General features: G+C 71.9%; 40 protein-coding genes (2 of these 40 running past the window's edge). 16 read left to right on the top strand and 24 right to left on the bottom strand.

Annotated elements, in window-relative coordinates; genetic code table 11:
- The 4 genes in view from GTY96_RS00585 to GTY96_RS00570 are tightly spaced (at most 54 nt apart) and all read right to left on the bottom strand, a layout consistent with a single transcriptional unit that may run on beyond the window.
- Nucleotides 1-1,368, bottom strand: the 5' portion of a protein-coding gene (locus tag GTY96_RS00585; protein ID WP_328700749.1) for a hypothetical protein. Its footprint begins 147 nt before the window's first position; the window shows 1,368 of its 1,515 coding nt (coding positions 1-1,368); the start codon lies at nucleotides 1,366-1,368; its stop codon lies off the left edge, out of view.
- Between the two features lie 54 nt (nucleotides 1,369-1,422).
- Entirely contained in the window at nucleotides 1,423-2,829 is a 1,407-nt protein-coding gene (locus GTY96_RS00580) for a DUF1501 domain-containing protein (RefSeq protein ID WP_143908059.1), read from the bottom strand.
- Between the two features lie 17 nt (nucleotides 2,830-2,846).
- A complete protein-coding gene (locus GTY96_RS00575; protein ID WP_143908057.1) occupies nucleotides 2,847-3,518 on the bottom strand; it encodes a hypothetical protein in 672 nt (223 codons plus the stop codon).
- Nucleotides 3,518-5,335, bottom strand: coding sequence for a DUF1585 domain-containing protein (locus GTY96_RS00570; protein ID WP_235685366.1), 1,818 nt, complete (start codon nucleotides 5,333-5,335; stop codon nucleotides 3,518-3,520). The genes GTY96_RS00575 and GTY96_RS00570 overlap by 1 nt, the downstream gene beginning before the upstream one ends.
- Before the next feature lie 335 nt (nucleotides 5,336-5,670).
- Here GTY96_RS00570 and GTY96_RS00565 point away from each other — a divergent pair, with 335 nt between their 5' ends.
- Nucleotides 5,671-6,243, top strand: coding sequence for a DUF420 domain-containing protein (locus GTY96_RS00565; RefSeq protein WP_161663590.1), 573 nt, complete (start codon nucleotides 5,671-5,673; stop codon nucleotides 6,241-6,243).
- Here GTY96_RS00565 and GTY96_RS00560 read toward each other — a convergent pair.
- Nucleotides 6,177-6,839, bottom strand: coding sequence for a biliverdin-producing heme oxygenase (locus GTY96_RS00560; protein WP_235685272.1), 663 nt, complete (start codon nucleotides 6,837-6,839; stop codon nucleotides 6,177-6,179). The two genes, GTY96_RS00565 and GTY96_RS00560, sit on opposite strands and share 67 nt — an antisense overlap.
- 209 nt (nucleotides 6,840-7,048) lie before the next feature.
- On the opposite strand from GTY96_RS00560, the gene gltB reads away from it, so the two are divergent.
- Complete coding sequence (gene gltB, locus GTY96_RS00555; RefSeq protein ID WP_143908051.1) at nucleotides 7,049-11,620, top strand: glutamate synthase large subunit; 4,572 nt, start codon at nucleotides 7,049-7,051, stop codon at nucleotides 11,618-11,620.
- A 3-nt stretch (nucleotides 11,621-11,623) separates the two neighbouring features.
- Entirely contained in the window at nucleotides 11,624-13,084 is a 1,461-nt protein-coding gene (locus tag GTY96_RS00550; protein ID WP_161663589.1) for a glutamate synthase subunit beta, read from the top strand.
- 101 nt (nucleotides 13,085-13,185) lie between these two features.
- On the opposite strand, the gene GTY96_RS00545 is transcribed toward GTY96_RS00550, so the two are convergent.
- The 3 genes from GTY96_RS00545 to GTY96_RS00535 all read right to left on the bottom strand — a co-directional run bounded on the left by GTY96_RS00545 (nucleotide 13,186) and on the right by GTY96_RS00535 (nucleotide 19,796).
- Nucleotides 13,186-14,583, bottom strand: coding sequence for an ammonium transporter (locus tag GTY96_RS00545; RefSeq protein ID WP_161663588.1), 1,398 nt, complete (start codon nucleotides 14,581-14,583; stop codon nucleotides 13,186-13,188).
- A gap of 313 nt (nucleotides 14,584-14,896) precedes the next feature.
- Nucleotides 14,897-15,313, bottom strand: coding sequence for a hypothetical protein (locus GTY96_RS00540; protein WP_235685271.1), 417 nt, complete (start codon nucleotides 15,311-15,313; stop codon nucleotides 14,897-14,899).
- A gap of 139 nt (nucleotides 15,314-15,452) precedes the next feature.
- Entirely contained in the window at nucleotides 15,453-19,796 is a 4,344-nt protein-coding gene (locus GTY96_RS00535) for a DEAD/DEAH box helicase (RefSeq protein ID WP_161663587.1), read from the bottom strand.
- 136 nt (nucleotides 19,797-19,932) lie between these two features.
- On the opposite strand from GTY96_RS00535, the gene GTY96_RS00530 reads away from it, so the two are divergent.
- The 3 genes from GTY96_RS00530 to GTY96_RS00520 all read left to right on the top strand — a co-directional run bounded on the left by GTY96_RS00530 (nucleotide 19,933) and on the right by GTY96_RS00520 (nucleotide 22,416).
- Complete coding sequence (locus GTY96_RS00530) at nucleotides 19,933-21,186, top strand: hypothetical protein (protein WP_161663586.1); 1,254 nt, start codon at nucleotides 19,933-19,935, stop codon at nucleotides 21,184-21,186.
- A gap of 303 nt (nucleotides 21,187-21,489) precedes the next feature.
- Entirely contained in the window at nucleotides 21,490-21,849 is a 360-nt protein-coding gene (locus GTY96_RS00525; RefSeq protein ID WP_143908037.1) for an ArsR/SmtB family transcription factor, read from the top strand.
- A 66-nt stretch (nucleotides 21,850-21,915) separates the two neighbouring features.
- Nucleotides 21,916-22,416, top strand: coding sequence for an SRPBCC domain-containing protein (locus GTY96_RS00520; protein WP_161663585.1), 501 nt, complete (start codon nucleotides 21,916-21,918; stop codon nucleotides 22,414-22,416).
- Nucleotides 22,417-22,491: 75 nt separating this feature from the next.
- On the opposite strand, the gene GTY96_RS00515 is transcribed toward GTY96_RS00520, so the two are convergent.
- Nucleotides 22,492-23,490 (bottom strand): TFIIB-type zinc ribbon-containing protein, encoded by a 999-nt coding sequence (locus GTY96_RS00515; RefSeq protein ID WP_161663584.1) that lies wholly within the window; start codon nucleotides 23,488-23,490, stop codon nucleotides 22,492-22,494.
- Nucleotides 23,491-23,658: 168 nt separating this feature from the next.
- Here GTY96_RS00515 and GTY96_RS00510 point away from each other — a divergent pair, with 168 nt between their 5' ends.
- Nucleotides 23,659-24,594 (top strand): pirin family protein, encoded by a 936-nt coding sequence (locus tag GTY96_RS00510; RefSeq protein WP_161663583.1) that lies wholly within the window; start codon nucleotides 23,659-23,661, stop codon nucleotides 24,592-24,594.
- Here the strand turns inward: GTY96_RS00510 and GTY96_RS00505 are convergent.
- Nucleotides 24,585-25,193: a DUF2378 family protein gene (locus GTY96_RS00505; RefSeq protein WP_143908029.1), complete on the bottom strand. Its 609-nt coding sequence runs from the start codon at nucleotides 25,191-25,193 to the stop codon at nucleotides 24,585-24,587. The genes GTY96_RS00510 and GTY96_RS00505 overlap by 10 nt on opposite strands.
- A gap of 81 nt (nucleotides 25,194-25,274) precedes the next feature.
- Complete coding sequence (locus GTY96_RS00500) at nucleotides 25,275-26,738, bottom strand: sensor histidine kinase (protein ID WP_143908027.1); 1,464 nt, start codon at nucleotides 26,736-26,738, stop codon at nucleotides 25,275-25,277.
- 177 nt (nucleotides 26,739-26,915) lie between these two features.
- Between GTY96_RS00500 and GTY96_RS00495 the strand changes: the two genes are divergently transcribed.
- Nucleotides 26,916-27,875, top strand: a complete 960-nt coding sequence (locus tag GTY96_RS00495; RefSeq protein WP_143908025.1) for a PLP-dependent cysteine synthase family protein — start codon at nucleotides 26,916-26,918, stop codon at nucleotides 27,873-27,875.
- Nucleotides 27,876-27,902: 27 nt separating this feature from the next.
- Here the strand turns inward: GTY96_RS00495 and GTY96_RS00490 are convergent, their stop codons facing one another.
- From GTY96_RS00490 to GTY96_RS00480, 3 genes are all read right to left on the bottom strand, one after another.
- Complete coding sequence (locus GTY96_RS00490; RefSeq protein WP_143908023.1) at nucleotides 27,903-28,994, bottom strand: aromatic ring-hydroxylating oxygenase subunit alpha; 1,092 nt, start codon at nucleotides 28,992-28,994, stop codon at nucleotides 27,903-27,905.
- Nucleotides 28,995-29,037: 43 nt separating this feature from the next.
- Nucleotides 29,038-29,451, bottom strand: coding sequence for a four-helix bundle copper-binding protein (locus GTY96_RS00485; RefSeq protein ID WP_143908021.1), 414 nt, complete (start codon nucleotides 29,449-29,451; stop codon nucleotides 29,038-29,040).
- 115 nt (nucleotides 29,452-29,566) lie between these two features.
- The gene (locus GTY96_RS00480; RefSeq protein WP_161663582.1) at nucleotides 29,567-31,933 is read right to left on the bottom strand and encodes a heavy metal translocating P-type ATPase; all 2,367 of its coding nucleotides are present in this window, start codon (nucleotides 31,931-31,933) and stop codon (nucleotides 29,567-29,569) included.
- A gap of 311 nt (nucleotides 31,934-32,244) precedes the next feature.
- Between GTY96_RS00480 and GTY96_RS00475 the strand changes: the two genes are divergently transcribed.
- Complete coding sequence (locus tag GTY96_RS00475) at nucleotides 32,245-34,296, top strand: DUF7151 family protein (RefSeq protein ID WP_161663581.1); 2,052 nt, start codon at nucleotides 32,245-32,247, stop codon at nucleotides 34,294-34,296.
- A 9-nt stretch (nucleotides 34,297-34,305) separates the two neighbouring features.
- Here the strand turns inward: GTY96_RS00475 and GTY96_RS00470 are convergent, their stop codons facing one another.
- Together GTY96_RS00470 and GTY96_RS00465 are read right to left on the bottom strand one after the other, a co-directional pair.
- On the bottom strand, nucleotides 34,306-34,884 hold the full coding sequence (locus tag GTY96_RS00470) for an RNA polymerase sigma factor (protein WP_161663580.1): 579 nt from the start codon (nucleotides 34,882-34,884) through the stop codon (nucleotides 34,306-34,308).
- Between the two features lie 4 nt (nucleotides 34,885-34,888).
- Complete coding sequence (locus tag GTY96_RS00465) at nucleotides 34,889-35,467, bottom strand: hypothetical protein (protein WP_143908013.1); 579 nt, start codon at nucleotides 35,465-35,467, stop codon at nucleotides 34,889-34,891.
- Nucleotides 35,468-35,586: 119 nt separating this feature from the next.
- Here GTY96_RS00465 and GTY96_RS00460 point away from each other — a divergent pair, with 119 nt between their 5' ends.
- Nucleotides 35,587-36,051, top strand: a complete 465-nt coding sequence (locus GTY96_RS00460) for a hypothetical protein (RefSeq protein ID WP_143908011.1) — start codon at nucleotides 35,587-35,589, stop codon at nucleotides 36,049-36,051.
- Here the strand turns inward: GTY96_RS00460 and GTY96_RS00455 are convergent.
- Both GTY96_RS00455 and GTY96_RS38155 read right to left on the bottom strand, forming a co-directional pair.
- Nucleotides 36,048-37,466 (bottom strand): sigma-54-dependent transcriptional regulator, encoded by a 1,419-nt coding sequence (locus GTY96_RS00455; RefSeq protein WP_161663579.1) that lies wholly within the window; start codon nucleotides 37,464-37,466, stop codon nucleotides 36,048-36,050. The two genes, GTY96_RS00460 and GTY96_RS00455, sit on opposite strands and share 4 nt — an antisense overlap.
- Nucleotides 37,463-38,923 (bottom strand): sensor histidine kinase, encoded by a 1,461-nt coding sequence (locus GTY96_RS38155; RefSeq protein ID WP_161663578.1) that lies wholly within the window; start codon nucleotides 38,921-38,923, stop codon nucleotides 37,463-37,465. The genes GTY96_RS00455 and GTY96_RS38155 overlap by 4 nt, the downstream gene beginning before the upstream one ends.
- A gap of 169 nt (nucleotides 38,924-39,092) precedes the next feature.
- Here GTY96_RS38155 and GTY96_RS00445 point away from each other — a divergent pair, with 169 nt between their 5' ends.
- Nucleotides 39,093-40,028 (top strand): MBL fold metallo-hydrolase, encoded by a 936-nt coding sequence (locus GTY96_RS00445; RefSeq protein ID WP_161663577.1) that lies wholly within the window; start codon nucleotides 39,093-39,095, stop codon nucleotides 40,026-40,028.
- Nucleotides 40,029-40,061: 33 nt separating this feature from the next.
- On the top strand, nucleotides 40,062-41,822 hold the full coding sequence (locus tag GTY96_RS00440; protein WP_161663576.1) for a M14 family zinc carboxypeptidase: 1,761 nt from the start codon (nucleotides 40,062-40,064) through the stop codon (nucleotides 41,820-41,822).
- Between the two features lie 137 nt (nucleotides 41,823-41,959).
- Here the strand turns inward: GTY96_RS00440 and cglD are convergent, their stop codons facing one another.
- Nucleotides 41,960-45,376, bottom strand: a complete 3,417-nt coding sequence (gene cglD / locus GTY96_RS00435; RefSeq protein ID WP_143908003.1) for an adventurous gliding motility lipoprotein CglD — start codon at nucleotides 45,374-45,376, stop codon at nucleotides 41,960-41,962.
- Nucleotides 45,377-45,637: 261 nt separating this feature from the next.
- Here cglD and GTY96_RS00430 point away from each other — a divergent pair, with 261 nt between their 5' ends.
- Entirely contained in the window at nucleotides 45,638-46,378 is a 741-nt protein-coding gene (locus GTY96_RS00430) for a TIGR02266 family protein (RefSeq protein ID WP_407926970.1), read from the top strand.
- Complete coding sequence (locus GTY96_RS00425) at nucleotides 46,375-47,322, top strand: serine/threonine-protein kinase (RefSeq protein ID WP_186002156.1); 948 nt, start codon at nucleotides 46,375-46,377, stop codon at nucleotides 47,320-47,322. The genes GTY96_RS00430 and GTY96_RS00425 overlap by 4 nt, the downstream gene beginning before the upstream one ends.
- Before the next feature lie 13 nt (nucleotides 47,323-47,335).
- Here the strand turns inward: GTY96_RS00425 and GTY96_RS38495 are convergent, their stop codons facing one another.
- Together GTY96_RS38495 and GTY96_RS00415 are read right to left on the bottom strand one after the other, a co-directional pair.
- Nucleotides 47,336-51,310 (bottom strand): AAA family ATPase, encoded by a 3,975-nt coding sequence (locus GTY96_RS38495; RefSeq protein WP_161663574.1) that lies wholly within the window; start codon nucleotides 51,308-51,310, stop codon nucleotides 47,336-47,338.
- 109 nt (nucleotides 51,311-51,419) lie between these two features.
- The gene (locus tag GTY96_RS00415; protein ID WP_161663573.1) at nucleotides 51,420-52,664 is read right to left on the bottom strand and encodes an exonuclease SbcCD subunit D; all 1,245 of its coding nucleotides are present in this window, start codon (nucleotides 52,662-52,664) and stop codon (nucleotides 51,420-51,422) included.
- Nucleotides 52,665-53,138: 474 nt separating this feature from the next.
- Between GTY96_RS00415 and GTY96_RS00410 the strand changes: the two genes are divergently transcribed.
- Complete coding sequence (locus GTY96_RS00410) at nucleotides 53,139-53,819, top strand: hypothetical protein (RefSeq protein ID WP_143907995.1); 681 nt, start codon at nucleotides 53,139-53,141, stop codon at nucleotides 53,817-53,819.
- Between the two features lie 500 nt (nucleotides 53,820-54,319).
- On the opposite strand, the gene GTY96_RS00405 is transcribed toward GTY96_RS00410, so the two are convergent.
- Genes GTY96_RS00405 through GTY96_RS00395 form a run of 3 tightly spaced genes read right to left on the bottom strand, consistent with a single transcriptional unit; the run spans nucleotide 54,320 to nucleotide 57,021 of the window.
- Nucleotides 54,320-55,453 (bottom strand): putative Ig domain-containing protein, encoded by a 1,134-nt coding sequence (locus GTY96_RS00405; RefSeq protein WP_161663572.1) that lies wholly within the window; start codon nucleotides 55,451-55,453, stop codon nucleotides 54,320-54,322.
- 30 nt (nucleotides 55,454-55,483) lie between these two features.
- On the bottom strand, nucleotides 55,484-56,206 hold the full coding sequence (locus tag GTY96_RS00400; RefSeq protein ID WP_143907990.1) for a lysophospholipid acyltransferase family protein: 723 nt from the start codon (nucleotides 56,204-56,206) through the stop codon (nucleotides 55,484-55,486).
- Between the two features lie 17 nt (nucleotides 56,207-56,223).
- Nucleotides 56,224-57,021 (bottom strand): SDR family oxidoreductase, encoded by a 798-nt coding sequence (locus GTY96_RS00395; RefSeq protein WP_235685270.1) that lies wholly within the window; start codon nucleotides 57,019-57,021, stop codon nucleotides 56,224-56,226.
- Nucleotides 57,022-57,250: 229 nt separating this feature from the next.
- Between GTY96_RS00395 and zwf the strand changes: the two genes are divergently transcribed.
- On the top strand, nucleotides 57,251-57,671 hold the beginning of the coding sequence (zwf, locus tag GTY96_RS00390) for a glucose-6-phosphate dehydrogenase (protein WP_161663571.1). Its footprint extends 1,121 nt past the window's final position; the window shows 421 of its 1,542 coding nt (coding positions 1-421); the start codon lies at nucleotides 57,251-57,253; its stop codon lies beyond the right edge, outside the window.

Here is a 57,671-nt window from a genome sequence, read left to right as displayed (position 1 = left end):
ACGGCCGGGGCTGGTCGTGTGGCACTTGGCGCAGCGGGCCTCGTGGATGGGGCGGATGTCGCGCGCGTAGCTGGGGGTGGTGGTGAGCGGCTGGTAGGTGAAGGGCACCTGCCGGAGCGCCTCCGAGCCGTCCGCGAAGCGGGACACCACACCCAACGTGTGCCCGCCCGGCGTCAGGCTGGCGAAGGAGAACGCCTTGAGCGTCTCATGGTCCGCCTCCAGGCCGCCCATGCTGTACGCGGGCCCGGTCGCCTCGAACTCCTGACCCTCCAGTTGGAAGACCACGCGCTGCGGGGCGGCGCCCGGCGGCAGGCGGGCCTGGACCACCAGCCCGTCCTCCACCACCAGCATGCCCTGGTGCATCCCCGTCACGCGCGGCACCGGCGCGCGGCTGACGGCCATCGCCGCGTCGGCCACGCGAATCCACGCGCAGCCCGTCTCATCCACCGCCAGGAGCGACAGCGCGCCGGTCGGCAGCCCCTCGGCGGAGCCCCAGAGGCCCTGGTCCGCGTCGAAGGTGAAGAGCTTGTCGCCCGCGCGGGCCCAGAGGTAGCGCCCCGCGCCCATCAGCTGATCCGGCAGCGACGGCAGCCCCACGGTGCTCCAGCCGTCGGCGTTCCGGCGCAGCACGCGGGTGCTGGTGAGCAGCCACACCTCACCGGCCTTGCCCGTGCCGGCGCCCAGCCCCGCGAGCGTCCGCACCGTCTCCCCGGTGCCCAGGGGCGCGTCCGTGCCGCGCACCTGATAGACGCCCGGCGCGGAGGCCACCACCACGTTCAGCTTGCCCTGGCGCGCGAACCACAGGCCCGGCAGGCCGTCCTCCGCGGGCGCGGCCGTCATCGTGGTGATGCCGCTGAGCGCCTGGCCCGACAGCTTCAGCGACGCGAGCACGCCGCCTTGAATCTGGTAGAGGCCCGTGGGGTGGGCGATCCACGCGGCGCCGTCCGCCGTCTGCGCGGTGGCGACGATGCCGGTGCCCAGCACCTCCTGCCACAAGGGTTCGATGAGCCAGCCCTGGTTCGCCAGGAACAGGCCGCTGTTCGTCTCCACCAGGGCGCTGTGCGGCCCCAGGCGGAAGGTGGCGCGCACCTGGCCCAGCGCGGCCTTGTTCTGCGGGTGCGGCTCCAGCGCGGCCCGCGAGCCATCCAGCCGCAGCCGCACGGCGCCGCCCGCCGCGGTGGCGAAGATGCCGCCGCCGGACTGGTCCGCGAAGCCAGGGGCCTCCGCCAGGGACTGGGACGCCGCGACCTGGGTGGCCGTGAACGCCGCGGGCTTCGCCGGGTCACTTCCCGGCGGGGCGTCATCGCCGCACGCGCAGAGCAGCACCGCGGCGCAGAGCAGGAACGAAGGGGGGAGGAAGCGCGCCACGGCGGGGGAACCGTGGCGCGGTGAGGGGCGCGAGGAGGGAGTGCTCATCAAGGTTCAGGCAAGGATGAACCGCAGCGGGTCCACCCGCGTGATGCTGTAGTCCAGCTTCGCCGAGGCCAGCACCGTGGCGATGATGTGCTCGGGGAAGATGTTGGAGCCGTTGGGGTCGTTGGCGCCCGTGCGCAGGTCCACCGTGCCCGGCGACATGCCGATGTCGCCGCTGCGGCCCACCACGAGGTTGTGCTTGATGCCCGCGCCCATCATCAGGCAGCTGTTGGACAGGTGGTGGTCACGGCCGCCCGTGGCGTTGATGGTGGGCGTGCGCGCGAACTCGCTGAACACCAGGATGGTGGTGTGGTCCATGAAGTTGCCGCCGCCAGGGTGCGACGTCTGGCGGAGATCATTCACCAACAGGTTCAGCGCGTCGAATCCCGCCCGCTGGTTGCTTGCCTGGGTGACCTGCGTGCCGAAGTGGGTGTCCAGGCCGCCGGCCAGGTTGATGGACACGCACTGGCTGATGCCCTTCTTCAGGGCGGTGGCCACCATGGCGGCGCGGCCCGCGGCGCTGTTGTACGGGTAGGCCTGGTTGTTGAGCCCGTAGAAGTCGCGCACGGTCTGGTTGGCCGCCAGGTTGAAGCGGAACGAGTCCGACAGCTTGTTCTCCATCACCGTCTGCATCTGGGTGCGGCTGCTCTCGTAGGCCGTGCCCACGCCCCGCGCGGTGAGCGCCTGCTCCTCGCAGCTGATGGGCATGCCGTTCAGGTCGATGAGGCTCTTCTCGATTTCGCTGTCCAGCTGCCGGGCCGCCACGGGCGGGTCCAGCGTGAGGACCAGGTCCGCCAGGCCGCTCACGCGCAGCGCGTTGGCGTAGCCGCCGTAGCGGTCGTTGTAGGACTCCACGCCCTGGGCGATGGACGGGATGGGCACCGTGGGCTTCATCTGGCCCACGATCTCCGTCGCGGTGGAGGAGCCGCGCGCCGCGCTGCCGATGGGCATCTTCCCGGTGAGGAAGTAGCGGTAGCCCACCTCGTGGGTGAGCGTGCTCATGTTGATGCCGCGCACCACCGTCATCAGGTCGTAGTGGTCCGACAGCGCGCCCACCGCGGGCCCGAAGGTCATCGTCGCGGGGCCGGCGCCCGGACGCTCCTTGGGGATGATGGGCGTCTGCTGGAAGCGCGAGTCGGTGGAGAGCAGGCTGTAGCCCGGCATGATGCGCGTCTCGCTGACGCGGTCCGCGGTGAACACCGCCGGGTCGCGCGGGTCGAACGCGAGCAGCTGATCCCACCCTCCGTTGAAATACACGAAGACGAAGCAGCGGTCGGGCGGCGCCAGGTTGGTCGCCTGGGCCACGGCCTTGAAGGGGATGCCTCCCAGCAGCAGGGAGCCCATGAAGCCGGCTCCAGCCTTGAGGAAGGTGCGGCGCTCGGGGCAGCAGAGGTCGTCTTGGGGCGTCTTCTTCATCGCAGGCACCGTCAAGGTCAGTAGGTGATGAAGCGCGAGTCCGTCAGCATGGCGATGCAGACCACCGCCAGCGCCTGGTCGCGCTTCTTGAGGGTTTCGGCACGGGCCGCGGCCTTGCGGAAGAACGTCGCGTAGCGCGACAGCTCCTCGCCGGACAGGGGCGCGCCCCAGAAGCGCGTGGACAGGTACACCAGCGTCTCGTTCACCTGCGCGTCCGTGAGCTTGGTCAGGTCGCTCATGGGCGTGGGCAGCGTGCGGCCCAGCGTGCGCAGGGCCACGTCCGTCTGCGCGATGTCCTTCTGCGCCTGGGCGATGCAGACCTTGCGCGCGCCGTCGTCCAGGAAGCGGGCGAAGACGAGGTTGGGCTCGGTGTTCTCCGTGGTGATGAGCGCGTAGTCGGCGCGGCCCAGCGACTGGGCGCGGGCCTCCAGCTCATCCCACTCCATGCCCACGGCGACCTTGATGGACTCCTTGAGCTGCGCGACGGTGAGGCGCCGGGGGGCGCGGCCCACGCTGCCGCCCTGGGCCTCCGGGTCCGGCAGCGGGTCGATGGGGGTGGAGTCCCCGTGCGGGTTGGGCACCGGATCCAGCTGGGCATCCAGCGGGACGGGCTTGGCGGGGGCGTCCACGGAGCCCTGGGTGCAGCCCGTGGCGAGCGCGAGCAGCGCGGTCAACAGTAGGCGGCGCATCAGTCGATCCTCCGGTACGCGTCGGACATCACCACCTGCTGGATGAGGCCCTTGAGGCTGTGGTTGTTCTTGGCGAAGTCCTGCGACAGCGTCTGCAGGTACAGCCGCTGCTCCTCGGCGGTCATCGCCCGGCCCAGGAACTCGTTCCAGATGCGCTTGACGGTGCAGCGCTCCAGGTCGCCCGTCTCCATCATCCGCTGCACGAGCGTCTGCGGACCGCCCTCGATGTTCTTCTCCTCGTCCGCGGTGCGGTAGAGGTAGGTCTTCAAGAGGCCCAGCGAGTTGGCGCCGTCGCCGTCGAAGGCCTGCATGACGTACTGGGTGCACTCGCCGCCGCAGTTGGTGTCACCGGCGATGGCGCAGTCGCGGCACTTCACGTCCAGGCGGGGGAACTGGTCCGGCGACAGGAACAGCGCGGAGCGCTCCGCGAAGCGACCCCAGTGCGCGCCCGTGGGCTCGATGGTGGCGTGGCAGTAGTTGCAGCCGCAGCGCTTGGCCAGGTTGTTCTCGCGGTTGCAGGCGTCCTCCGGGGGCGGCAGCGACGCGTCCGCGGCCGGGGCGAAGTGCTTGCAGAGGAAGGCCTCGTAGAACTCGTTCACGCGGGCGCGCTGCGTGGGGAAGCGGTAGAGGAACGCCGGGGTGGTGAGCACGCCGGAGTGGGTGGTGTCGCGGGTGTACTCGCTCCACTGGTTGGCGCTCGTGTACGTCACGGCGGGCAGCGTGGCGGTGTCCGCGGGGGACTTGATGCTGAAGACGCCCACGCCCTGGCGCTGGCGGAAGAACTCCGACAGCGTGCCGTTCACGAAGGAGCGGCGGGTGGTGAGGATGTTGAAGTAGGGCTCGTCGTTGCGCACCACGGCGTCCGTGATGAAGAGCGGCTCCTCGTTGAAGGCGGTGACGCGCGCGGTGTGCACCTCCGCGATTTCGCAGCGGCGCATCTTGTCGCCGCAGCCGCAGGTGCGGTCGCCGTTGAAGCGCGCCGTCTCACAGGACTCGCCGGTGTACGGGTTCGTCGCGCGGTTCTGCGCCTCCACGGCGCACACCTTCACGGTGTCCGTGGTGGTGGACCAGTAGGGCTGCACCGCCGTGTTGACGTAGCCCTCGCGCTGCACGCAGCCCTGCTGCGGCACCCACGTGCCGTTGATGCCGCTGCGCTGCGCCATGGTGAAGCCGCAGCGGTCCAACCGCTTCAGGCTGGGGTTCGTCTCCGGCGTCGGGTGCACCCACGCGGTGATGACGCCCGTGGCCGGCGAAGGCACCAGCACGTTGGTGGTGTTCTTGCTCGGGTCCGGCAGGCACAGGTAGCCCACGGACTTGTTGGCGCTGGAGAGGAAGCGGTTGTCGCAGAAGTTCACGTACTTGCCGTACGTCGCGTCGGCCTTCAGCGCGTTGCAGTCCGCGAACTTCAGCTCCGGCGCCGTGGAGTTCACGTCCAGCAGCCGGCACTGGTAGTAGTTCGGGTCGTAGTCGTAGCTGACCGGCAGCGGCACGCCCTGCGGGTCGCGGCAGTTGGGCGGCGTGGAGTTGTCCTGGTGCGCGTCCTGCGGCTTCGCCTTGCAGTTGTCCTGTTCAATCTCCCCGTCACAGCGCTGGCTCTGGCCGCCGCGCAGGCTGTTGGAGTTGTTGCCGGCGAAGCTCAGCGGCGTCCCGGAGACGCGGAAGTCGCCGTTGGCCTGCACGCTGGAGTTGATGTTGGAGCGCAGCAGCGCGCGGTGGAACTCGCGCATCCGGGCGTAGAAGGACTCGTCACCCATCATCTTGCGGACGTCATCCGCGGTGACGGAGCCCTTCGCCTGGAACGTCTTGTACTCCTCCATCGTCGGAGGACGTCCCAGCAAATCGAGAGAGAGCTGACGAAGGTGCCGCTCCAGGGGGACTTTCGCCACGGGCGCGCACACCGCTTCTTCAGCGGCTGCGGGCAGGGCGAGCAGGAGGGCGGCGCTCGCCAGGGGGGCAAGGCAACGCACGCTGAACACGGGAAACCTCCGAGAGGGGGGTCGGGGGTGACGCACTGGTGTTCGAGTATGAAGGAATTTCCGGTTTGAGATCCAGTTGACCTTACCGATTCCATTCGCCCGACATGTAGGCCCACGTGCGGCCGCCGTCGGAGGAGCGGTTGCAAGTGGACCCTGACGCGAGCCAGAAGGGGGGCATGTCCAACGCCGCTTCCGGGCTTTCCCCGTCGTCCTCCTCGGCCAGTGACCGCTCCTTCTTCATCGCCACGGGCGTGGTGTCCGCGGGGGCGCTGGCGCTCCTGGCGTGGCTGCTGCTCATCCGGCGTGGCGGCGCGGGGACGGCGGGCGTGGACCTGCGCTTCATGCCGGCGGTGAACGCGACCCTCAACGCGACGGCGGCGGCGTTGCTCCTGGGGGGCTGGGTGGCCATCAAGCGCGGCGCGCGGCGCGTGCACCAGAACCTGATGGTGAGCGCGTTCATCGCGTCCTCGCTGTTCCTGGTGGGCTACCTCGCGTACCACTTCGTGCACGGGGACACGCGCTACGTGGGCGACTTCCGGGGGCTGTACCTGACGCTGCTGGCCAGCCACGTGCTCCTGTCCATGCCAGTGCTGCCCATGGCGCTCGTGGCCTTCTACTTCTCCTGGCGGCAGCAGTTCGCCCGGCACCGCAAGGTGACGCGGTGGCTGGCGCCCATCTGGCTCTACGTGTCGGTGACGGGCGTGGTGGTGTTCTTCATGCTGCGCGGCGGCGTCCCCGCGGTGTCCTGAAGCGGCCCCGCGTCCCGCGTCAACCAGGCGGCGAAGCCATCGAAGGTGTCGCGGGCGCCCTGCACGACGGCCGCGTCGAAGGAGGAGGAGGCCGCCCGTTCGGACGCCTGGGTGAGGACGGCGCCGAAGGAGCGCCACATGGGCCCCACCTCCTCACCGTAGGCCCGGAAGAAGGCGAAGCTCCCCACGCGCGCGTCCGGGCCGAAGTGCCGCGTCAGGTGGCGCAGGATGAGCTGGCCCCCCAGCGTGGAGCCCTCCAGCACGTACGCGCACCCCAGCGCCTCGGGCAGCCCCGGCAGGGACGGCAGCGGGGAGGCGCGAGGCAGCCGCGCGAGCGAGCCCGCGTCGTGCCCCAGCGCCCGCAGGTCCTGCTCCAGGAGCGGCGTCTTCCAGCGCGCTGGCAGGTTCAGCGCGGGCTCCAGGGCTGACAGGGGCCCGGCGAGCAGCGCCTCCACCGGCAGGTAGAAGCCATGGAAGGACTCCAGCTGGCGCTGGTAGTCCGCAGGCGTCAGGTGCGCGTCCATCAGCCGCACCGCGCCCTCCGTGCGCTCGTGATGGGAGCGCGTCTCCGTCTTCAGTCGCCGCAACAGGTCCAAGGTCCCTCCGAGGATGGGACGCAGCGCGGCATCCGGAAACCCCCTTGACGGCGAATGTCGTCCGCTCAGCGGAGCCGGTCGTGCGCCGCCCCTGCATGCGGTCCACCAAACCCCTGATGCCCCCTGTCTTTACGGAGTGCGACACGCCGCGTTAGCCTGGAAGCTCCACAGCTTGGCTTCCCGCGTCACGCGGGAAAGGGGTCCAGACGATGCCGTTCACCCGCCCTCCGCGCTACGGGTTGTACGAGCCGGAGACCGAGCACGACGCCTGCGGCGTGGGGTTCGTGGCCCACCTGAGGGGGCAGCGTTCGCGGGGCATCGTGGAGGACGCGCTGGAGCTGCTCAACCGGCTCAGCCACCGCGCCGCCGCGGGGCGAGACCCGGAGACGGGTGACGGCGCCGGCATCCTGGTGCAGTTGCCGCACCGCTTCTTCAACCACGAAGCGCCCCGGCTGGGGTTCGAACTGCCGCCGCGCCGCCAGTACGGCGTGGCGCAGGTGTTCCTGCCGCCGGAGCCCGAGGCGCGCCGCGCGTGCGAGGCGTTGTTCGAGGACGTGGTGGAGGAGGAGGGCCAGCGGCTGCTCGGCTGGCGCGACGTGCCGGTGGCGCCGGAGGAGCTGGGGCCGCTCGCGCGGGAGGCGGCGCCGGTCATCCGGCAGCTCTTCATCGCGCGCCGGCGCGTGGTGCCCAGCGCCTTCGAGCGCAAGCTCTACCGGATCCGCAAGCTGGTGGAGAACCGCGTGCAGGCGCGCGGCGTGGACCCCCAGGGGCGCTTCCACGTGGCCAGCTGTTCGTCGGAGACGCTCATCTACAAGGGGCTGCTGCTGCCCCGGCAGCTGCCGCGCTTCTACGCGGACCTGCGGCACCCGGAGTTCGTCAGCGCGCTGGCGCTGGTGCACTCGCGCTTCTCCACCAACACGTTCCCCACGTGGGAGCTGGCGCAGCCGTTCCGCTTCATCGCGCACAACGGCGAAATCAATACCCTGCGTGGCAACCGCAACTGGATGACGGCCCGGCGCGGGCTGCTGCAGACGGCGAAGCTGGGCGGGAGCCTGGAGCCGCTGTGGCCCATCATCGTCCCGGGCAAGAGCGACTCCGCGCAGTTCGACAACATGGTGGAGCTGCTCTACCTGGGCGGCCGCACCCTGCCCCACGCGATGATGATGATGATCCCCGAGGCGTGGGAGGGGAACAAGGAGATGGGCGACGAGCGCCGCGCCTTCTACGAGTACTCCGCGTCCCTGCTGGAGCCGTGGGACGGCCCCGCCGCCATCGCGTTCACGGACGGGCAGCTGATTGGCGCGACGCTGGACCGCAACGGCCTGCGCCCCGCGCGCTACCTGGTGACGGAGGATGACCGCATCATCCTGGCGTCGGAGACGGGCGTCATCGACGTGCCCTCGTCGCAGGTGCGCCGCAAGGGGCGGCTGACGCCGGGCCGCATGCTGCTGGTGGACACCACCGAGGGGCGCATCCTGGAGGACGAGGAGGTGAAGCGCGAAATCACCTCGCGCTGGCCCTACCGCCGGTGGCTCCAGCGCAACGTCTTCACCTTCGAGGACCTGCCCGCCGTCCCCGCGCCCGCGCGCGTGAAGGGCGAAGCGCTGTGGCGGCTCCAGCGCGCGTTCGGCTACACGGACGAGGACGTGCGCACGACGCTCGTGCCCATGGCGGAGACGGGCAAGGAGCCCACGGGCTCCATGGGCACGGACACGCCGCTGGCGGTGCTGAGCGACCAGGCCCCCACCCTCTTCAACTACTTCCACCAGCTCTTCGCGCAGGTGACCAACCCGCCCATCGACCCGCTGCGCGAAGCGCTGGTGATGACGCTGGCCACGGCGCTGGGCCCGGAGGGCAACACCTTCGAGGAGACGCCCGAGCAGTGCCACCGGCTGTCCCTGCCCGGCCCCATCCTCACCAACGGGCAGCTGGCGCGGCTGGCGAACCTGCGCGGCGACACCGGCCTGTTCGAGCCGCGCACGCTGAGCCTCGTGTACCCGCATGCGGGCGGCGCGGCCACGGCGCTGGAGGTCGCGGTGGAGCGGCTGTGCATGGCGGCGGTGGACGCGGTGGACGCGGGCGCGAGCATCCTGGTGCTGAGCGACCGGGGCGTGGACGCGGCGCACGCGGCCATCCCGGCGCTGCTGGCCGTGTCCGCGGTGCACCAGCGGCTGGTGCGCGACGGCACACGCATGTACACGGGCCTGGTGCTGGAGACGGCGGAGGCGCGAGAGGTGCACCACTTCGCGTGCCTGTTCGCCTACGGCGTGTCCGCGGTGAACCCGTACCTGGCGCTGGACACGCTGCGCGCGCTGGCGGACGCGGGCGAGCTGAAGGCGGACGCGGACAAGGCGCAGGCCCAGTACCTCCACGGACTGGAGGAGGGCCTGCTCAAGGTGATGTCCAAGATGGGCATCAGCACGCTCCAGTCGTACCGGGGCTCGCAGCTGTTCGAGGCGGTGGGGCTCCAGCGCTCGCTCGTGGAGAAGCACTTCACCGGCACGCCGTCGCGCGTGGAGGGCGTGGGCCTTCCGGAGCTGGGGCGCGAGGTGTCCGAGCGGCACGCGCGCGGCTTCGGCGCCGCGGCGGATGGAGAGGAGGACCTGCTCCCGGTGGGCGGGCAGTTCCGCTGGCGCCGCCAGGGCGAGCGGCACAAGTGGAACCCGGCGACGGTGGCGAAGCTCCAGGCGGCGGTGCGCGCGGACGACGCGGCGCTGTTCCAGGAGTACTCGCGGCTGGCGGACGACGAGACGCGCGAGCACAGCAACCTGCGCGGCCTGTTGGACGTGGTGGCGGACGGGTGCACGCCGGTGCCGCTGGAGGAAGTGGAGCCCGCGATGGAGCTGGCGCGCCGCTTCGTCACGGGGGCCATGTCCTTCGGCTCCATCAGCGCGGAGGCGCACGAGACGCTGGCCATCGCGATGAACCGGCTGGGAGGCCGCTCCAACAGCGGCGAGGGCGGCGAGGAGTCGCGCCGGTACGCGAAGGAGCCGAACGGGGACTCGCGCCGCAGCGCCATCAAGCAGGTGGCGAGCGCGCGCTTCGGCGTCACCGCGGAGTACCTGGTCAACGCGGACGAGCTTCAAATCAAGATGGCCCAGGGCGCCAAGCCCGGCGAGGGCGGCCAGCTGCCGGGCCACAAGGTGGATGAGCGGATCGCCCGCGTGCGCTGGAGCACCCCGGGCGTGACGCTCATCTCCCCGCCGCCGCACCACGACATCTACTCCATCGAGGACCTGGCGCAGCTCATCTACGACCTCCAGTCCGTGAACGCGAAGGCGCGCGTGAGCGTGAAGCTGGTGAGCGAGGTGGGCGTGGGCACCATCGCCGCGGGCGTCGCCAAGGCGGGCGCGGGCTGCGTGGTGGTGGCGGGCTACGAGGGCGGCACGGGCGCCTCTCCCCTCTCCAGCCTCCAGCACGCGGGCCTGCCGTGGGAGCTGGGGCTGGCGGAGACGCAGCAGGTGCTGGTGCACAACGGCCTGCGCTCGCGCATCCGCGTGCAGGTGGACGGCGGCCTGCGCACCGCGCGCGACGTGCTGGTGGCGGCGCTGCTGGGCGCGGAGGAGTTCGGGCTCGCCACCGCGAGCCTGGTGTCCGTGGGCTGCATCATGCTGCGCAAGTGCCACCTCAACACCTGCTCGGCGGGCATCGCCACGCAGGACCCGGCGCTGCGCGAGCGCTACCAGGGCACGCCTGAGAACGTGGTGAGCTTCTTCCTGCTGCTGGCGGAGGACCTGCGCCGGCAGATGGCGAGGCTGGGCGCGCGCCGGCTGGATGAGCTGGTGGGCCGGGTGGACCTGCTGCGCCAGCGCGCGGCGGTGGACCACTGGAAGGCGCGCAAGGTGGACCTGTCCGCGCTGCTCACCGCGCCGGCCGCGCCGGCCACCGAGCCGCGCCACTGTCAGGCGCCGCACCGCAAGGACGTGGCGGACCACCTGGACCACGAGCTGCTCGCGAAGGCGCAGTCCGTGCTCGCGGGGGGGCCGCCGCTGCTGCTCACGCTGCCGGTGGCGAACACGCACCGCGCGGTGGGCGCGATGCTGTCCGGAGAGATCGCCCGCCGCCACGGCGCGCAGGGGCTGCCGGACGGGAAGCTGCGGGTGAAGCTGAAGGGCTCCGCGGGCCAGAGCTTCGGCGCGTTCCTCGCGGCGGGCGTGACCCTGGAGCTGGAGGGCGACACCAACGACTACCTGGGCAAGGGCCTGTCCGGGGGACGCGTCATCGTCTATCCGCCGGAGGGCAGCCGCTTCACCTCCGAGGAGAACGTGCTCGTGGGCAACACGGTGCTCTACGGCGCGACGGCCGGCGAGGTGTACCTGCGGGGCCTCGCGGGCGAGCGCTTCGCGGTGCGCAACAGCGGCGCGCAGGCGGTGGTGGAGGGCGTGGGCGACCACGGGTGCGAGTACATGACGGGCGGCGTGGTGGTGGTGCTGGGCCAGACGGGCCGCAACTTCGCGGCCGGCATGAGCGGCGGCACCGCGTACGTGCTGGACCGGGAGCGCACCTTCCGCGAGCGCTGCAACCTGGAGATGGTGGAGCTGGAGTCGCTGGTGGACGAGTCGGAGATCTGGCTCGTGCACGGGATGATTGAACGCCACCTGCACCACACGGGCAGCGCGCTGGCGCGGCGGGTGCTGGACAACTGGGAGCTGATGGTGCCGCAGTTCATGAAGGTGATGCCCACTGATTACAAGCGCGTGCTCCAGGCGCGGCGCGCGGCGCGCAGGCCGCCTCCGACCGCGGGCGTCCAGCAGCTCCACATCGTCGGCGGGGGGAGCTGAGCCATGGGCAAGCCCACGGGTTTCGTCGAGTGGCCGCGCGTCCCCGCACCCAAGCGGGACAAGGCGGAGCGCCTGGAGGACTGGCGCGAGCTGCACCTGCCGCTGGCGCCAGAAGAAGCGAAGCGGCAGGCGGGGCGCTGCATGGACTGTGGCGTCCCCTTCTGTCACCAGGGCTGTCCCCTGGGGAACCTCATCCCGGACTTCAACGACGCGGTGTACCGGGGCCAGTGGAAGGAGGCGTACCAGGTGCTCAGCCGCACCAACTCCTTCCCGGAGTTCACCGGACGGCTGTGCCCCGCGCCGTGCGAGGCCGCGTGCGTGCTGGCCATCGACCGGGACGCGGTGACCATCGAGCAGCTGGAGAAGGAGATTTCAGAGCGCGCCTTCGCGGAGGGGTGGGTGAAGGCCCGGCCTCCGGCGCGGCGCACGGGCAAGCGCGTGGCCGTGGTGGGCTCCGGGCCCGCGGGGCTCGCGGCGGCGGCGCAGCTCAACGCGGCCGGGCACGCCGTGACGGTGTACGAGAAGGACGCCCGAGTGGGGGGCCTGCTGCGCTACGGCATCCCGGACTTCAAGCTGGAGAAGTCGGTGCTGGACCGGAGGATCGCGCTGATGGAGGCGGAGGGCATCGTCTTCCGCACGGGCGAGGACGTGGCCGTGACGCCGGGCTACCGCGCGCTGCGCGAGCAGTACGACGGCGTGGTGCTGGCCATGGGCGCCCGGAAGGCACGGGAGCTGGACGTGCCGGGCCGCGAGCTGTCCGGCGTGGTGCAGGCGATGGAGTACCTGGAGCACCAGAACCGGGTCGTCACCGCGGGCGCGGCGACGGACGCGCGCCTGGACGCGAAGGGCAAGCGGATCATCATCCTGGGCGGCGGCGACACGGGCTCGGACTGCCTGGGCACGGCGCTGCGCCAGGACGCCGCGAGCGTGATGCAGGTGGAGCTGCTGCCCGCGCCGCCGTCGGTGCGCGCGAAGGAGAACCCGTGGCCGCGCTGGCCGCTGGTGTTCCGCACGTCGTCCAGCCAGGAGGAAGGCGGCGAGCGTGCCTTCGCGCTGCTCACCAAGCGGCTGGAGGGCCAGGACGGCCAGCTGAAGCGGCTGCACGCGATCCAGGTGGAGGTGCTGCGCGAGCCGGGCGGCGTGCCGAAGCTGGTGGAGGTGCCGGGGTCCGAGCAGGTGTTCGACGTGGACCTGCTGGTGTTGGCCATGGGCTTCACCGGGCCCCAGACGGACCGCCTGGAGGAGGAGCTGGGCGTGGCGCTGTCACCGCGCGGCACGGTGCGGGTGGACGCGAAGTTCGCCACCTCCGCGCCGGGCGTCTACTGCGCGGGCGACGCGAGCCGGGGCGCGAGCCTCATCGTCTGGGCGCTCGCGGATGGCCGAGAGGCGGCGCGCGCACTGGACACGTGGCTGGCGGGCACCGCGTCTGCGCTGCCCACGCGCGGACAGGACTGCGCGTTCTGAAGGCGGCGCTCCTTCGGGGGCTTGAGGCCTGAAAGGAAGAAGGCTCCCCCGCCGTGAGGCGAGGGAGCCTTCTGTGTTTCAGCGATATTCGGACCGGCCGGCTACGCGGGCACGGGGTCGGAAGGAGGGGCGTGCTCCGGCGTGGAGGCCGTCGGGGTGGACGGGGTCGCGGCGGGCGGCGGTGCGGACAGCGCCGCGGTGGGGACCTCGCCCACGGTCTCTCCGTGCTGGCTCAGGTCCAGGCCCTCCTCCTCCTGTTCGCGGGTGACGCGCAGCGGGACGATGCGGTCGACGAGCTTGTAGAGGATGTACGAGCCCACGAAGGAGAAGACGGAGACGACGACCAGCGCCAGCAGGTGCATGAGGAAGGTGCGGGGGTTGCCGTGGATGAGGCCCACGTCCTTCGCCAGCACGCCGGTGAGGAGCATCCCCACCATGCCGCCCAGGCCGTGGCACGGGAAGACGTCCAGCGTGTCATCCAGCGCGGTGCGGCTCTTGAAGTGCACGGCGGCGTTGCTGACGAAGCTGGCGACGAGGCCCACGAGGATGCTCTGCCCCACGGTGATGAAGCCCGCGGCGGGCGTGACGGCGACCAGTCCCACCACCGCGCCCACGCAGGCGCCCATGGCGCTGGGCTTGCGGCCGCGCAGCCAGTCGAAGGCGATCCACCCGAGCATCGCGGCGGCGGAGGCGGTGTTGGTGGTGGCGAAGGCGAGCGTGGCCAGCGACGAGGCGGACAGCGCGGAGCCGGCGTTGAAGCCGAACCAGCCGAACCACAGCATGCCCGTGCCCAGCATCACGAAGGGCACGTTGGCGGGCGCGTGCGTGGCGTGCGTCAGGTGCACCTGACGGCGGCCCAGGACGATGGCGCCCGCGAGCGCCGCGAGCCCCGCGGACATGTGCACCACGGTGCCTCCCGCGAAGTCGAGCACACCCCACTGCCGCAGGAAGCCATCCGGGTGCCACGTCCAGTGGGCCAGGGGCGCGTAGATGAAGAGGCTGAAGAGCACCATGAAGAGCAGGTACGCCTTGAAGCGCACGCGCTCCGCGAACGCGCCCGTGATGAGCGCCGGGGTGATGATGGCGAACTTGAGCTGGAAGAGCGCGAAGAGCAGCAGCGGCACCGTGGGCGCCAGGTCCGGGTGGGTCTCACCGCCCACGCCGCTGAACATGAAGAAGGTCCGCGGGTCACCAATGAGGCCGTGGAAGCTGTCGCCGAAGCACAGGCTGAAGCCGACGACGACCCACAGCAGGCTGATGACGGCCATCGCGATGAAGCTCTGCATCAGCGTGGAGACCACGTTCTTCAGACGCACCATGCCGCCGTAGAAGAACGACAGGCCGGGCGTCATCAGCAGCACCAGCGCCGTGGCCGTGAGCAGCCACGCCGTGTCCGCCGCGTTGATGGGACCGCCCTGCTTCACCTGCGCCGCCGGGGCCACCACCAGTCCCGCCACCGCCACCGCCACCAGCAGGACCATCGCCATCCACTTCTGCATCGACGCACCCCTCCGAAGAGCTGACGCAATGCAGTATGGATCCGACATGGACTATTTTCAATCTACATGGATCTAATCCGAACGGATTAATCTTAAATCTTCGATAATTGAGCACATATCCTGGATCCTCTGGAGCAGCCCCCCAGGCAAGCCCCAGGTGGCTCCCTGGGGTTCATGCCGCCCCTAGACGGTCGGAGCATGGCCGCACCCTTCAGAGGTCTGGCGCAAGTGCAGGAGGGATCCAGGACCGGTCCGAAGACCAGCAGGCGCGGAACGAAGCTGTCCAACCGAACCCTCTTGCCCCCTGTACCCACTATCTCCGGTCCAAGATCCTTCCCTGTCCGTCGATCGCGTAGACGGCGCCTCCATCCAGGATGGGCTCGCTCAGGCCGCAGCGTGACGTGTCCGGGGAGAACCACACAAAGAACAGATCGTTCCCAGCCTGGAGGACATGGGTGTCGAAGGTGCTCCTCCTGGAGAGACATTCCGCCATGCGCTTGTCGGGGTCCTGGGTCTTGAGTTCCGCTCCGGGCGGCAGGAATTCATTCATCGCCACTTCGAGCGCGGCCATCATGGGGCCACTCAAATGGGCTCCCTCCTTGAATGAATTCGGGAACACCACGGCGGCAGCTTCTTCAGGAGGAGCCCACGAGGCCTTCTTCGCCTTGTGATACCCGAGCAGCGAACACCCGGTCAGGGAAATGCAGAGCAACGCAGCAAGCGCGGCCATCCTCATCGCGCGATCTCCCATTGAACGACTACGGCAACCATGACTGCCCCTCGAACAGGTCGAAGGTGAAATCCCCTGCCGCCCCAGAGGCCTTCCCAATAGGGATCCACTTCCCACCATTCGATTCCAGAGCAGGGGTTCAGTTCACCTGCGCGAGCGCCGCGTCGACTTCCGCGTCCTCGTTCTCCGGCGCGTCCTCCACCGCGTCCACGCCCTGCGGAATCCCGTCCACGTAGGTGACGACGTTGTTCGGCAGCGCGGCCACTCGCGGCCCCGGTGTCACCACGCCCGTGAGGTTCAACGGATCCACTCCGGACAGCTGGACGCGCACCCCGGACGGAGGCGCGCGCCGCACCGCCCGCGCCATGTCCACGGCCTCCGGCAGCGCGAACTGCTCCCCCACGAAGCCCGACACGAAGCGTCCCCCTCGCAGCTCACCTCGCGCCTCCATGCGCCGGTACACGAACAGCAGCTCCCGCCACGTCGGCGCCAACGACTCGCGCATCACCAGGTCGCGCCAGACGATGCCGTAGCGCTGGAGGAACAGCTTCGCCAGCGCCTCCGTGACCTCCTCCTGCGACTTCGGCTCCGACGGCGCCAGCAGGCTCCAGCGGCCCGGCCCTCCCCGGTTGAGCAGCTTCTGCCGCTTGCGGTGCGCCGGGCTCTGCAGGATGCGCAGGTTCTGCACCGCGTCCGCCGTCACCAGCCCCTTCGCCACCAACTCCCACAGCGCGTCCTCCACCTCCGCCGGCAACCGCCGCGCCCGCGACACCAGGTCCTGGAAGAAGCACGCGCCCCGCCGCTCCAACACCCCCACCACGTCCTTCGCCGCCGCGCTCAGGTCCGGCGGCATCCACACGCCCCCGTCCGCCAGCACCGTGTGCGGACGCGCCGCCGCCAACATCCACTCCAGGTCCTCCCGCACCGTGAACGTCAGCGGCGCGTTGCGCGTGGGCGACGCCCGCTTCGCCACGACCGGCTCCGGCGCCTCCACCGGTGCTCCCCGGCGCGGCCCCGGAGGCTTCGGCGGATCCTTCAGCGTCACCCGCCCCCACGCCACCTCGCCCGCGTAGCACGCGCGCTCCATCAGGTCCGGCGTGTACCCGCTCATGCGCGCGGGCAACAGGAAGCGCTCCCACGCGGAGGCTGGCGCCTCGTAGCCCTGCAGCAGCCGCACCGCCTTGAGCAGGCCCGTGGACCCTCGCAGCGCGTCCACGTCCTCCAAGTGGTGCCACCGGAACAGGAAGCGCATGAAGTCCTGCGGACTCAGCGGTTCAATCTCTCGGCGCAGCCGCCCCACCGTCAGCCGGTGGATGCGCTGGAGCAGCCGCCGGTCACACCACTCCAACACCGGGCCGCCGTCCGCGTCCCTCGGCACCGGGACGTCGTCCTGTGCGCGGAACTGGCCTCGGAGCACGCTGCCCTGACTCTCCAACGCGTGCAGCGCCACGTTGATGTCGTCCGGATCCAACAACGTCAGCCGCGCCAGCTCCGTCACCGTCGTGGGCCCCACCATCTCCATCCGCCCACGCACCACCTGGAGCACCGCCGCCTCGCGCTCCACCGGCCGGTCATGCGCCAGCACCGGCAACACCGGCTGCGTCTCCACGTCCGGGAAGAGCACCCGCACCGCGTTGCCCCGCTCCGCCGACACCAGGAACCGCGCCCCCTGCCGCTCCAGCCACGCCACCCGGCCCTGCGCGAACAGGCCCGTCTCCAGACCTCGCGGCACCTCCGACGCCCGCACCAGCACCAGCTGCAACAGCGCGTCGTGCAGCTCATCCTCGTCGCGCATCGGCGGCGCCGCGTCCTCCACCACCTGCCGGATGGCGTTCGCGTCCAGCGCTCCGAACGCCGCCGCGTCCTCCGCCGGCATCGCGCGGCGCAAGGCCACGTTGCGCACGCGGCGCTCCTCGGCCGGCGCGTCGTCCAGGAAGGTGTATGGCTGGCTGTTGATGAGCGCGTGCGCGAAGACGCTCGGCTCCGGGACGTCCCGCGCGACCAGCTGGATGCTCCCGTCCCGCATGCGCCGGAGCACCTCCCGCAGGCCGTCGATGTCCATCGCCTCGCGCAGACAGTCGTCCATCGTCTGCTTCACCAGCGGGTGATCCGGCAGCTCCACGTCCCCGCCGCCGTGGTTGTCCTGGCAGCCCACCTGCGCGGGGAACACCGCCGCCAGCAGGTCCTCGCTGCGCGCGCGCTGGAGGTTCGGCGCCACGCGCTTGCCCCCCATCATCCGGTGCAGCGTCAACGCCCGCGACGCCACCCACCGGAAGCGCGTGCCGAAGATGGGCGCCTGGAGGATGGCCTGCACCAGCACCTCCTCCACGTTGTCCGGGTGCAGGAAGTCGAAGATGTCCGCCAGCGGGAACGAGTGCTGCTCCCCCAGGCTCAGGAGGATGCCGTCCTCCGTGGCCGCCGCCTGCAACTCGAAGTCGAACGAGCGACAGAACCGCTTGCGCAGCGCCATGCCCCACGCGCGGTTGATGCGACTGCCAAACGGCGCGTGGATGATGAGCTGCATGCCGCCCGCTTCGTCGAAGAAGCGCTCGGCGACGATCTGCGTGTGGCTGGGCACCACGTCGCCCAGCATCTTCTTCCCCAACCGCAGGTAGCCCAACAGCGCGTCCACCGCCGGCGGCGGCACCCGGAGCAGCTTCTCCAGGAAGCCCGCGGGGTCGTCGTGGCGCAGCAGCTCCTCGCGCAGGCGCCCCACCTGGAGGCTCAGCTCATCCGTGCGCCCCGGCGCCTCACCGCGCCAGAAGGGCACGTTGGGCGGAGCCCCCCTCGCGTCCTCCACCATCACCGTGCTGCCCATCACCCGCTGGATGCGCCACGCGGTGCTGCCCAACAGGAAGATGTCCCCGGGCGAGGACTCCACCGCGAAGTCCTCGTCCAGCGTCCCCACCACCTTGCCCTCCGGCTGCGCGGTGACGCTGAAGCTGAACGTGTCCGGAATGGCGCCGCCGTTGGTGAGCGCCGTGATGCGCACGCCCCGGCGCCCCTTGAGCCGCTGGTTCACCCGGTCGCGGTGCAGGTGGATGCTGCCGCGACCCCGGCGCTCGGCCACGCCCTCCGACAGCATCTCCAGCACCTGCTGGTACTCCTCCCAGGTGAGGTCCTGGTACGGGTACGCGCGCTGGAAGATGCTGAAGAGGGCGCGCTCGTCCCACTCCTCGCACGCGCACGCGGCGACGATCTGCTGCGCCAGCACGTCCAGCGGCTTCTTCGGGATGCGGACCGCGTCCAGGTCGCCTTCACGCACGGCGTTGAGGAGCGCGACGCACTCCACCAGCTCGTCGCGCGTCATCGCGAAGAGGATGCCCTTGGAGATGCCCGCCTTGTGGTGGCCCGCACGGCCCACGCGCTGGAGCAGCACGGAGATGGCCTTCGTCGTGCCCAGCTGCACCACCAGGTCCACGTTGCCCACGTCGATGCCCAGCTCCAGCGACGCGGTGGCCACCATCACGCGCAGCTGGCCCGCCTTCAGCCGCTCCTCGGCCGACAGGCGCATCTCTCGCGACATGCTGCCGTGGTGCGCGGCCACCCACTCCTGGCCCAGGCGCTCCCCCAGGTCGTGCGCCACGCGCTCCGACATCTTGCGCGTGTTGACGAAGATGAGCGTGGTGCGGTGCTCGCCGGAGAGCTGGATGAGGCGGTCATAGACCTGTCCCCACATCTCGTGGCTCGCGAGCGAGGACAGCTCCGCGTCCGGGATCTCCACCTTCAGGTCCCACGGGCGCTGGTGGCCCACCTCCACGCGCTTGCACTCCGTGAGCGACGCGCCCGTGAGGAAGCCCGCGATGGCGTCCAGCGGCTTCTGCGTCGCGGACAACCCCAGCAGCTGGGGCCGCACGTCGGTGAGGGCCTTCAGCCGCTCCATCGACAGGGTGAAGTGGCTGCCGCGCTTGTCGCGGGCGAGCGCGTGGATTTCGTCCACGATGACCGTGCGCACGTTGCGCAGGGTGGCCCGGGCGCGGTCCGCGGTGAGGTAGAGGTAGAGCGACTCCGGCGTGGTGATGAGGATGTGCGGCGGGCGGCGCACCATCTGCGCGCGCTCGCCCGCGGGCGTGTCCCCGGTGCGCACCTGCACGCGCAGCGGCTGGGGCGAGTAGCCCTCCTCGCGCGCCAGCGTCATCAGCTCCTCCAGCGGCTGGAGGAGGTTCTTCTGCACGTCGTTGCCCAGCGCCTTGAGCGGCGACACGTAGAGGACCTGCGTGTGGTCGGGCAGCGTGCCCTCGAGCGCCAGACGGAACAGCGAGTCCAGCGCGGCGAGGAACGCCGTGAGCGTCTTGCCGCTGCCCGTGGGCGCGGCGATGAGCACGTCGTGTCCTGCGTGGATGAGCGGCCAGCCCTCCACCTGCGGACGGGTGGGCTCACCCAGGCGCGAGGCGAACCAGCGCCGCACCACCGGGTGGAAGGCGGCGAGCGCCGGATGGGCCGCGAACTCGGACGCGAAGTCGAGGTGGATTTGAGGGGACATGGCGGGCTCCCAGAGGCCAGCCTGAACACAGGTACAGCGCGTCGTCAACGTACGCCCGGTGCCTCCCTCCCGCGGCCTGGGCCGCCCTCCAGACGGGGGTCTGTGCCAAGGGACGCGGCGCGATAGCCTCATCCGGATGACCCGAGTCTTCTTCTCCGACCTGGAGACCCACTCGCCCAGCGGGCGCTTCATCCTGACGGCCCGCTCGCCCCACAACGGGACGATCCTCCGACGCGGCGGGCGGAAGGCTTCCTGGTGGTGGGGCAGGCGCACCGCGTTCCAGAACGAGTTCCGCTTCCAGCTGCTCGAACACATGCCCGGGAGCGCCGAGCCTCGCCTTGTCTGGGAGCGGTGGCAGCAGTGGAACGAGAGCAGTCCGCACCAGTTGTTCGTCTCGGACACGGGCTGGTCCATCCTCCGGACCCACGGCCCCCAGCTCATCGCCGTGTCTCCGTCGGGGCGCGACGTGCTTCGGGTGGACATCCTCGGTCCCAGGGCAGGGAAGGTGGGACGCGATGCGTGGCGGGCAGACCACGCCACGTCCACGACCGCGGGGCTGTTCTGGTCGAAGCATGCGTGGCCCTACTTCTTCCGCGACGCCGAGACGGACTTCTTCATCTGGCGGACACACCGAGGGCAGCGGCTGGTGCTCGACCTCACCCACGCAGCCATCCTCCCGGAGGCGGATGTCCGGGCGCGTGAATGGGATGCCGCGGAGCAGCGCGATGCGACCGCGCTGCTGGCGATGCTGACGGAGCGGCTCCAGGAGGTTCAAGCGCACCTGTCGAAGTCATTCACCGCTCCGCGGAAGGAGGTCTCCAGCGAGCTGCGGAAGGACCTCGACCGGGTGGTGGGCGCCGTCGTACTGGTGGGAGCGCACCGCATCCACGCGTGCCTGCCGCTGCTCCAGCAGTGGGAAGCCGTGGAGGATTGGAGCAGCGTCTCGCGCAGCTCCGTGTTTCGCGAGGCGTCCCTGGAGGAGCAGACCTTCCGCCCCATCGTCCAGCAGTCCCTCCGGCGGCTGGGGGTCCAGCCCCGAGGCTTCGCGGCCTATTCCTTCCTCGACGCGAAGAATGAACGGTACACGGTCCCAGAGTGCCTGCCGGACCGGCGCGAGCGGGCAGCGACCCTGGAGAAGACGATGTCGGCCTGGGAAGTCCTCCAACGGGTGGGAGCACCGGACCTCATCCATCACGTGACCGAGTTCTCCGACGACGTGGAGCGCGCGTTCGAGCACTGGGAATACGACCTCCAGTCCGACGCCCAGTGGACGACGCTCCAGTTGCGCTGGGAGCTGAACTCGCGCCCGCCCTTCATCGCCGAGATCCAGGAGCGCCCTTCCTCCTGGCTCCAGTCGAACGAGCGCGAGCAGGCACTGCTGGAGCGCTAAACCAACGATCGTGGCTCTCGAACAGCCTCAGGCGATGAACCCGAGGCCGTTGCGGTGCAGGGATGGACTGGCGGAGCGCTGGCGATTGCGAGCAGTCCGGAGGGGACCGAGGCGCTGTCGAGGATGCGGTGGATGAGGACCGCGTGATGGACGCATCGGCGTGGCACTCGGCACTCGTCAGCAGCCCTCCCCTGCCTCCCTGCTCTCGCCCGTTCCCTTCAACACTGCCCCTATCCTTCCTTATGCGCTCTACATGCGCTCTACGCGGTTGATCTCGTGAAACCAGTTGGCATAGTAAACCACATGGTTTCAGATCTCTCGCCCCGGCTGGACGTCGTTTTTCACGCCCTGGCCCACCCCGCTCGGCGCGCGATCATCCGCCAACTGTCGGGCGGGGAGCGCAACCTCAGCGAGCTTGCCGCACCCCTCAAAATGACTTTCCCGGCGGCGACCAAGCACGTGCGCGTGCTGGAGCACGCCAAGCTCGTCCGTCGCCGCGTCGCCGGGCGGCAGCATTTCTGCCGGTTGGAGGCCGCGCCGCTGAAGGAGGCGATGCTCTGGACCGAGTCGTTCCGCCGGAGCTGGGAGGCTCGGTTCGAGGCGCTGGACTCGCTGCTCGATGAGATGAGCTCCGACGAGCAATCGCGGGCTCGTCGCCGCTGAGCGTTTTCACCGCCGCCTCGCCGCGGCCGCTCTCACTTTCCAACTGTCAGTCACAAGGACCAGCTCATGAGCCCCATCCCCGCCACCTCCCCCAAAAGCCTGCACATCTCCACGCCCACGGACACCACCATCATCCTCATCCGCGCGTTCAACGCGCCTCGTCGCCTGGTGTGGGAGGCCATGTTCACTCCGGACAAGATGCGCCGTTGGATGCTTCCTCCGCCGGGCTATGCCCTGACCACCTGCCAATGCGAGCCTCGCGTGGGCGGCGCGCTCGACATGGCCTGGAAGAGCGACGAGGCCGACCCGGCCATGACGCTCCGGGGCAAATTCACGGAGGTCGTCCTGCACGAACGGGCCATTCACACCGAAACGATGGCGCTGGGGTCGGGTCAGGAGATCGGCTCGCTGCTGGAGAAGCACGAGTTCGCCGAGGAAGGCAGCGTCACCACGATGCGCATCACGCAAACGTACGACACGAAAGTGGCCCGTGATGGCGCGCTCGCGTCCGGCATGGACCAGGGCATGGAGGCCTGCTACCAGCAGTTGGACGCCGAGCTGGGGTAGCGCGCTCACGAATGGGTCGGGCGGGGTTCGATTCCGCCCCCAAGGACGAACCTTGGTCCAGGCTGGAGCGACGGCTCACCGCAGCACGACGTCACAGTGCGGACAGCGGTCCAGCGACAGGTTGGGGGCTCCGTCCGAGTCCGTGTTGTCGTAGTCGTGCAGGTCGTTCCCGCATCCCGGACACAGCAGTTGGAAATACGCGCTGAACATGTAGGTCAGGCTGGCGAAGGTGAAGGCCGCGGCGAAGGGGACCCCCGCCAGGTCCCACCCTTCCGGAGGAGGCCCGCGCCGCAGGACGAGCCAGAGGCCCCCGCCCAGCAGCCCCACGACACCGCTCGCGATCACCAGGGTGTTGTGCACCACCCACCGCCTGCTGAACTCCTCGCGGATCCTGACGAACCGCTGGAAGTCCAAGTCCCTCCGGACGGCCGGAGCCAGCACCGTCCCCGTGGCAGGCGCGCTGTCCTGGACCGCTTCCCGCGCCGACGCCGCCAGCGCGCGGTGGTGCTCCGCCGTGGACTGGAGCGCGGAAGCGACCCCCGCGAGGTCCCGCAGGAGCTCCCGGACGGACGCCTCGGAGAGCGAGCCCATGGGGGACGCGATGAGCTCCTGCCCCTGGAGCTGGAACGGAACGCCGCGCGCCTGGAGCCGGATCAGCGCGTCGCGGACGCCGGGTTCGCCCAGCAGCCGGATGACCGCCGCTGGGTTCGCGCCCTGGATGAGGAACGCCGCGTCCAGCGCGGGCTGGCCCACCTGGATGTCCCGCTCCTTCGAGGCCCCGCGCCAACGCAGACCCCGCCCCTGGGGGAGCAGCGCGAATTCCTGAGGCAGCTTCGTCCCCAGCATGAGCCGCAGCCGTGAGGCCCCCGTGCGCGACAGGGACACCTCCACCGGATGGCCCCGGTAGCGGCCGGCCAACAGCACGCGCGTGGACGCCGGGAACGGTGACAGCTCCAGGATGGGGCCCAGTGCCCGCCAGCGACGCCGGGCCCATGCGCGGCGCCACGCCCGGAGCGTCAGCGGTGTCAGCGCCACGGCGGCCGCGACGGCGAGCCCGATGAGCCCAGGGGACATGGTGAGGCCCAGGCTAAACGCGGATCCACCCCGGAGAAAGCACGGCGTCCAACGGTGCCGCCCCACCCGGGTCCGAGCGAAGCGTCCGAGCGTGGAACGTCCGGGAGAAAGTGGCCGCGCGGGACGGGAACCCAGGCAGACTGGGCCCCCTCGAAAAGGAGCCACACCATGAGCTGGGAAGAGGATCTGCAGGGGCGTGAACCCCCTCCCTCGCTGGAGACGCTCATCGTCCCCCGCATTCGCGACCTGGGCGACGGCTTCCACGTGCGCCGCGCGCTGCCCTCCGCGCGCCGCCGCATGGTCGGCCCCTTCATCTTCCTGGACCAGATGGGCCCCGCGGACTTCGACCCCGGCCGGGGCCTGGACGTGCGGCCCCACCCGCACATCGGGCTGGCCACCGTCACCTATCTCTTCGAGGGCGAGATCCTCCACCGCGACTCGCTGGGCAGCGTGCAGCACATCCGCCCCGGCGCCGTGAACTGGATGACCGCGGGCCAGGGCATCGCCCACTCCGAGCGCACCGGCCCCGAGACCCGCGCCGCCGGCGGCCGCCTCTTCGGCATCCAGGCCTGGGTCGCGCTCCCCAAGCAGCACGAGGAGACCGCCCCCGCCTTCGTCCACCACCCCACCGACACCCTGCCCGTCGTCGAGGGCGAGGGCGTCCACCTGCACGTCATCGCGGGCGAGGTGCACGGCGGCAAGTCCCCCGTGCGCGCCCACTCCGCCCTCTTCTACGCGGACGCGAAGCTGGACGCCGGCGCGCGGCTCAAGCTCCCCACCGAATACGAGGAGCGCGGCCTCTACCTGGTCGAAGGCACCGTGGACGTGGAGGGCACGCGCTTCCAGCCCGGCGAGCTGCTGGTGTTCAAGCCGGGCAGTGAGATCATCCTGAGCGCGGAGGCCCCCGCGCGCATGATGCTCCTGGGCGGCGAGCCCATGGACGGCCCGCGCTACCTGTTCTGGAACTTCGTGTCGTCCTCCAAGGAGCGCCTGGAGGCCGCCAAGGCGGACTGGAAGGAGGGCCGCTTCGCCGCCGTCCCGCAGGAGACGGAGTTCATCCCCCTGCCGCCGGATGATCCGCCCGCGCCCGTGCGCTACCCGTAGAGCCTGCGGACCGGCGCGACCGTGCCCGTGGGCCGCCGCGCCTTCGCTTCCGTCCACGTCAGCCGGTACGTCGCCGCCGTCCCGTCGAAGGCGAGGGGCGTCACCTCCGGTGAGCCCGCGCCCGACGCGCGCAGCGTCTCCACCAGGAAGCCGCAGGCGAAGAAGGGCGTGTCCGCCAGCACGTCCTTCACCCACAGGGTGGCGGCCTGCTTCGACAGCTCCTCCACCCGCACCTCGTTGAAGTTGTTGCCGGCGCGCAGGTTGTACGGCACGCGCTCCAGCGTCTTCTCCGGCCCCAGGTGCGTCACGAGCTGCATGCTCGCCCGCCCCACGGACGTCTGCTGGAAGCCCTTCAGGTACCGCGCGCCCAGCTCCAGGTAGGCGGCCTCCGCCGGCTGGCCCGGGAACACGTCCCGCGCCGCCACGTCCAGGAACGTCCGCCACTGCTCCAGCGAATAGTTGTGGCGCAGCGGCGCCGCCAGGTCCAACCCCACGGCCTTCAGGCGCTGGCGCCCGTCCCGTGTCAGGTGCGGCCCCAACGCGCGCACGAAGAGGGCGTCCACGCTCTGGGCGAAGATTCGCTTTTCGGATGGGACCATGCCCTCAGGGTGGTGTCGCCCCCGCGCATCCGGAAGTGCCGACGCGCCGCATCCGTCAACGAGTGGGCACATCTCCCGGCGTCATTGGCGGGGCAGCTTCACCGTGAAGGTCGTGCCCCGCTCCTCCGTGGAGCTCACCTGCACGCCGCCGCCGTGGGCGCGGACCAGCTGTTCGGTGATGTAGAGCCCCAACCCCAACCCCGCGGACACGCCCCGCTCCCGTTCACTGCGGCCGGCGCGGCGCCACGCGGTGAAGAGGTGGGGCAGCTGCTCCGGAGCGATGGGCGCGCCCAGGTTGTGCACCCACACGACGGCCTCGCCCTCCAGCCCCTCCGCGCCCACCCGCACGGGCGTCTCTGGAGGACTGAACTTGAGCGCGTTGGACATCAGGTTGCCCACCACCTGCTCCAGCCGATCCGCGTCCCAGTCGCCGCGCCCGTCGCCCCGCACCTCCAGCAGCACCTCGCGGTGGGGATGGCTGGCGCGCGACTCCTCCACCGCGCCGCGCACCACGTCGAACAGGTCGCACCCCGCGCGCACCACCGGCAGCCCCGCGCCCAGGCGCGCCCGGGCGAAGTCCAGGAGCTGGCGGATCATCCGGTCCATGCGCTGGGCGCTGGTGAGGATGCGCCCGGTGAAGACGCGCTGCCGGTCCGACAGCTCCCCCTGGCGCTGGAGCTGCTGCGCGGACATGGACAGCGCGTTGAGCGGGTTGCGCAGGTCGTGGCCCAGGATGCCCAGGAACTGCTCTCGGAAGTCCTCCGCGTGGCGCACCTCCGTGACGTCCTGCCCGGTGGCGATGACCGCCTCCACCGCGCCCGTGGGCCCGGTGGCCGGGGACATCGTGTAGTCGAAGTGCCGCGGGCCCCGGTCCGATGACAGGGTGATGCGGCCGCGCTGCACCTGCCCCGTGCGCCGGGCCGCGTCCAGCGCCTTCGCGTAGGGCTCCAGCTGGGGGTCCATCGCGCACAGCGCGTCCATGCTCAGGCCCGGCTGGTGCACGTGGTGCGTCCCGCGCGACGCGGCCACCGCCTGGTTGGCGAAGATGAGCGTGCCGTCCCCGTCGTAGAGGGAGATGGGGTCCGCCGCCGCGGACATGGCCAGGTCCAGCAGCCGCCGCTGCCGCTGCACCTGGTCGGAGAGGACGCGCACCTCGCGTTCGGCGCGGCGCAGGCGCAGGAGCGCGTGCACCTGGGCCACCAGCTCCTCGGGGTCCACCGGCGCGACCAGGTACGCGTCCGCGCCGTGCTCCAGCCCCTGCGCCCGGTCCGCGGCCCCCACCGCCTGCGCGGACAGGTGCAGCACCAGCGCGTTGTGTGTGCGCGAGGAGGACTTCAGGCGCCGACACACCTCCAGGCCGCTCATGTCCGGCAGCCGGACATCCAGGATGACGAGGTCCGTGTTCTCGTCCGCGAGCGCCAGCGTTTCACCGCCCGTGCCGGCCTCCAACACCTGGAAGCCCGCCAGGGAGAGGACGCGGGTGGTGACGTAGCGGCTGGCCAGGTCGTCGTTGACGTTCAGGATGATGGGCGCTGGAGGCGACATGCGGGCGGAAGAGAACCGTGGCCCTCCTTCGTAATGGCTGGCCCTCGGAGCGCCAAGTGTCGCGCGTGGGAAAATGTCTTCCGTGGGAGGACAGCCAGGGGGACGGGCGGTCGTCGCCGCTCGCTGGCCAACAGAGGGTGACTCCCCCCCTGGCGCGTTTCGCGATAGGGATGACCCATGCGCCCTCCCTGCCGCCCGCTCCCCGCTGATGGTCGCTTCCTCCAGGCCGTGGGGCCCACGCCGCTCGTCCCCGTGCGGCTGGACCCGGAGGGCCCCACCATCTGGTGCAAGCTGGAGTTCCTCAACCCCAGCGGCTCCACCAAGGACCGCATCGCGCGGTACATGCTGGAGAAGGCCTGGCGGCTGGGCGAGCTGTGCCCGGGCGGCGACGTGGTGGAGGCGTCCAGCGGCTCCACGAGCATCGCCATGGCGCTGGCGAGCGCGCAGATGGGCTGCCGCTTCACGGCGGTGATGCCAGAGGGCGTGACGGAGGAGCGGCTCATCGCCATCCGCGCCTACGGCGGCGAGGTGGAGCTGGTGCCGCGCGCGGAGGGCATCCGGGGCGCCATCGCGCGCGCGGAGGCCCTGGCGAAGGAGCGCGGGGGCTACGCGCCCCGCCAGTTCGAGAACCCGGACAACGCGGAGGCCCACCGCGTGTGGACGGGGCAGGAGATTCTGGCGCAGGTGCCGGGCGGGCTGGTGCACGGCGTGGTGAGCGGCGTGGGCACGGGTGGCACCATCGTGGGGCTGTATCAGGCGTTCGCGGAGGCGGGCTGTCCGGTGACGGCCTTCGTCGCGCGGCCCATCGCCGGGCTGGGCTGCGACATCGAGTGTTGCAGCTTCAGCGCGCGCGTGCCGGGCGTGGTGGACGGCCTGTCCAAGCTGTACCGCGAAGCGGACCTGCCGGGGCGCGTGGAGCTGGACGTCTCCGACGACCTGGCCATGCGCACCGCGCGCGCGCTCATCCGGCGCGGCTTCCCCGTGGGCCCGTCCTCCGGGCTCAACTACGCGGCGGCGGTGGAGGCGGCGAAGCGGCTGGGCCCGCAGGCGCAGGTGGTGACGGTGTTCCCCGACCGCATGGAGCGCTACTTCTCCACGGAGCTCGTCCAGCCCCGGCCGCAGGCCCGCCCCACCTGACCCGGCCTGGACAGCGGGGCCCAGGCGCTACGTGCGCATGCGCACGCGCGTCTCGTGCACCGTGTCCGGCGGAGGGGCGGTCCGCTCGCGCTCCTGGGCGCGCATCAGGCGCAGGATGCCCGGGCCCAGCACGTCGATTTCGGTGGAGGCGTAGGACTCCGTGCCGAAGCGGCGGATGGAGTCCGTCTGCTTCGCCAGGATGCGCGCGTCCTGACCGAAGATGTGCAGCCCCACCGGCAGGACGAAGGGCAGCGCGGCCTTCAGGAGCAGGCGTGGCACCGGCAGCTTGAACGTCACCACCGCGTACACGAGCGTGTCCCAGTCCCCCACCGGCGTCATGGCGGAGTTGACCAGGACGTGGCTCCGCTCCCCGATGCGGTACTCCACCTGCGCGATGGACGGCATCAGGAAGCGGTCGAAGTGCTGCACCACCCCGCCGCCCGGCGCGAGCAGCCGCCCCACCAGGCCCTTGGGCGCGGGCTCCCCGAGGTACTCCGCCTCCACGCGGTCCGCGCTCCGGCGCACCACCACGTCGATTTCGTTGCGCTTCTCCGCGGTGCGGAACAGGCCGCCGTGGAGGAAGGCCGTGTGCGGCACGTCCAGCGTGTTCTCCAGCACCGCGTGCAGCGACCCCGGCGCGCGGAGCACCCGGCGCACGGTGGTGTAGTCCGGCGCGTCCAGCAGCGGGAAGCGGAAGGGCTCCGTGGTGGGCTCCACGCCGGGCGTGGAGTAGACCCAGACGAAGCCGTCCTGCTCTCGCGCCGCGTGGGACGTGGCGCAGCGGGACTTCGCCTCCGGTTCCCCCACGAGCCCGGGGATGAGCCGGCACTGTCCTCCGGAGTCGAAGCGCCAGCCGTGGTAGCCGCACTCCAGCTGCCCTTCCCGCACGCGCCCCAGCGACAAGGGCACGTTGCGATGGGGACACCGGTCCACCAGCGCGCCGGGCTTGCCGCCCTCGCCCCGGAACAGCACCAGGGGGGTGCCCTGGAGCGTGCGCGCGAGCGGCTGGTCCTTCAGCTCGCGCGACGTGCACAGGATGAACCACGAGTGCGGCAGCCGGACGACCGAGATGTGACTGGGGGACGCACCGGGGGCGCGGCCTTCCTCGCGGGCATTCATGCTCCCAGTCTAATGGGCCTGGGGTTCCATGCACGCCCCCCCTTCAGGCGGGCAGGTCAGCGGCGTGCTGAGCGGCCTCCGGGTTGATGGGCTGGGACATCATCCCACCGCTCATCCGCCGGCAGGACGCCTCGCAGCGGCGGCACGCCTCCGCGCAGGCCTTCATCAACCCCTCTTCGCTCCGCTGCTCACAGGCGTCGGCGCAGGCCTCGCACACCTCCGCGCAGGCGAAGCAGGTGCGCGAATAGAGGTCGGAGTTGCGCAGCATGAAGCGCGCGTTCGTCTCACAGATGTCCGCGCAGTCCATCAGCAGTTGGAGGTCCTTCGACTCGGCGTGCCTGCCTCCCTGGTGCAGACAGTCCGCCAGCGTCACCAGACAGATGCGGTGGCAGGCCAGACATTGGTCGATGCACTCATGCAGCTCGTCGTTGTCCCGCTCTGATTCGGCGTTCGCCATGGGGGGTCCTTTCGGGCCAGAAAGCCGTTCCCCCTTCACGGTGGGCATGCGCGGGGCCGCGACCCTCCGGCCCCGCGGGGCCGCCTGCCCGGACGCCGCTCCGGAGCAGGGAGGACTACGGCTCCAGCCGGCGCAACCGCAGGGCGTTGCCGATGACGGAGACCGACGAGAGGCTCATCGCCGCGCTCGCGAACAGCGGGCTCAAGAGCAGGCCGAAGACGGGGTAGAGCACCCCCGCCGCCAGCGGCACGCCCAGCAGGTTGTAGACAAAGGCGAAGAAGAGGTTCTGTCGGATGTTGCGCAGAACGCCCTGGCTCAACCGGCGCGCGCGCGCGATGCCCCGCAGGTCGCCCTTCACCAGCGTCACGCCCGCGCTCTCCATGGCGATGTCGGTGCCCGTCCCCATCGCGATGCCCACGTCCGCCCGGGCCAGCGCCGGTGCGTCGTTCACGCCGTCGCCCGCCATCGCCACCACGCGGCCCTGTGCCTGGAGCTGCTTCACCGCGTCGCCCTTCGCGTCCGGCTGCACGCCCGCGAGCACCTCGGTGATGCCCAGCCTGCGCGCCACCGCCTGGGCCGTGGTGGGGCTGTCGCCGGTCAGCATCACCACCCGCAGGCCCTCCTCGCGCAGCCGCGCCAGGGCCTCCGGCGTGGACGCCTTCACGGGGTCCTCCACGCCCAGCAGGCCCGCCGCGCGGCCGTCCACCGCCATCAGCACCACGGTCTGCCCTTCCTCACGCAGCGCCTCCGCGCGAGAGGTCAGCGCGTCCGCCTCCACGCCCAGGCTCCGCATCAGCGCCGCGTTGCCCAGCGCGATGTCGCGGCCGTCCACGCGGCCCCGGACGCCCTGGCCCGGGTGGGACTGGAAGCCGTCCACGGCTCCGAGCGCGACGCCTCGCTCCCTCGCGCCCGCGACCAGGGCCTCGGCCAGGGGGTGCTCGCTGCCGCGCTCCAGGCTCGCGGCCTGCCGCAGGAGCACGGCCGCGTCCACGCCCGGCGCGGGCTCCACCGACACGAGGCGCGGCTTGCCCTCCGTGAGCGTGCCCGTCTTGTCCACCACCAGCGTGTCCACCGCCGCCATCCGCTCCAGGGCCGCCGCGTCGCGGATGAGGACGCCCATGCGCGCGCCCTGACCGGTGCCCACCATCACGGACATCGGCGTGGCCAGCCCCAGCGCGCACGGGCAGGCGATGATCAGCACCGCCACCGCGTTCACCAGCGCGTGCGCGAGCTTCGGCTCCGGTCCCCACACCGCCCACACGGCCGCCGTCAGCAGCGCCACCGCGATGACCGCGGGCACGAAGACGCTGGCCACGCGGTCCGCCAGGCGCTGGATGGGGGCCCGCGTGCGCTGCGCCTCGGCCACGCGCTGGACGATGCGCGACAGCAGCGTGTCGCGTCCCACGCGCTCCGCGAGCATCACCAGCGTCCCCGTGCCGTTCACCGTGCCGCCCGTCACCTTCGCGCCCGGGCCCTTCTCCACCGGCACCGGCTCGCCGGTGACGAGCGATTCGTCCACCGCGCTCGCGCCCTCCAGCACCTCGCCGTCCACCGGCACCTTCTCACCCGGGCGCACGCGCAGCCGCTGGCCCACGTGCACCTGGGCCAGCGGGACGTCCTCTTCGTGGCCGTCATCGCCGATGCGCCTCGCGGTGGCGGGGGCCAGCGACAGCAGGGCCCGCAGCGCGCCGGACGTCGCGTGGCGGGCGCGCAACTCCAGCACCTGCCCCAGCGCCACCAGCGTGAGGATGATGGCGGCGGCTTCGTAGTACACGGGCGCGGTGCCGCCGTGCCCCGTCCGCGCGCCTTCGGGCAACAGGTGCGGGAACAGCGTGGCCCCCACGCTGAAGACATACGCCGCGCCCGCGCCCAGCGCGATGAGCGTGAACATGTTCAGGTGCCGGTTCCGCACCGACGCCCAGCCCCGCTGGAAGAACGGCGCGCCCACCCACAGCACCACCGGCGTCGCCAGCGCGAACTGCGCCCACAGCAGCGCCGCGGGCGACAGCGCGTGCTGCACCGGCTGGCCCGGCAGCATGTCCGACATGCCCAGCAGCATCAGCGGCACGCTCAGCGCGAGGCCCACCCAGAACCGCCGCGTCATCGAGCGCAGCTCGGGATCCGCCGGCGCCCGCGCCGTCACCGTGCGCGGCTCCAGCGCCATGCCGCACTTCGGGCAGGCCCCCGGCGCGTCCCGCCGCACCTCCGGATCCATGGGGCACACGTACACCGTGCCCCGCGCGGCGGCGGGAGGTGGGGTCCGAGGCTGGAGGAAGTGCCCGGGGTCCGCCTGGAAGCGCTGGCGGCACTTCGGCCCGCAGAAGGACCAGGTGTGCCCGGCGTGCTCCCACTGCCCGCCCTTCGGCGCGCGCGGGTCCACCTCCATGCCGCACACGGGGTCGATGGCGGGCCCCCCATCCTCCGGGAAGGGCGGTGGCCTGGGTGAAGCGGAGACAGGGGAATGCGGATGCGAATGCGCCATGGTGAAGCCTCCTTTCCCCAGGCCAACGCGGCACCCGGCGCGCTCTTACACATGCGTAAACCCCTGGCGCGGCGGCGGAAGGGCACCCGCCCCGCTCCGTCCGTTGAAGGGAGGGGCGTCAGGCGGGCCCGGCGCCTGCCCGGCCGAGGCATTTTTCCGGTAGGAGGGCGCGCAAGGGGTCGTCGGAGTGACTGGAGTTCCAGGGGGTTGCGGCGCCGGGTGACCTCCCCTACGAACAGCAGCCCGGAAAGTCTCCCGCATCCGTATTCCCTGGGAGACAAGGTCGGGGCCCGACCTGGAGAGGGCATCGAATGCGACGCATGTGGAGCGCATGGGGGGCGGTGCTGGCGCTCCTCGGCGGCGGCTGTGATGCCATCGACCTCTCGGGTGTCACCCAGCGCAACGCGAAGACCCGGGTGCGCCCGGAGCCCCCGGGCGAGCACTGCCGCTTCGGCGGTCAGGCGGTGCAGTCCGGCCTGGACCTGGACCGCGACGGGCTGCTGGACGACGCGGAGGTCACGGCCACCGACTACATCTGCGCGGCAGCCCTCCCCGAGGTGAGCACCCGCACGCGGCCCGAGCCCCACGGAGCGAACTGCGCGCTCGGAGGACAGGCGATTCAGTCCGGCCTGGACCTGGACGCGAACGGACAGCTGGACGACGCGGAGGTCACCGCCACCGACTACGTCTGCGCCACCACGGTCGCCAACGTGCTCCTGCGCGTGCGGCCGGTGTCTCCCGGCGCGCAGTGCGCCCTGGGCGGGCAGGTGACGCACGCCGGACATGACGCCAACGCCAACGGCCTGCTGGAGGACGAAGAGGTCTCCCGCGAGGTCCTGGCCTGCGACGAGCCGGCCTCCGTGCTCTCACGCATGCGCTCGATTCCCGCCTTCACCGCCCCGTGTGATGGCGACGAGAACGGCGGAAGCGCGGTGGAGGCCGGGGTCGACCTCAATGGAGACACCGCGCTCGAGCCGTCCGAGGTCGAGGCCACCGGCTACGCCTGCGGCATCGAGCCCTCCGAGCTGAAGGCCCGTCACCAGACAGAGCCCGCGGGCTCCCACTGCGCTCGCGGTGGCACGCGCGTGGACTTCTTCCAGGACTCGAACCACGACGGTACGCCCGACCCCGGCGGCTTCACGTCGACCGTGTACGTGTGTCATTCCATCCGCGTGCACGACGGGATGTTCGTCGTGACGAGCCCCGTGGACCTGGTGGCGCTCGAGGGCGTCACCCACCTGAGGGGCGAGCTGCGCATCTCCGCGCCCACGCTGACCGACGCCTCGCTCCCCGCCCTGTCGGTCATCCAGGGGGCGCTGACGGTGGTTGCCAACTCCAGCCTGCGGCGGTTGTCCCTGCCCGCCCTGCGCTTCGTGGGCGGCGACGTGGCGGTGCGCTCCAACGCCCGGCTCGATTCCCTGACGCTGGGCACCGCGGCGAGCGCCCCCCTGTGGGTCGAGCGCAGCCTCCTCGTCGAGGACAACCCCCTGCTCCCCACCCTGGAGGGGCTGGCGGCGGTGCAGCCTCGCGACAGCATCACCCTGCGCGCGAACGACTCGCTGGTGGAGCCCGGCCAGCTGTCCTTCGTCACCGTGCTCCAGGGGTCGGTCCTCTTCCAGGACAACCTCCAGGTGAAGCGGACGCCCTTTGTCCACCTGACCCGGGTCCACGGAGACGTGCGCATCACGAACAACAGCTTGCTGACGGCTCCCTTCGGGCTGGAGCAGCTGACCTCCGTGGACGGCACGCTGGAGCTGAAGAACAACGCGTTGCTCGAGCAGTTGGCACCCCTGGGCCAGCTCACCTCCGTGGGCCAGCTGGAGCTCATCGGCAACCCGCGCCTGGAGAACACCGTGGGGCTCGACAAGCTCACCTTCGCGGGCAGCATCCATCTCCAGGGCAACACGGGGCTCTTGAGCGCCGGGGACATGCCCCTGTTGCAGCGGGTGGATGAGGGCTTCTTCGTGAGATTCAACGCGCAGCTCCAGCGCGTGCACCGCCTGCCCCAGCTGCGTGGCACCGGAGCGGTGACCCTCACCGTCAACGACGCGCTGACGTCGCTGGAAGGCTTCAGCCGGGTGACATGGCTCCATACGCTGGAGGTGCTGGGCAACAAGCAGCTCGCGACGCTGGGCGACCTCTCTGCGCTGCGCGAGTTGAGATTCCTCAACCTCCAGGGCAACCCGGCGCTCACCGGCTTCAACCTGGGAGAGCTGGCCCGCGTGACGGACGACTTCGTCGTCGTGGACAACGCGAAGCTGCCCACGTGCCTGGCCACCGCGCTCGCGGCGAACGTGTTCCAGGGCGACCCGCTGGGGGGCGTGCACATCTTCAACAACGACGACGCGACCCCGTGCCCCTGAGGGCGCGGCTCACCGACGGGGCTTGCAGGTGCAGTCCAGGCAGCCGTGCGCCGCGCACGCGCCGCAGCCGCGCTCCAGCGAACGCTTGAGCGCCAGCCGCGCGCGGTGCAGCCGCACGCCCGCGTTGTTGGCGGTGATGCCCACCTCGCGCGCCACGTCCGGCACCGCGCGCCCCTCCAGGTCCACCTGGTGCACCAGCTCCGCGTACTCAGGCTTGAGCGTGGGCAGGAGGTCGTTCAGGCACGCGCACACGGTGGCCTTCAGCTCCGGATCCTCCGACGCGGCGCCCTCCGCGTCGCGGGCCTCCACCGCCAGCGCGCGTCCCTCCGCGGCCTGCCGGCGGTGGTGGTCCACCAGGGCGTTGCGCAGCAGGCGGTAGACCCACGCCACCGCGCCCTCGCCATCCTTCAGCGCCCCGCCCTTCTCCAGGGTGCGGGCGAAGGCCGTCTGGAGCAGGTCCTCCGCGGCGGCCCGGCTGCCCACGCGCCGCTCCAGGAACGCGAGGAAGCGGCGCTGATGGGCCAGGAGCGCCGCCATCACGTCCTCGCGGTCCGGGGGCAGCCCCGCCTCTGGCCCTTCAGCGTCCATGCGGTTACGGAGGGCCGTAGCCCTGCACGCGCGAGTTCAGCTCCACCGCGGTGGCGTAGATCTGCGCCCACGCGCGGTACTTGAAGCGGTCCAGCGTGCCCTTCTGGTCGTTCGCGTAGTCGAACATGTCCTTGCGGAACTGCGCGTCCGCGGCCTTGCGGGCCTCGGGCTTCAGCGGCGTGCCCTTGCGGTCGTAGTAACGCAGCATGTCGTAGCCGTAGTCGTGCGTCTTGGCCGCCTTGTCGAACTCCTTCACCGGGCCAATCTGGCCGGGCACCGACGCGTAGCCGAGCGGGTCCTGCATGCGCTGGCCGTGCGGCGTCTGGATGGCGTAGGGCTTGTAACCCATCACCTGCTCGAAGTCCGCCGGGGGCGGGCGCGCGCCGGTGAGGTACTCGCTCATCAGCTTGCCGTTGTCGCCCGGAGGCGCGCTGGACACGGCCCCCGTGCGCTGGGCGGCGGTGGTGCCGGAAGCGAAGGAGTCCTTCACCGCGTTGCGCGCGGCGGGGGCCGCGGGGCGGGCGGTGGGGGACTCCGTACCGGAGGTCAGCGGCTGGCGGACGGGGGCGTTGCGGATGAGCATGGGGCGCCTGGGAGAGAAGTCTTCTCGATTTTTCGGAATCCGCCTGCCCAAAGTTGCGGATCCACTCCCAAAGTCGCGCAGAATGCGCCAACGCACCGCGTGGTGCACTGGAGGACACCGTGGGGAACTACCTGTATTCCGAGGGAATCAAGGAGCTGCGCGCAGGCAACTTCGAGAACGCGCAGCGTCTCGTGGAGCAGGCGAAGCAGCAGGGGGACGCTTCCGTGGAGGAGCTCCACGCCATGGCCTTCGCGATGGACGGGCACGGCCAGCGGGGCTTCGCCACGGAGCTGCTGCAGGAGGCGCTCAAGCAGCAGCCCTCCGCGGCGGAGCCGGCCTGTGTCCTGGCGATGTTCCACCTGGAGAAGCAGGAGGACGCCCAGGCGGTGGAGGTCCTCAAGGCGGCGCTGACGGCATCTCCGGAGCACCCGAAGGCGAACCTGTGTATGGCCATGGCGCTGGCGAAGACGGAGGCCGGCAAGGCCCGGGCGCACGCCGCCAAGGCGATGAAGGACACGGACGCGGACGTGCGTCAGCAGGCGGAGGCGCTGGACAAGGTGCTGGCGGAGCACGAGCCCCGCTAGGGTGACTCGCCGCGCTTGAAGTCCTCCGTGCGAACCCCGTAGCGCTTGAGCAGGCGGTGCAGGCTCTCGCGCTCCATGCCCGCGCGCTCGGCCGCGTGGGTGACGTTGCCGGAGAACTCCTGCATCAGCGCGGTGAGGTAGTCGCGGGACACGGCGTCGCGAACGCGGTCCACCGTCTCGCGGTAGGGCTGCTTCGCCAGCGCCTCCGCGGGCAGCGGGCCCGGGGCCGCGAGGGAGCCGGGCACGTCGAGCTCCGGCGGCAGGTCCTCCGGCGTGATGCGTGGGCCCGCCGCCACCGCGGCCGCGCGCGCGACCGCGTTCTGGAGCTGCCGCACGTTGCCCGGCCAGGGCGCGGCGGTGAGCGCGTGGAGCGCCGGGGGCGTGAAGCCCTCCAGCTCCGGCCGGTTCGCGGCGGCGAGGAAGTGCATGGCCAGCAGCGCGATGTCCTCGCGCCGCTCGCGCAGCGCGGGCATGCGCACCGTCACGCCGCCCAACCGGTAGTAGAGGTCCTCGCGGAAGCGCCCTTGCGCCACCTCCACCGCGAGGTCCCGGTGCGTCGCCGCCACCACGCGCACGTCCACCGTCACCGGCGTGGTGGTGCCCACGCGGCGCACCTCCTTCTCCTGGAGCGCGCGGTTGAGCTTCACCTGCACGGGGAGCGGCAGGTCCCCCACCTCGTCCAGGAAGAGCGTGCCGCCGTGGGCCTCCTCGAAGAGGCCCGCCTTCGCGCCCGTGGCGCCGGTGAAGGCCCCCTTCGCGTGGCCGAAGAGCTCGCTCTCCACCAGCTCCGCCGGCAGCGCGCCGCAGTTCACCGCGACGAAGGGCCTGTCGCGGCGGGGGCTCTCCCGGTGCAGCGCGCGGGCGGCCAGCTCCTTGCCCGTGCCCGTCTCGCCGGTGAGCACCACCGTGAGGTCGCGCGCCGCCAGCTGCGCGAGCAGCGCGTGCGTCTTCTGGAGCGCGGTGCTGGTGCCGCGCAGGCCGTGGAAGTCCGGCATGCGCGCCACGCGGCCCGCCAGCCCCCGCGCGTCCCGGTGCTGGCGCTGGCGCTCCAGCGCGCGGGCCACCACCAGCGCCACCTCGTCCGGGTCGAAGGGCTTGGACAGGTAGTCGTACGCGCCCTCCTTGATGGCCTCCACCGCCTTGGGGATGCTGGCGTAGGCGGTGACGAGCACCACCTCCGTGTCCGGCGCGCGCCGCTTCACCTCGCGCAGCACCGTGAAGCCATCCGCGCCGGGCATCTGGATGTCCGTCACCACCACGTCGAAGGGCCGCGCGGACAGCAGGGCCAGCGCCCGCGCCCCGTCCGGCGCCGTCGTCACCGCGTACGCGTCGCCGAGGATGCGCGCGAACAGCTTGAGCATGTTCTCCTTGTCGTCCACCACGAGGACGGACGGCCGGGGCTCCGCGCCGCTCATGCCGCCGCCTCCTGTTCGCGCGAGGGCGCGGGCAGGGACAGCGTGAAGCGCGCGCCGCCCCACGGGCCCGTGTCCACGTCGATGCGTCCGCCGTGCGCCTCCGCGATGGACTGGCTCACCGCGAGCCCCAGCCCCGTGCCGGAGGGCTTGGTCGTGAAGAACGGCTCGAACAGCCGCGCCCGCGCCTCCGCCGTCATCCCGGGCCCGGAGTCGGAGACCGCCACCCGGGCGCCGCCCTGCGCGTCCACCGCGATGCGCACCTCCACCCGTCCGCCCTCGCCCGCCGCCTCCGCCGCGTTCTTCACCAGGTTGAGCAGCACCTGCCGCAGGCGCGGCGCCTGCGCCCACGCGGTGCCTTCCCCGTGCAGCTCCACCGCCACCGGGGCCAGTCTCGCGGACTCGCGCAGGCGGGACACGACCTCCTCGCACGCCTCGCGCAGCGCCACCGGCTCCAGCGGCCCGCGCCCCGGACGCGCCACGTCCAGCAACCCCTCCACGATGTCCTGGCAGCGCACCGCCTCCTCCTCCACCACGCGCAGGTCCTCCGCGAGCGCGCCCTCCGCCCGCCGCTGCAACAGCCGCACGTATCCCAGGATGACGCCCAGGGGGTTGTTGATTTCGTGCGCCACGCCCGCCGCCAGCCGTCCAATGCCCGCCAGCTTCTCGTGCTGGACGAGCCGCGCCTGGTGCTCCCGCAGCGCCCCCGTCATCCGGTTGAGCTGCGCGGCCAGGTGGCCCAGCTCCCCGGGATCATCCTCCGGGATGCGCGCGTCCAGGTCCCCGCGCGCCAGCCGCGCCGCGCCCTCCGACAGGCGCGCCACCGGCCGGGCCACCGAGTTGCCGATGTAGACCCCCACCCCGGCAGCGAACAGCGTGGCCCCGCCCAGCAGCAGCAGCGCCCAGCGGAAGCTGTCTCGCTCCACCGCGCCCACGTGCGCCTCGAAGGCCACCATCGACGCGTCCGAGCGCTCCGTCAGCGCGTCCACCCGCGTCTGGATGCGCGACACCCACTCCAGCGCGCGCCCGTGGGCGACCTCCACCGCGTGCACGTCCTTCGCCATCACCGCGGGCAGGAGCGTGTCCCGGTAGAGCGTGTCCAGGGCGTCGCCGGAGGCCTGGATGTCCGCCACCGCCGCGCGCTCCTCCGCGTCGCGCGCCTGCTCCGCCAGCCGCCGCGTCAGCGCCTCCACGCGGGCGCGCGCCTCGGTGTGGAAGCGCCGGTGGGTGTCATTGCCCAGGATGATGGTGTGCGCCAGGTGCGCGTACTGATCCCGCACCGCGGTGGCCAGCGCGCGCGCCTCCCGCGCCCGGCCCCCGACCTCGCGCAGCGCATGCGTGCCCTCATGGATGTCCGCCAGCCGGCCGAGCGCATACCCCGACGCCGCCGCGAACAGCGCCACCAGCGCGCCGAACGCGAGCAACACCCTGCGGGTGGTGGTGCCGGAGACAGGACCCATCGCGAACCCTCTTATATGGCCCGTCCCCCCGCGTCCGCTCCCCTCGCGTCCCGCCCAAGTCCTCCCGGCGCCGCATTCCCCTTGCGCCCCTCCCCCCTCCGGCCGAGCATCCCCCGTCCGAAGCGGCGCGGGCCCATCTTGAGGGGACACCCGTCGCCGGGAGCCGCCCATGACGATGCGCTTCAAGAACCTGGATGGCAGTGGGCCGCACCCGTTCACCAACGTCTTCAAGTGGGCCGTGGTGGACAAGCTCGCGGGCAGGCGCCGCAAGTCCCCCGCGCACGCCGCGGTGCCTCGTGTGGAGCCGGACCTGGCGGTGCTCGCCACCCCGCCCGCGCCGGGCGAGGGCGCGCGCCTGACCTGGCTGGGGCACGCGAGCTGGCTGGTGCAGTTGGATGGCGTGTCGCTCCTCATCGACCCGGTGCTGCGCGACGCCATCAACGTCGTCATCCGGCGCAACGTGCCGCCTGGCGTGCCGGCGGAGAAGCTGCCGCCCATCGACGCGAGCCTCGTGTCCCACAACCACTACGACCACCTGGACCTGCCCACGCTCAAGCAGGTGGGCGCCCGCGTCATCACCGGCCTGGGCCACGCGCCGGTGTTCCAGGGCGAGGGCCTTCCCTTCCACGAGCTGGACTGGTGGGAGTCCACGCAGGTGGGCCCGGTGCGCGTGCACTACGTGCCGTCCCAGCACTGGAGCCGCCGGGGCCTGAACGACGCGAACCAGATGCTCTGGGGGGGCTTCGTGGTGGAGGGCTCCAGCGCGCGCGTCTACCACTCCGGCGACACCGCCTACTTCCAGGGCTTCAAGGAGATTGGCGCGCGCTTCCCCCACCTGGACGCGGCGCTGCTGCCCATTGGCGCCTACGACCCGGCGTGGTTCATGCGCTTCCAGCACATGAACCCGGAGGAGGCGGTGCAGGCCTTCGAGGACCTGGGCGCGCTCGCCTTCTTCGCCATGCACTGGGGCACGTTCAAGCTCACCGACGAGCCGCTCGACGAGCCTCCCGCCCGCCTGGACGCGGAGTGGGTGCGCCGGGGCTGGCCGCGCGACCGCGTGCACGTGTTGCCCGTGGGAGGTACACACACCGTGCGCCACGGTTGAGCGCTGGCGGGGCTTGTGGTCTCAAGCAGAGCCATGCTCCTGCCCACGCTCACCGCCCTGATCCTCACGCAGGCCCCACCCCTCACCTCCACGTCCGAGCAGAGCGGCTGGACGCGCACCGGCCGCTACGCCGAGGCGGAGGCGCTCTGCCGCGCCTTCCCCAAGGCGTTCCCCGGCAAGGCCCGCTGCGACACGCTGGGCGTGTCCCCGGAGGGGCGCCCGCTGGTGGCGCTCGTCGTGAGCCAGGACGGCACCCTCACCGCCGACGCCGCGCGCGGGAAGAAGCGCCCCGTGGTGTTCTTCCAGGGCGGCATCCACGCGGGCGAGATCGACGGCAAGGACGCCGGCTACTGGCTCTTGCGCGACGCGCTCCAGGGCAAGGCGCTGCCGGACGTGCTCAAGGGCGTCACCGCCGTCTTCGTGCCCGTCTTCAACGTGGACGGACATGAGCGCTTCAGCCCCAACCACCGCCCCAACCAGGTGGGCCCGGAGGAGATGGGCTTCCGCACCACCGCGCGCAACCTCAACCTCAACCGCGACTACGTGAAGGCGGACGCGCCGGAGATGGTGCTGCTGCTCCAGTACCTCAACGCGTGGGATCCGCTCGTCTACGTGGACCTGCACGTCACGGACGGCGCGAAGTTCGAACCCGACGTGTCCGTGGGCCTGGAGCCGCAGAAGTCCGGCCCGCCCGCGCTCCAGGCGCTGGGCACGAAGCTGCTGGGGGAGCTCTTCACCGGGCTCACCGCGCAGGGGCACCAGCCGCTCGGCTTCTATCCGTCCTTCCTCCAGAACGACGACCCCACGAGCGGCTTCGCCTACGGCGTCCCCCCGCCGCGCTTCAGCCATGGCTTCTGGTCCATCCACCACCGCTTCGGCGTGCTCGTGGAGACACACTCCTGGAAGACCCACGCCCAGCGCGTGAAGGCCACCCGCGACGTGATGGAGGGCCTGTTGCGCCTCGTCGCCCGCGACGGCGCGGCGCTCCAGGCCGCGGTGAAGGCGGAGGACCAGAAGGCCGCGTCCGGTCAGGTGCGCGAGGTGGTGCTCGGCTGGGAGAACACGGCGAAGCGGGAGACGCTCCAGTTCAAGGGCTACGCCTACGAGCGCGCGCCGTCGGACATCTCCGGCCAGCCGTGGATCCACTACGACGACACGAAGCCCCAGACGTGGAGCGTGCCGTACGCGCCGGACATCCAGCCCGCGCTCACCGCCACGCTCCCCACGGGCGGCTACCTGGTGTCCGCCGCGCACGCCGCGTGGGTGGCGCCAAAGCTCGCCGCGCACCACGTCGCGTTCCAGCGCCTCACGCGCGCGGTTTCCGCCGCGAAGGTGGAGTCGTTCCACTCCAAGGACTTCCAGTTCCAGGCGCGCTCCAACGAAGGCCACCAGGGCCTCGCCGCCAAGGGCACGTGGAAGCCGGACACGCAGGACCTGCCGGCGGGCACGCTCTACGTGCCGGTGGCGCAGAGGAACGTGGAGCTGGTCGCGCACCTGTTCGAGCCCGCGGGGCCGGACTCGCTCCTGGCGTGGGGCTTCTTCAACGCCCACTTCGAGCAGAAGGAATACATCGAGGACTACGTGGTGGAGCCCTTCGCCCGGGAGCTGCTGGCGAAGGACCCCGGCGTGAAGGCCGCGTTCCAGGAGCGCCTGAAGGACCCCGCGTTCGCGAAGGACCCGAACGCCCGCCTGCGCTTCTTCGCCGAGCGGCACCCGGCCTGGGACGAACGCCTGGGCCTCTACCCCGTGTACCGCGCCGACAGCGCGCCCCCGGGGCTCGCGCCGGTGAAGTAACGAAAAGAAGAAGCCCCCGGCCCGTGGCCCCGTGAAGGGGCGTGGGGCACCGGGGGCTTCAGGTCCAGCGGGCTTGCCTCACCGCCGCGCTCCCGGTCCTCGTGGCACCGGGAGCGCGTCTTCGTTTCGGAGGCGACCTAGCCGATGGGCTTCTCGCAGGCGCACGCGCTGACGTTGCACGTGTAGCCCGGCGCGCAGCCGCCGCAGTCCGGCTTGCAGACGCAGGCGCACAGGCTCGGGTTGGAGCCGAAGCCAGGGCCGCAGTTGAGCGCGGCCGTGTCGCAGACGCAGCCGCAGGACGCGCTGTCGAACTTGTAGCCCGCCGCGCAGGACGCGGACTGCACGCAGCTGCACGAGCAGGTGGCCGTGTTGCACGTCTCGAACGTGCCGCACGCGCCGCCGCAGTCCGGCGCGCAGGTGAAGTTACACACCGCGCGGTCGGTGTTGCACACCTGTCCCGGAGGCGCCGTGCCGCCGCAGTCCGACGGGCACTCGCACTTGTCCGTGGTGCGATTGCAGACGAGCTTGCCCGCGCAGAAGTCCGGGTCGCTGGGGTCGTAGTACTGGGTGTCGGACGAGCACGGGGGCGGGTTGCCGTTGGGCTTGCTCGTGCGGTCGATCCAGTAGCGGTACGACACCGCCGCCTGCGTCTTGCCGGACTCCTTCGGACGGCACGCGCCGTAGAAGGACACGGTGCGGTTGATGCCGTCCACGTCGAAGCCGTTGGTGCGGCTGCGCGGCAGGTCTCCGATGCTGGGGCACAGGGTGGCGTTCGCCACCTCCGCCACCGCCACCTTCAACGACGCGCCAATGGGCGGCTTGAGCGTCTTGTAGCCCACGGACGCGATGACGCTGTCCACGATGGCGTTGATGGTGTTGGTGATGGAGGTGCTGTCCCGGATGCTGCCCGCGACGCCGCCCGAGGCCTGGATGACGTCCAGGTGGCGCGGGATGCGCGGATCCTCATCCGTGCGGCACCACGTGCTCTTGTCCGCGGTGGCCTTCTCCGGCGGGCAGATGATGCCGTGCATCTGGATGACCGTGTTGAGCGGGTTCTTCGTCGTCCCCGCCGTCGTGCCGGTGTTGAGGAAGTACGCCGTGTATTCCTCCAGGGAGCTGCTGGACTGGTCGCGGGTGTCGGTCAGCACGACGACCACCACCTTCGCGCCCGGCCGGATCCGCGTCGCCGTGGTGCCGCCCGTCGCGGTCAGGTCGTTGATGGCCTTGCGCGCCGCCTCCAGCGGACGCTCGGTGCCGTCACCGGTGATGCCCACCCAGCACTCCTTGTCGCTGCCGCAGGTGGTGTTGGGCAACGGCGTGGAGCTCGAGCTGTCCGTCACCGCGCACACGGAACTCCTGCACACCGCGTTCTCGGTCAGCCACGACTTGAACTGGTCGACGTTCTGCGTGAAGGCCCGGAGCACGCCCTTGTTCGGACCGGTGCCGGTGTACGCGGTGGTGACCATGCCCAGGCGCCAGTCCAGCGTGGCGTTGGCCAGCTTGTTGGCCACCGCGCTCGCCGCGCCGGCGAGGAAGGTCTGCGACGTGGCCATGGAGCCGCTGTCGTCCACGACGAAGAGGAAGTCCACCACCGCCGTGTTGCCGGTGAAGACCTCGCACTGCACCGCGTCCGCGTCGCCGAACTGCGCCAGCGCGGAGCCGCCCGCCGTGTCCGACATCGTGAAGAGGCTGTTCGCCTCGTTGTAGCGGGCCGCGGGCGTGAGGGCGATGATCGCCACGACGCTCTGGTTGGAGCGGTGCACGTACTGCGCCTGGACCTTGAACGGCCCGGTGATGCCCGCGTTGTTGGCCAGCGTGCCCTGGCTGGAGGGCACCAGCTGCCGCGCCAGCGAGTTGGTGAACGCCTTCAGGTCCGTGGTGCCGGCGAGCCCGTACCGCGCCACCACCGCGGGGAAGCCGTCCCAGGTGCTGAAGGTCTGGGTGAACTCCACGTCCGCGGGCGACAGCAGCGCCGTGCCGGAGCGGATGCCCACCTCGTCCCCGGAGGGCGTGGTGGAGCCCGTCACCTGGCCGCGCTTGTACGCGATGAACGTCACCTGCTTCGTGTCATCCCACCCCATCACGCCCACGGTCTGGTTGTTGACGGTGAGGTTGACCAGGTTGGCGTTCTTGAAGGTGTTGGGCAGCGCCAGCCGGATGTCCGCGCCGCTGTCCTCCTTGAACGTCACCGTGCGCAGGTTCTGCTCGCTGCACGCCTTGCCCGCGGGCGTGCTGGCCGCGCCGTCCGTGGGGTCCAGCGGGTTGAGCTCGCCGGGGTCGACACGGCCGTTCTGGTTGGAGTCCTCCGCGCCGTCGGAGATGCCGTCACCGTCGGTGTCCGCCTTGGTGGGGTCCGTCTTCGTGGTCGGGTCCATGTCGCCCGAGTAGCCGCAGTTGGTGCGCGGGGCCGCCGCCGTCGTCACGCCCCGCTCCAGGCCGTCCAGCAGGCCGTCGCCGTCCGTGTCCGGGTTGGTGGGGTCCGTCTCGCCCGGGTCCACCTTGCCGTTGGAGTTGAAGTCCTCGCCCAGGAAGCCGTCGCGGCCGGGGCCGTCCTGGAGCCCGTCGCAGTCGGAGTCCGTCAGGCGGGGGTCCGTCTCACCGGAGTCCACGCGGCCGTTCTTGTTCTTGTCCTCCACGCCGTCCGCCACGCCGTCGCCGTCGGTGTCGGCCTTGTACTTGTCGGTGCCGGTGGCGTCCTCCACCGCGTCGGGGATGCCGTCGAAGTCCGAGTCCAGGACGGACGCGGCGCAGTCCGCCTTGCGCGGATCCGTCTCGCCGGGGTCCACCTTGCCGTTCTTGTTCACGTCCTCGGCGCCGTCGGAGCAGGTGTCTCCGTCGGTGTCGGGGTTGAGCGGATCCGTGCCGGTCTGCTTCTCCAGGCCGTCCGGCAGCCCGTCGCCGTCGGTGTCGCGCAGGCGCGGGTCCGTCTCACCGGGGCTCACCGAGCCGTTCTTGTTCGCGTCCTCCACGCCATCCGGGATGCCGTCGCCGTCCGTGTCCGCGGTGTTGGGGTCCGTCTCCGTGGCGTCGCGCTTGCCGTTGCGGTTGGCGTCCTCCAGGCCGTCCGGCAGGCCGTCCTCGTCCGTGTCCGCCTTCACCGGCGAGGTGCGCGTGGACGGATCCTGGTCCGGGTAGAACGAGCAGTTGGGATCCACGCTGGACGTGCGGCCCACCTCCACGCCGTCGCGGATGCCGTCGCCGTCCGTGTCGCGCAGGCCGGGGTCCGTCTTCAGGCCTCCGGCGTAGACCGTGGAGTACTCCTCCTCGTCCGTCAGGCCGTCGCAGTCCGAGTCCTTCTTCGAGTTGTTCGGATCATATGGGTCGGTGGGGACTTTGCCGGGGTCGGGGTCGGGGTCGACGATGACGCCAGCGTCCTCGACATAGCCCGCGTCGAAGCCCGCGTCGAAGCCCGCGTCGGAGCCCGCGTCAGTGCCTCCGTCGGTGATGGTTTCAGGACCGGGTCCCGGGTCGGGGTCAGGGTCGGTGCCACCACAGCCTGTGAGGAGCGTGGCGGCGAGCAGCGTGCCAGAGCAGAGTCGGATCCAATTGCGCATACAGAGGTGCACTCCGAGAAGGGGGGTTACGGAGAACACCCGCCAGCATAGAAGCCCGCGCGCGGGATTCCGATGTAGGTCCGTCCTCGGACGCAGATCGCATCGTGATTTTGGAAGTTCTGAGTCCGCCGTCGTCGCCTGATTCCGACTGCACTGTCTTTACGAGGGCCAGGAGGGCTCGGCTATCTTCCGCCCGTGCCAGTCTTCGGTCTTGCGGCGGTCTGGGGGGAAGCAGCTTCGCCTGAGAAGGCGGCGGCCGTGGTGCAGGGGTTGGGCGCGCTGTTGCCCTCCGCGCAATCCATGCAGTTGCTGGTGGCGTTCCGCGACGAGGCCGGCGCGTTGGAGGTGAAGGTCGAAGTGCCCGGCTATCCGCGCGCGGCGGTGGAGCGGCTGGGTGAGGAGGTGCGCAAGAGCGGCGGCACCTTCGTGGAGCTGTGGCGCCTGCCCAAGGCGGAGCGGGACGCACTGCGCTCGCGGACGCTGGCGGGCGGCACGCCCTTCACCGGCGAGGAGCGCGCGCAGGCCGCGCAGGAGCTTCAACAGCACCTGGAGGCGCTGGCCGCGCGAGGCCCCCTGCCCCAAGCGCCCGCGCCTGGAGCGCCGCCCGCGACAGTGGCCCCTCCCGCCCGGCCGGAAGGCGAGTCGTTCCGGAGGCCGGAGGGCGAAGGCTCCGCGGAGGAGCCCCAGCGGCGGGGCCGCAGGTTCGCGGTGAAGCTGGAGCTGGAGTTCCGCACGGAGCTGGACTTCGTGCGCGAGCACGCGCTGAACATCTCCAACGGCGGCCTCTTCGTGCGCACGGCCCACCGTCCGCCGCAGGACAGCGTCGTCACGGTGGACGTGAAGCTGCCCAACGGCCAGCGCCTGCAGGGCGAGGCGCTGGTGGTCCACGTGGTGGACGCGCCCTATACCGGAGGCGTGGGGCTGGCCTTCCTGAGCGACGACGCCACCTTCTCGGCGACGCTCGACGAATACCTGGCGAGCCTGGTGGGGGACAAGGCGTGACGCTGGAGGAAGGCCAGACACCGGAGTGGCCGCGCGACCTGGGGCGCTTCCAATTGCTGTCGCGGCTGGGGCGCGGCGGCAACGCGGAGGTGTTCCGCGCGCGGATGCGCCAGGGGCCGATGGCGGGCGAGGACGTGGCGCTCAAGCGCGTGCGGCCGGAGCGCGCGCGGGACCCGGAGGCGCGCGAGCAGCTGCTGCACGAGGCGGAGCTGGCGCGGTGCCTGGAGCACCCGCACATCGTGGGCTTCCGGGAGTACGGCGAGCTGGAGGATGGGCCCTACCTGGCGCTGGAGCTGGTGGACGGCACGGACCTGGGGCGGGTGCTGGCGCAGTGCCGCCGCCGGCGCATCGAATTGCCCATCGACCTGTCGGTGATGATGGTGCGCCACGTGCTGGAGGCGCTGGCGTACGCGCACGCGGCCACCAACTCCAAGGGCCGGCCGCTGGCGGTGGTGCACTGCGATGTGTCCCCGAGCAACGTGCTGCTGTCCCGCGGCGGCGAGGTGAAGCTGGCGGACTTCGGCGCGGCCCGCTCGCGCGCGGGCATGGCGGTGGATCCACGGCGCGTGGGCAAGCAGCACTACCGCTCCCCGGAGCTGCTGGCGGGCGAGGTGTCCGTGGCGGTGGACCTGTGGGCGGCGGCGGTGCTGCTGTACGAGCTGTTGTCGCTGGCGTCGCCCTTCCCGGAGGGCACGGCCGAGGAGGTGGAGGCCTCCATCCGGGGCCTCCGGGTGACGCCCGTGCGCATGCTGGCCCCCGAGGTGTCCGACGCCCTGGCGCTGGTGTTGGACCGGGCGCTCGCGCCGCATCCGTCGCAGCGCTTCTCGTCGGCGGAGCAGTTCGCCCGGGCGCTGGCGGCGCTGAGCGACGACCGCGTGGCGACCCCGCTGGCCGTGGCCGCCGTCGTGCGCGGGCTGATGAGCGCGGAGCCGGTGACGGGCTGAGCTGGCCGGGCCGTCACGCCACCTGATGTTCCGCTGGCGCGACGAGGCCCGCTTCGCCCTCCACCACGAGCCGGCTGCGCCCGCCGCCCTGCTTGACCACGCGCACCTGCACGCCGATGCGCTCCGCCAGCCCGCTGACGTGGGAGATGATGCCCACCTGGCGGCCGGTGGCCTGGAGCGCGTCGAGCGTGGCCAGCGCCACCTCCAGCGTCTCCGGGTCCAACGTGCCGAAGCCTTCGTCGATGAAGAGGGTCTCCACCTGCGTCGTCTCCGATGACAGGGAGGCCAGGCCCAGCGCGAGCGCCAGGGACACGAGGAAGCTCTCGCCGCCGGAGAGGCTGGCCACGCTTCGCACCTCGTCGCCCATGTCGCGGTCCACGACCTGGAGGTCCAGGTCGTGGCCGGGCACGCGCTCCAGGCGGTAGCGGCGGGCCAGCTCGCGCAGGTGCGCGTTGGCGTGCAGCAGCAGCGCGTCCAGCGTGAGGCTCTGGGCGAAGACCTTGAACTTCTTCCCGTCGTGCGAACCGATGAGGTCGCCCAGGGTCTTCCACACCTCCGCCTCGCCCCGGCGGACCTCCAGGGCCCGGGCCTCCGCGCCATGGCGCGCGCGGGCGGCGTCGTCGGAGTCCAGCCGGGCGCGCAGCAGGGCCTCCGCGCGGCGGCGCACCTCCACGTCGGTGCGCAGCGTGTCGCAGAGGGCCGCGACGTCCGCCTCCACCAGGGAGGGAAGTCCGGAGGCCTCGTGGCGAGCGCGGCGCTCGCGGCGCTCCACGAGCACGGCGCGAGCCTGGGCCACGGCTTCACGCAGGGCGGTGAGCGCGCGGCCTTCCGCGTCGCACCAGGTGGCGTCGCGCGCCAGCAGGGCCTTGAGCTCCTCCAGCGTGGTGCCGCGTCCGGAGAGGCGTTCCATGAGGACGGACCGGGCGCTGTCGAGCGCGCGGAGGGCTTCGGTGCGCAACCGCACGGCGTCCTCGGCGCGCGCGGTGGCCACCTTCTCCGCCTGCTGGAGGGCTTCGGAGTCCTCGCGGGCGCGCTCGTAGGTGTCCTGGGCCGCGTCGATGCGGGCCTGGAGCTCCGCGCGCACCTCCTGCGTGGGGCGGCCCTGGAGGAGCCGGGCGCGGAGCTTCGAAGCGTCCAGGAAGGCGGCGTCCTTGAGGCGCGCGCGGTCGGCGGCCGTCTGGGCTTCCTCGTGCCGGGCCTGGAGGCGGACCTCCTCGCGGGCGCGGCGGCCCTGTTCCTCGTCCAGGCGCTTGCGCGCGGACTCCAGCTCCGCGAGCTTGTCGCGCCACTTCGTCACGCGCTCCAGGCAGCGCCCCTGGAAGCGCACGGGGTCCGCCGCGAGCTTCTCCTCCCAGGAGACCTCGCTGGCGAAGGGCGGGGACACCTCGAGGAGCGCGCGCCGCCGGGCGTCGCTTGCGATGTCGCGGCGCAGGAGCGCGTCCCGGTGGGACTGCGTCGCGCGGGCCTGGGCGTCCTCGGCCTTGCGCAGCGCCTCGGCCGCGGCCTCGCGCCGGGTCCGCCGGGTCTCCAACAGGGCCCGAGCCTCGCGCGCCGCGCTGGCCCGCAGCTCAGCGGAGGCCTCTTCCTCGCGCACCGTCGCGAGCCGGACGCGCACGTCCTCCTGGGCGGCGCGGATCCACGCCCGCGCCATGGGACCTTCCGCGTCATCGGGAGGCGGTGCGTCGGCGGGGCTCCGCTCGGCGTCCCCCCCGAGCGACAGCGCTCTCGCGTCGGTCGGGCCCTGTCCTTCCTGGGCGGCGCGGATCCACGCCCGCGCCATGGGACCTTCCGCGTCGTCGGGAGGCGGTGCGTCGGCTGGGCTCCGGGCAGCATCCCGCCCGCGCGACAGCGCTCTCGCGTCGGCTGGGCCTTCTCCTGGAAGCACCGCGCGGGTCCACCGCTCGCGGGCCGCGCGCCAGGACTCGTGGTGGCCCTTGCGCCTGCGTGCGGCCGTGTCACGCCTGCCTTCGGCCTGGGTCGCGGCCGTGTCCGCCGTCGCCTGCCGCACGCTCGCGGCGCCCTCTTGCTTCGCCGCGGCGTCACGCGCCGACTCCAGCTCCACCACCCGGGCCGCCGCCTCCGCGACCAGCCCCTCCAGCGCCGAACCCTCGCGGGCATACGGATGTTCGAGCGCACCGCACAGCGGACACGCCTCCCCGTCATGCAGCGCGGCCCGGTGCGAGGCCAGCCCCTGGGTCGCCTCCGCGCGCGACTGCGCACGCCGCGCCTCCTGGAGCATCGCCTCGTGCAGCGCGCGCCGTGCCCCCGCGTCCCTCGCCTCTTGCGCCGCGCGCGCGGACGCTTCGCGGTGCGCCGTCACCTCCGCCGCCGCCTCCCCTTCCGCCGCCCCCTCTCCCCGCGCGCCTTCGTCCGCGAGCGACAGCGCGCCCAGCGCCTCCTGACGCGCGAGCAGCGCTTCACGAAGCGCCCGCCGCGCCGCGCCGCCGTCCTCCCTCAGCGCACCTTCCGCGTGCGTGGCCAGGGCCTGCGCCTGCGCTTCCGAGTCGGCCGCGCCCTGATGCTCCTCGCGCCGAGCCCGGGCCTCACCGTCCAGCCGGTCCGCGTCCTTCCCCAGCCGCTCCACGTCCGAGCCCGCGGCCTGCTCCTCCTTCAGCGCCCCCGCGTAGCGCTCCAGCTCGCGCTGCCAGCGAGGCCATTCGGCCGCCAGGGTCTCCCAGCTCGCATGCGACGCGCGCCAGGCCTCCGCCCCCTCCACCAGCGCCTGGGCCTTCGCTTCCGCCGCCTGCACCACCGCCAGCGCGTCGCGCGCGGACTCCTCCCCCCGCACCGCCTGCTTCGCCAGCTCCGAGGCCTCGCGGGCCTCGCGCTCGGCCTCCGCGCGGCGCGTGTCCAGCGTCGCGGCCTCCTCCAGCGCCGGGCGCACCGCGGCCTCCGCCTCCAGCGCCGCCGCCCGCACGGCCTCCGCCTGCATCCGCGCCTGGCGCTGCGCCCCGGCCGCCGCGAGCGCCACTTCCGCCTGGGAGGCCCGTTCGAGTTGGTCGGCCTCCGCCCGCGCGCAGCGCTGCTCCGCGGTCTCCACCGCGGACACCACCGCGCGGAAGCCCTCCGCCGCGCGCACCGACTCCAGCAGCGCCTCCCTCGGCGCCGCCGCCTCCCGCTCCGCCTCCGCCCGGGTCAGCGCGCTCGCGGCCTGCTGCTCCTGCCCCATGAACTCCGCGCGCTGCGCGTACCAGGACCGGGCCCCTTCCGCCTCGCGCAGCCGCGCCTCCTCCCGCGCCCGCGCCGCCTCCTCCTCGCCCAGCCGCCCGCGTGCGCCCTCGCGGTCCGCGTCCGACATCAGCGCGATGGCCGCGAGCCCCTGCGACAGCCGCTTCAGCTCCTCCTGCTCCTGCGCGTTCTTCTCGTGCGCCGCGACGGACACCCGGCTGTACACCTCCGTGCCCGTCATCCGCTCCAGCAGCTCCGCGCGCTCGTTCGCGTCCGCGCGCAGGAACGCCGCGAACTCCCCCTGCGCCAGCAGCGCCGAGCGGCGGAACTGGTCGAACGACAACCCCAGCCGCTCCTGGATGGCCTGGAGCACCTCGCCCTTGGTGCGGCCGAACAGCTGCCCCGAGGCCACGTCCGTCAGGCTCAGCTCCTGCGGCCGGAAGCGGCCCTCCGCGCGCTCGCGCGCCCGCCACACGTTCCAGCGCGCCCGGTAGCGCCGTCCGTCCTTGCCCAGGAAGTCCACCTCCGCGTGGCCCTTGCCCGCCCCGCGCCGCAGCATGCCGCGCACGTCGTAGGCCGACAGCCGCGCCTCCTCGTCCTCGTCCGCGCGGCCCACCAGCACCTTGCTGGGTCCGCCCAGCCGGGGCGTGCGGTCGAACAGCGCCAGGCACAGCGCATCCAACAGCGTGCTCTTCCCCGCGCCCGTCGCGCCGGAGATGGCGAACAGCCCCAGCCGGTCCAACGGCGCCCGGTCCAGCTCCAGCGCGAAGTCCCCCGCGAAGCTCGTGAGGTTGCTGCCGCGAATCGCGAGGATCTTCACGACGCGTCCTCCCGAACCTGCGTGAGCAACGCGTGGAAGGACTCCGCCAGCGCCCGCGCGAAGTCGCCCGCGAAGCCCGTGAGGTTGCTGCCGCGAATCGCGCGGTTCTTCACGACGCGTCCTCCTGCACCTGCGTGAGCAACGCGTGAAAGGACTCCAGCAACACCGGCGAGGGCGCCTCCTTGAAGTCCCGCGCGTAGCGGGCCAGGAACACGTCCTCCGGCGTGCGCTCGCGCAGGGACAGCCCCGGCCGCGCGTCCGCCAGCGCGCCGCCCGTCCCGGTGTAGAAGGGCGTCAGCTTCACCAGGCGCGCCGCGCGGCCCTCCAGCGCCTTCTCCACCTTGTGGCGCAGCGCCGGCTCCGGCCGGGGCAGCGACACGCAGACCTCCAGGTACGGCCGCATCGCCTCCGGCATCCCCGCCTCGTGGGCGGGCAGCGCCGCCAGCAACTCCAGCACCTCCACCAGCGGCGCCGCGTCCCTCGCGGGCACCCGCATCATGTCCGTGGTGCGCGGCACCGACAGCGGACGCACCTGCTGGAGCGCCCCATCCTCCACGTCCAGCACCAGCACCTGATGCCGGTAGTGCGCCTCCGACAGGGACAGCGGCAGGGGAGAGCCGCTGTAGCGCACGCCCTCGCGGCCCCCCACGCGCTGGGCCTTGTGCAGGTGTCCCAGCGCCGCGTACGCGACGTCCTCCGGGAACAGCTCCACCGGCAGCGCGTGCTGGTTGCCGCCCAAGATCTTGCGTTCGCTCAGCTCCGACAGCTCCGAGCCCGTCATGTAGCAATGGCCCATGGCCACCAGCGCCTGCCCGGACCGGCGCCGCCTGCGCGCCGCGTCCAGCACCTCCGCGTACACGGAGCGCACGCCCTCCACCAGCCGGTCCCCCTCGCCGTCCGGCACGGGGGGCAGATCCGAGGGCCGCAGGTACGGCACCGCCGCCACCCACGCGCCCACCTTCCCACGCGCGTCGTGCACCGGCACCACCAGCCGCTCCATCTCCAGGCCGCCCCGGTGGCGAGGCAGCCCACCCACCACGCGCACGCCCAGCGCGCTGAAGAGCGGATCCGGCGCGTCCAGCCGCGCCGCGGAGTCGTGGTTGCCGCCCACCACCACCACGTCCAGCTTGGGGAGCGTGCGCCGCGCCCGCGCGATGAAGTGGTACCAGGCCGCCTGCGCCTCCGCGCTGGGGTTGGCCGTGTCGAAGATGTCCCCGGCCACCAGGAGCGCGTCCACCTCCTGGGACTCCAGGGTGCCCAGCAGCCACGTCAGGAACGCGGCGTGCTCCGCTTCGCGCGAGACGTCATACAGCGTGTGTCCCAGGTGCCAGTCCGACGTGTGCAGCAGGCGCATCCGGCGTTCACCCTCCCTCGTGGCCCGGTGGCGGGTGCGAGCCGGGCAGCCTCCCCCGGTCCCGACCCCGACTCCAAGCGGCAAGCCCCCGCTCCCTTACCCGCCCCCTCTGACATTGTCGAAAAAGGGCGTCATTCCGCGTGGTTGCATCCAAGCCCTGCGCCCCGCGTCCCATGCATCCCGCCCCACGCGCCACGGCGCCTCCAGCGCGCGGAGCGCCCACCCGTGGAGGCGCACCCGGACGGTGCGAGCAGCGCGTCGCGAGGGCCCCACGGACAAGGGGCCACCGCCCGTCCCTGGCCTCCGGGACGCGAGGGAGCGCGGGCACTCGGGATTCCACGCGTTTGCATCCGGGCGCAGGCCCTTCCCCCGGGTCCAAGCACCCCATGGAGCAAGCCTGCCCTGCGCGCGGGCGGTGCGGATGCGTTCGGATTGATGGTCCACGCGCCGCGCGCCAGTGCACAATGCACCGCCATGCTTCCCGGTGTCTTTTCTCCGCTCGGCATCCTCGGGTCCCTGCTCGTCGTGGGCACCCTGGTCCTCGCCACCCTGTTCCAGCTCAAGCGCCGCCAGCGCGCCGCGTGGGAGGCGTTCGCGAAGGCGCACGGCCTCACCGTCGCGGAGCGGCGGCTGGAGGTGCAGGGGCGCTACCAGGGGCGCACGTTGCTCCTGGCCACGGGCAAGCGCGGCGCGGGCGGCAAGAAGCGCCAGACCGTCACGGTGCTGCGGCTGGACCTGGAGGGCGCGCTGCCCGCGGATCTCCTGGTGGAGCACGAGCGCCCGGAGGACAAGGTCCCCGGCGCCGCCACCCCGCGCGAGGAGGCCCTGGGCGACGCGGAGCTGGACGCGACCTTCCAGGTGGAGAACCTGGCTCCCGAGGCGCGCCCCGTGCTGCTGGACCCCGGGGTGCGCCAGCGCCTGCTGGGCCTGCGCGGCCACCGGCGCGTCAGCATCAAGGGCGGCTGGCTCCAGGTGGAGCAGCGCGGTGTGCCCGCGAGCAGCGCCACCCTGGAGGCGTTGATCCGCGCACCCCACGACCTGGCCCGAGCCGTCACCGAGGCCGCCCCCGCCCTGCCCGCATCCCACTCCGTGGAAGCCGCGCTGCACGCGGAGGCACCGCCGGACGAAGAGCTGCCCGGCTCCGAGCACGCCTGAAGCGCGCCGAACGCGGGCCTCCGCCCGACGAAGTGAGGCAGTGCTCCACCGAGCACGCCGGACGCCCGCTGTGAACACGAGGCCCCCGCCCGAAGTGAAGCAGTGCTCCGCCGAGCACGCCGGACGCCCGCTGTGAACACGAGGCCCCCGCCCGAAGTGAAGCGGTGCTCCGCCGAGCACGCCGGACGCCCGCTGTGAACACGAGGCCCCCGCCCGAAGTGAAGCGGTGCTCCGCCGAGCACGCCGGACGCCCGCTGTGAACACGAGGCCCCCGCCCGAAGTGAAGCGGTGCTCCGCCGAGCACGCCGGACGCCCGCTGTGAACACGAGGCCCCCGCCCGAAGTGAAGCGGTGCTCCGCCGAGCACGCCGGACGCCCGCTGTGAACACGAGGCCCCCGCCCGAAGTGAAGCGGTGCTCCGCCGAGCACGCCGGACGCCCGCTGTGAACACGAGGCCCCCGCAGCCCGAAGTGAAGCGGTGCTCCACCGAGCACTCCCCGCTCAGCTCCGCCGCCGCCGCGCTCGCAAGCCCAGCAGCCCCAGCGCCGTCCACACCGCGGGCGCCAGCGCGCCGGCGCCGCAACCACAGGCGACGACGTCATCGCCTTCGTCGTCGCCACGCGGAAGCGTCCCCCCGTCCGTGGCGGTCCCCGCGTCGGGCTCGGGACAGGCGACACACACCATGATGACACTTGAGGCCTGCTGCCCCAGCGTGTCCGTGACGAGGACGTACAGCAGGTGCTCGCCCGGCGCGAGGCCCGTCGTGTCCCACCGGCCCGGCGCGCCACCGAAGGAGTAGGACGGACCGGGTCCCTCCTGCGTCTGCAGCCGCTGGCCATCCACCCAGAACTCCGCGCTCACGCAGCCCACGTCATCCGCGCACCCGCAGGAGTAATCCGCCCATCCCGCTGGCACCCGGGCCCCCTCGAACGGGGCGGTGATGCGCGCCACGGGGGGCTGATCCCGCCCCACGACGAGCCGGAAGGCCAGCTCCGCATCCGGCTGCTGCCCGTTGCTGGCCACCACCGCCACGTCCACCTCGCCCGTCTGGGAAGGCGTCCACGTGAGGTGGCCCAGTGCATCCAGGCTCATCCCCGGAGGCGCGGTGCGCAGGGCATACGTCGGCGCGGGCCGCCCCTTCGCGTGCACGACGAGCCGATAGGGCGCGGCCACCACGGCCTGGGTGACAGGCACGGTGGTGAAGACCGGGGCCAGGGGATCCTGGTCCGCTTCCGTCGCGATGACGGTGCGTGACTCCAGGTACGGCGCGGACAGCGTGAAGGTGGCCGTGCCATCCTCACTGTCCGCGTCCTTCGCTGCCGCCAACACCACCTGCTGGGGGGTGCTCCAGGTCGCCGAATCGAACGTGAGCGACGCCCCTTCCCGCACCGTGAGGTCCTCGTCGCCGTCCGTCCGCTCCACCGTGACGGTGACCGGCACGAACGGGTCTCGGGACAACGCCACGCTGAAGGACGCCGTGCTCCCCTCCACCACCGTCAGCGCCGACACGGGCAGCACGAGGCGCGCGGGGTCGGGAATGCCCGCCTCCGGCAAGGGAAGCGGCCGGGAAGGAGTCCCCGCCCACGCGGTGGAAGTCAGACAGACCCCGAGCCAGAACAGGAGCAGGTGGCGCATGGCCCGGACGCTACTCCATCCGGCGCCCCCTCAACCCGCGCGCGCGAGCGCCTCCACGTACTGCTCGCGCACGCGCGTGGCCAGCTCCGCCGAGTCCGGCCCGAAGCTCTCCGGCGGCAGCGCCGGCATCACGCGCACGGTGATGTTCGCGCGCGGGCTCATCCATGGCCCGTCCCCGTCCACCAGTTCGCGCGTGCCACGCACCAGCACCGGCACCACCGGCACATGCTCCTCCAGCGCCAGCTGGAACGCGCCGCGCTTGAACGGCAGCAGCTCCCCGGACGAATAGGTGCCCTCCGGGAAGATGAGCACCGGGATGCCCCGGCGCAGCCAGCGGCGGCACGGGCGCAACAGCTGCTCCATGGACGTGGAGCTGCCGCGCACGATGGGCACGTACCCCAGCAGCGTCATCATCCAGCCCACCAGCGGCGCGCGGAACAGCGACGCCTTCGCCACGAACTTGTACGGCGTGAACAGCCCCATCACCGCCAGGATGTCCGCGAAGGACTGGTGGTTGACGACGTAGACACACGGCCCCTGGGGCAGCAGCTCCCGGCCCTCCACGCGCACGCGCCAGCCGGGCGAGGCGTGCAGCCACAGCCCGTGGCACCACCGGCACACCAGCGCGTGCAGCCACCGCCGGTCGGGGTCCAGCGGGTACGCCACCACGAACAGCACCGCGCCCAGCGTGAAGAGCAGGGGCGCGGTGAGCAGGAACAACACGAAGAACCACAGCGAGACGACGTAGCGCATGGGGAGGACGGCGCGCTTCAGCGCTGGGCCGGCGGGGTCATGTTCGCCGCGAAGTTCATCGCGTAGTTGACCTCCAGGCCGCCGTCCACGACCAGCGTCTGGCCGTTCACGTACGCGGAGCCCTCCGAACACAGCCACTCGATGGGCCGGGCAATCTCATCCACGTGGGCCACGTGGCCCGCGGGCACCTGCTCCTGCACCTTCGCCTCCAGGCCCGCCCACGCGTCGCCCATGTAGAAGCGGCTGGAGTCCGTGTCGATGTAGCCCGGGTTGACCGCGTTGACGCGGATGCCCGTGCCGGACAGCTCCGCCGCCAGGTACTTCACCAGGATCTCCATGGAGCCCTTCATCGCGCCCAGCAGCCCGTGGAACGGCAGCGGCATCCGCGAGTCCATGCCGGACACCGCGACGATGCGCCCCTTGCGCCCGTCCATCAGCGGCACCGCGCGCTGCGCGCCCAGCAGGAAGCTCTTCACCGTCACGTTGAAGGTCTTGTCCATCTGGTGCAGCTTCGTCTGCATCAGCGGCGTGAAGACCGTGGAGGCCGCGTTGGCGACGAACACGTCCAGGCCCTTGAACTCCTCCTGGATGACGTCGAACACGCCGTGGAGGCTCGCGGGCTCCAGCTGATCCGCCATCACGGTGCGGCAGCGGCGGCCCAGCGCCTCCACCTCTCCCACCAGCGTCGCCGCGGCCTCCGCGTCCCGGCGGTAGGTGGAGACGATGTCATAGCCGGCACGGGCCAGCCGCAGGGAGACCGCGCGGCCCACGCCGCGCGAACCCCCGGTGATGAGCGCCACGGGAGAAGTCGTCATGGCGCCCAGGGATACCATGTTCCCGGGCCCCGGCTCGCGCCCGGCCGCCCGTGCGCTCCTCGGCGGAGCCGGTGCGGGCCCCCCGGGTCCGCGCGGCGCGTGGCGACGGCGGCGCCGCACCGCCGGGGCAGGCAAGACGTCAGGCCCGCGTCATTCTCCTGCAATGCGCTTGCAGGGCCGCCAGATTAGCGCCTTAAGGTGCCCGGTCGAACCCGGAGGGAGACACCGCATGGACGCGCAGGGAGTGCACATCGAAACCCATCCCCGTGAAGGCGAACCGGTGTTCAGCGCAGGCCGCCCGGACCCTTGCACGCTGGTCCTCTTCGGCGCCACGGGCGACCTGGCCGAACGCAAACTATTCCCGGCCCTCTTCGAGCTCGCCCGCTCCGGCCTGCTCCCGGAGCACTTCGCCATCGTCGCCTTCAGCCGCTCCAAGCTGGAGGACGGGGCCTTCCGGGAGCACGTGAAGGAGGGCCTCCAGAAGTTCGCCCGCACGCAGCCCGTGGACGAGGCCACCTGGAAGCGCTTCGCCCAGAGCATCGAGTGCGTCTCCGGCGGCTACGACGACCCGGAGGCCTTCAAGCGCCTGGGCCTGAAGCTCCAGGACATCTCCAAGCGCCACAAGACGGGCGACAACCAGCTCTATTACA

Origin of the sequence: Corallococcus silvisoli, from assembly GCF_009909145.1 — a bacterium.
GTDB classification, from domain to species: domain Bacteria; phylum Myxococcota; class Myxococcia; order Myxococcales; family Myxococcaceae; genus Corallococcus; species Corallococcus silvisoli.
Note: the sequence above shows the minus strand (reverse complement) of the source record. Positions and strands in the feature narration are given on the sequence as shown.

Excerpts from the sequence above, each read along its gene's own strand:
- GTY96_RS00580 (WP_143908059.1), bottom strand. The coding sequence starts at position 2,829 with ATGAAGAAGACGCCCCAAGACGACCTCTGCTGCCCCGAGCGCCGCACC.
- GTY96_RS00490 (WP_143908023.1), bottom strand. The coding sequence starts at position 28,994 with ATGAATGCCCGCGAGGAAGGCCGCGCCCCCGGTGCGTCCCCCAGTCAC.
- GTY96_RS00540 (WP_235685271.1), bottom strand. The coding sequence starts at position 15,313 with ATGGCCGCGCTTGCTGCGTTGCTCTGCATTTCCCTGACCGGGTGTTCG.
- GTY96_RS00415 (WP_161663573.1), bottom strand. The coding sequence starts at position 52,664 with ATGCGCCTGCTGCACACGTCGGACTGGCACCTGGGACACACGCTGTAT.
- GTY96_RS38155 (WP_161663578.1), bottom strand. The coding sequence starts at position 38,923 with ATGGGTCCTGTCTCCGGCACCACCACCCGCAGGGTGTTGCTCGCGTTC.
- GTY96_RS00440 (WP_161663576.1), top strand. The coding sequence starts at position 40,062 with ATGCTCCTGCCCACGCTCACCGCCCTGATCCTCACGCAGGCCCCACCC.
- GTY96_RS00530 (WP_161663586.1), top strand. The coding sequence starts at position 19,933 with ATGACCCGAGTCTTCTTCTCCGACCTGGAGACCCACTCGCCCAGCGGG.
- GTY96_RS00470 (WP_161663580.1), bottom strand. The coding sequence starts at position 34,884 with ATGGACGCTGAAGGGCCAGAGGCGGGGCTGCCCCCGGACCGCGAGGAC.
- GTY96_RS00500 (WP_143908027.1), bottom strand. The coding sequence starts at position 26,738 with ATGTCGCCTCCAGCGCCCATCATCCTGAACGTCAACGACGACCTGGCC.
- GTY96_RS00520 (WP_161663585.1), top strand. The coding sequence starts at position 21,916 with ATGAGCCCCATCCCCGCCACCTCCCCCAAAAGCCTGCACATCTCCACG.
- GTY96_RS00465 (WP_143908013.1), bottom strand. The coding sequence starts at position 35,467 with ATGCTCATCCGCAACGCCCCCGTCCGCCAGCCGCTGACCTCCGGTACG.
- GTY96_RS00570 (WP_235685366.1), bottom strand. The coding sequence starts at position 5,335 with ATGGAGGAGTACAAGACGTTCCAGGCGAAGGGCTCCGTCACCGCGGAT.
- GTY96_RS00485 (WP_143908021.1), bottom strand. The coding sequence starts at position 29,451 with ATGGCGAACGCCGAATCAGAGCGGGACAACGACGAGCTGCATGAGTGC.
- GTY96_RS00565 (WP_161663590.1), top strand. The coding sequence starts at position 5,671 with ATGTCCAACGCCGCTTCCGGGCTTTCCCCGTCGTCCTCCTCGGCCAGT.
- GTY96_RS00445 (WP_161663577.1), top strand. The coding sequence starts at position 39,093 with ATGACGATGCGCTTCAAGAACCTGGATGGCAGTGGGCCGCACCCGTTC.
- GTY96_RS00510 (WP_161663583.1), top strand. The coding sequence starts at position 23,659 with ATGAGCTGGGAAGAGGATCTGCAGGGGCGTGAACCCCCTCCCTCGCTG.
- GTY96_RS00495 (WP_143908025.1), top strand. The coding sequence starts at position 26,916 with ATGCGCCCTCCCTGCCGCCCGCTCCCCGCTGATGGTCGCTTCCTCCAG.
- gltB (WP_143908051.1), top strand. The coding sequence starts at position 7,049 with ATGCCGTTCACCCGCCCTCCGCGCTACGGGTTGTACGAGCCGGAGACC.
- GTY96_RS00550 (WP_161663589.1), top strand. The coding sequence starts at position 11,624 with ATGGGCAAGCCCACGGGTTTCGTCGAGTGGCCGCGCGTCCCCGCACCC.
- GTY96_RS00575 (WP_143908057.1), bottom strand. The coding sequence starts at position 3,518 with ATGCGCCGCCTACTGTTGACCGCGCTGCTCGCGCTCGCCACGGGCTGC.
- GTY96_RS00410 (WP_143907995.1), top strand. The coding sequence starts at position 53,139 with ATGCTTCCCGGTGTCTTTTCTCCGCTCGGCATCCTCGGGTCCCTGCTC.
- cglD (WP_143908003.1), bottom strand. The coding sequence starts at position 45,376 with ATGCGCAATTGGATCCGACTCTGCTCTGGCACGCTGCTCGCCGCCACG.
- GTY96_RS00535 (WP_161663587.1), bottom strand. The coding sequence starts at position 19,796 with ATGTCCCCTCAAATCCACCTCGACTTCGCGTCCGAGTTCGCGGCCCAT.
- GTY96_RS00455 (WP_161663579.1), bottom strand. The coding sequence starts at position 37,466 with ATGAGCGGCGCGGAGCCCCGGCCGTCCGTCCTCGTGGTGGACGACAAG.
- GTY96_RS00505 (WP_143908029.1), bottom strand. The coding sequence starts at position 25,193 with ATGGTCCCATCCGAAAAGCGAATCTTCGCCCAGAGCGTGGACGCCCTC.
- GTY96_RS00525 (WP_143908037.1), top strand. The coding sequence starts at position 21,490 with ATGGTTTCAGATCTCTCGCCCCGGCTGGACGTCGTTTTTCACGCCCTG.
- GTY96_RS00480 (WP_161663582.1), bottom strand. The coding sequence starts at position 31,933 with ATGGCGCATTCGCATCCGCATTCCCCTGTCTCCGCTTCACCCAGGCCA.
- GTY96_RS00515 (WP_161663584.1), bottom strand. The coding sequence starts at position 23,490 with ATGTCCCCTGGGCTCATCGGGCTCGCCGTCGCGGCCGCCGTGGCGCTG.
- GTY96_RS00475 (WP_161663581.1), top strand. The coding sequence starts at position 32,245 with ATGCGACGCATGTGGAGCGCATGGGGGGCGGTGCTGGCGCTCCTCGGC.
- GTY96_RS00395 (WP_235685270.1), bottom strand. The coding sequence starts at position 57,021 with ATGACGACTTCTCCCGTGGCGCTCATCACCGGGGGTTCGCGCGGCGTG.
- GTY96_RS00405 (WP_161663572.1), bottom strand. The coding sequence starts at position 55,453 with ATGCGCCACCTGCTCCTGTTCTGGCTCGGGGTCTGTCTGACTTCCACC.
- GTY96_RS00400 (WP_143907990.1), bottom strand. The coding sequence starts at position 56,206 with ATGCGCTACGTCGTCTCGCTGTGGTTCTTCGTGTTGTTCCTGCTCACC.
- GTY96_RS00545 (WP_161663588.1), bottom strand. The coding sequence starts at position 14,583 with ATGCAGAAGTGGATGGCGATGGTCCTGCTGGTGGCGGTGGCGGTGGCG.